Source organism: Paenibacillus sp. YSY-4.3, assembly GCF_054767475.1.
On sequence record NZ_BAABMC010000005.1, the window covers coordinates 56,058 to 112,857 of the forward strand.

A 56,800-nucleotide genomic window follows, 5' to 3' on the forward strand; every position below is an offset into this window, starting at 1 on the left:
TTTCGATAGCGAGGCCAGCAGGGCCAGGCAGGCCGGGGACAGAAACGCCAGGACGAAACCGCTGATGGAGCGGAGAACGAGGAGCTGCCAGGGCTCGGTAACGTGAGCCTGCAGCAGCAGAATAATCCCGGCGGAGATCAGGCTGAAGATCATATAGCCCTTGCTCCCGTGTTTGTCGACCCCCTGTCCGGCAATCAGGTTGCCCGGCAGATGCGTAAGGGCGTAAATCCCCATCATCCAGCCGATGAACACGGGAGCCGCGCCGATCGAGAGTGCGAAGGGGGTTAGAATCGGGTATTGCGCATGCAGATCAAAGAAAGCGAGGAACAAAAAGAAGTACAGCCAAAATGCCATTTTCATCATACCTTGCCTCCTGAGTAATCCCTTATGCTCTACTTGTACGTCGCAGGGGACGAACTTATACCCTTTTAAATAACAGGCCATCCCCTATTCCTAGAATACTTGGAAATAAACGAGGGTTAGCTGACATCGCTAAGGCCGATCATGTATAATAACTTACACTATGGAATCCTACAAATTTGAGATGAAACTAAGTTGAGGTTTGTTACGTTTAATTAAGAGAAAATGAGACGGTAGGGGTGCTGGAAATGATGGATGTGCAGGTATGGACGGAATTTCTAAAGCAGAATTGGCTCGTTATTGTTATTGCGCTGGTCGTTTTGCTTCTCATCGTGAATTTAGTGAAGACCGTTGTGAAATGGGCGCTGGTTCTCGTTATCGCCGCTTTTATCGTCATTTACAGCGGCATTTCGCTGAAGGACATCGGAGATGCCGTAAATACGGTGAAGGATCAGGCGGTAGAATACAGCAAGAATGAAGTGCTGAATGCGATGAAGAACGAGGCCAAGGAAGCGAAATGGGTTCAGAACGCTGATGGAACCTTTACAATCACTACCCCGAACCTGGAAGTGACGGGAACGCCAGGGAAGGATAAGGTAAAGGTCGTGTTTCGCGGCGTCTCCCTAGGCGAATGGAAGATGAGCGATACGCTTGAGGCTTTCGTGCAGGAGGCCCAGAAAAACGCAAAATAAGTATGACAATAGGGGGCAGACATGACGGAAATCTGGATAGACGGCTTGCGGGAATACAACATGATTTCCGCCTTGCTCATGCTCATTATGGCCATCTCGATACTGCAGGGTTTGCTGCGGGGGGCTTCCCGCTCGGCAGGCCGGCTATTTACGCTCTTTAGCGGCGGGCTGCTGTCGCTGCTCAGCTTGGCAGCCTCCGTTCCGTTTACGATATGGATCGCTCCGAAGGTGCAGGAGTGGCTCGGCAGTTTTGCGCCGCCCTTGCGGGAGCTGACGAGGTGGGAGCAGCTTTATTATACGTTAGTTACGGCAGTAAGGGATTTTCCGCTAATGCGCTTTGCTGTGGTGTTTATGCTCAGCTACTGGCTAATTCGATCTATCTTGGGGTTGGTGTGCGCCTTTGCGTTCGGCGGCGATTCCTTATTCGGTCGGCTTGCTTCCGGCCGGGAAGGAGCGGCGTCGTGGATCAGCCGCCTGATGGGTGCTGGAATTGGCGGGGTCATTGGAGCAGCGCGCTGCCTGATGGTCATCGCGGTGCTGTTCATCCTAGTCACCTTGTTCCCGGACAGCAGCTTTAGCCGTTACGTAGAGGCGTCTCCCGCATATCAGCAGGGGGCCCGGACGGTTATCGAGCCGTTGACCGGCGAGTTAATCAAGGACAAGCTTCCGGTATTTACCCGGGGAGTCGGGGAGGAATTAAACGGCATCCTGCAGCGGCGCTACGAGGTCATCGATGCTGATATTCCCGGGGGTATCGAACAAGCCGCGACCGCTATTACGGACAATGCAAGGAGCGACGAAGAGAAGGCGCGCCTGCTCTATGAGTGGATCGGGACAAGGGTGGCCTATGATTACGACAAAGTGCGGGATTATGAGGAGAAGGGCATTTGGAACGAGCAGACGCCACAGATGACCTATGACAGCAAACGGGGAGTCTGCATCGATTACTCCCGGTTATATGCGGTGATGGCCCGTTCGCAGGGACTGCAGGTTAAAGTCGTTACAGGGCTTGGTTATGACGGCCGCGGCGGCTATGGTCCCCATGCCTGGAACGAGGTGTACCTGTCCGAGAAAGACGCATGGGTCCCTCTGGATGCAACCTGGGCGAGGAGTGGGGACTGGTTCAACCCGCCCGCTTTTAACGATACTCACATCGCGGACAAAGTGATCGGTATGTTACAATAAATGTATCAATGTTCGAACAACAGAAAGCGAGATTTCGGCTATGAAAAAAGTGTATTCAGATGATCCGCGCGAGCAGGAAATAGAGCTGCAGCGTCATTTCAATATTCGCCTAAATTTATTCTTCTTCAGCGCGTTTGCCATCTTTACGGTGATCATCGTCCGGCTGGCTATTCTGCAGTTTGTTGAAGGGCCGACGCTGGCCCAGCAGGGTACGGGTCTTAGAGTGAAGGATGTTCCGCTTCCGCCAACGCGGGGAACGATCTATGCGGACGGCGGCGAGAAACTGGCTTATTCCACACCCGTGCAATCCTTGTATATCACGCTGCAGAAGGACTACAGCAAGAGCTCGACGAGGGGGAAAGAGAACCGTCCCGAAGCCATAGCTTTGGCAGAGACGCTGAAGGCGGCCTTTGATAAATACGGTGATCCAAATGCTGATCCGATGACGCTAGATGACATCGTCGATGCGATGGACTTGGAATACCGGAGAGCCAACGGCTTTGCGCCGCGCCGAATCAAGATCGATTTGACGGAGCGGGAGATCGCTTATTTCCTGGAACGGAAGGATCAGTTTCCGGGAATTGATATCGTGGAGGAAAGCATTCGCCATTACGACGAAGACCGGGTTGCTACCCAGACGATCGGCTACCTGCGGAAGTTCAGTTCTACGCTGGATGTGTCCTGGTACGACTCGGTCCGGGAAACGATGGCATCGGAGATTAAAGACCCTGGACTGGAGTATACAGCCGAGGAATTCGTGGGCTTCGACGGATTGGAGATGCAGTACCAGCATGAGCTCCGCGGCAAAAACGGATACAAGAGCGTTCCGATTGACCCGCGAAACATGGCGACGGGCATCCCCGAATTGACCGCTCCGCAGAAGGGTAATGATCTGCATACGACGCTCAATAAGAACGTCCAACTGACCGCTCAGCAAGCCATTACCGATCAATTGAAGTGGCTTCACAGCAATCCGGTATCCGGCAGGCTGCATCCGAATGCCAAGACGGGATATGCTGTGGCAATGGAGGTAGAAACCGGAAACATTATCGCGATGGCCAGCATGCCTGATTATGATTCGAACGTATGGAAGAGCGGCGGCGTAAGCGGCGATATATGGAAGGAAATCGAGAACAGCTATAAGAACGGGACGATTACTCCGTTCGGTTCGGGCCGTTCGGGCCATGACTTTGAATCGACGATACTGCTCGGCTCGACGATTAAGCCGCTGTCTGTGCTCATCGGATTGAATGAAGGTCTGTTCACGACAAATACAACCTACAATGACAGAGGGGTCGCCTATTTCGGGCGTAACGATTCGTCGAGAGTACGGAACTCCGGCAGCCATGCTTATGGATCGATGGATCCGTCTAGGGCGATTTATAAATCCTCGAACACCTTTATGGTCGAGATGGTCGGGAAGAGGTTGTATAACAAGTACGGTGCCGAAGGTATTGAGATATGGGATAAATACATGAAGGAGTTTGGACTCGGCGTCTCGACCGGAATCGATCTGCCTTCCGAGTATTTGGGCAAGCTCGAATACAAGGACGAGAACGAAACGGCGCTGGCGAGATTGGTCTATGCCTCCTTTGGCCAGCAGGGTAAATATACCGCCATGCAGTTGGCTCAATTCACGGCTACCCTGGCCAGCCGCGGCAAGCGGATGGAGCCGCATCTGGTTAGCAAAATTACCGATTCCGACGGCAATATCGTCAAGGAGTTCGAGCCTAAAGTGCTAAATGAAGTGAATTTCAAAAAAGAGCACTGGGACGAGGTGATCAGCGGAATGAAGACCGATGTATCTGCATTCAACGGCTTCCCCTATGACTATGCTCGAAAGACGGGAACCTCTGAGCAGGCTTACCGCGGTAAAATGATTGACAACGGGGTGTTTATCGCCTTTGCTCCACGGGAGAATCCAAAGCTCGCTGTAGCAGTTGTTGTCCCCGAGGGCGGGTTCGGCTCGATGAGCGCCGCACCGATCGCACGAAAAATCTTTGACGCGTACGATCAGGAATACGGGCTGGACGGCGTGCCGAAGAAGTCGAAACAAATGCAAACAGAGCAAACGCAAACGGGGCAGGAGACGCCTGCTAACCCATGATCCCGTTAAGGTATTAAAATTCAGCGAAAATATGGAGCGGCTTCCCTGGTATAAGCCAGGCGGAGCCGCTCTTTTTGTCTTTTTTAAGTCCCGTAGTTCATCGCAAAGATTCTGGCTCTTTTCTCGGTATGCATGTTACAATTATTTCATATTATGAGATATTAATGGAAAGTTGAGAAGTGATGCGATGAAGAGTATATATTCGGAGGATACCCTGGAACAGGAGAGCAGGCTGCAGCGTCATTTTAATATTCGCCTGAATGTTTTCTTTTTTAGCGCATTCGCGATCTTTACGGTAATCATCGTCCGTCTGGCCATTCTGCAGTTTGTTGAGGGGCCTTCGTTAGCGGAGCAAGGAATGGAGTTGAAGGTGAAGGATGTTCCGCTTCCGCCAATTCGGGGGACGATTTACGCTGCAGGAGGAGAAAAATTGGCTTATTCCAGGTCGGTGCAATCTCTGTATATTACGCTGCAGAAGGATTACAGCCAGAGTACGGAGCGTGGAAGAGAGAATCGCCCCGAGGCTATGGAATTAGCAAAGAAGTTGAAGGCGGCCTTCGATGCGCATGGCGATGCAAGCGGCGAGTCGCCGGCGTTTGACGAAATTGTTGAGGCTTTGGATTTGGAGTATCGGAAGGCAAGCGGCTTTGAACCCCGGCTGATCAAGATGGGGCTCAACTCACGGGAAATCGCTTATTTCCTGGAGCGGAAGGAACAATTTCCAGGGATCGAAGTCTTGGAAGAGAGCGTCCGCTATTATGACCAGGATCAAGTCGCCGTTCAGACGGTAGGATACATGAGGAAATACGCGAATGCGTCGACGAATTTGGATTTCTACAAGGAAATTAAAGCATCCGACGATACCGATCCGGCTTTACAATATACTGAAGTCGAGAATGTGGGATACGATGGATTGGAGCTGTACTATCAAAAAGAGCTTCGCGGAAAAAACGGCTTCAAAAAAATCGCGGTGAATTCGCGGAACATGGTCAAGGGGATTCCAGAGTTGACCGCGCCCCAGAAGGGGTATGACCTGCACACGACGATCAACAAAAATGTTCAGCTGGCTGCCCAGCAGGCCATAACCGATCAATTGAACTGGCTGCATGGGAACCGAACCGCCGGGAAGCTGCATCCGGATGCCAAAACTGGTTATGCCGTCGCTATGGAAGTCGAGACGGGGAATATCGTGGCGATGGCCAGCATGCCGGACTATGACGTAAACGTATGGCAGAGCGGCGGGATATCTGCCGAGGATTGGAAGCGGATCGAGAATAATTATCAGAACGGGACGATTACTCCGATCAGCTCGGGACGCTCCGGACATAAGTTTGAGTCCACAGTATATCTCGGTTCAACGGTCAAGCCGTTGTCGGTTCTTATCGGGCTGAATGAGGGCTTGTTCTCGGCGAATGCTAGTTACAATGACAAAGGGATTGCTTATTTTGGGAAAAACGACTCCTCCAGTGTCCGGAATTCCGGCCGCTTTGCCTACGGCCCGATGGATCCGGCCAAGGCGATATACAAATCATCGAACGCTTTTATGGTCGATATGGTAGGCAAAAAGCTCTACGGAAAGTATAAGAACGAAGGAATTGAAGTATGGGACGGGTATATGAAAGAATTTGGCCTGGGTGTATCGACCGGCGTCGATTTGCCGAGGGAGTTTTATGGCATGCTGGACTACCGGGACGAGGGAGAGACTCCTCTGGCAAGACTGGTCTATTCCTCCTTCGGCCAGCAGGCGAAATATACTCCCCTGCAATTAGCGCAGTATGCAGCTACCTTGGCGAGCCGCGGCAAACGGATGGAGCCGCACCTTGTCAGTAAAATCACTGATTCTAAGGGCAATGTGGTTAAAGTGTTCGAACCTAAAGTACTGAATGAAGTGAACTTCAAGAAGGAGCACTGGGATAAAGTCATCGCTGGGATGAAGACGGATGTGTCAGCCTTTAACGGCTTCCCGTATGATTTTGCCCGTAAGACGGGAACCTCGGAGCAGACTTATAAGGGCAGCCTGATCGATAACGGGGTGTTCATCGCATTTGCGCCCCGGAAGAACCCAAAGCTGGCTGTGGCCGTCGTCGTACCGGAAGGCGGCTTCGGCGCGACGAGCGCAGCGCCGATTGCCCGTAAAATCTTTGAGGCATACGATTGGGAATACGGGCTGGACGGCGCGCCTAAGAAGCAGGGCCGGGAGGGACAAAGCAACGAATCAGGTGCTTAAGTCGGAAGATTGAAGCAAGAGAAAATATTTCTCTTGCTTTTTTGTATGGGTATGGCTTAAAATTTGCACTAGGGAAACTTTATTTTATAAGGTAAACAAATGAGGGTATGGGAAACATATGTTTCCCCGTTCAACACATGCGAAAATTGCCAGGATATATGGGAGGGAAGAGCATGAATCAGTTTCAAGTCAAGAAGAGTCCGCTGCAGCGTTTGAAAATGACGCTTGGCGTACTGGCGTTGATCATAGTGGCAGCCTGCTCCAAAGTCGAGGGCGGGATAATGCATGCCGCGCGGGGGGAAGGGCAGGAGGTTATACAGGTCGTGACCACAACGGGCATGATTGCCGATCTCGTTCAGCAAATTGGCGGTACTGAGGTTCATGTCACAGCGCTGATGCGTTCGGGAGTTGATCCGCATTTATTCAAGGCCTCTCAGGGGGACATCCAGAGGTTGGATAAGGCGAACATGGTGTTTTACGGCGGTCTGCATCTGGAAGGGAAAATGACAGAAATTTTGGAGAAGCTTGGGCGTCACAAGTACACGGTCCCGGTCTCAAAGGATATCGATCAGGCCCTGCTTCGATCCGGGGCGGATACCAATGGCACACAATTCGATCCGCATATTTGGTTTGACGTTAAGCTGTGGATTTCTGCTGCGGAAACGGTTCGGGACACGCTTGCCGCTTATGATCCGAATCATGCGGAGCTGTATCGGCAGAATGCTGAGGCGTACATTGAGGAGCTGAATGCTCTGGACGCTGAGATCAAGGACAAAATTAATGAAATACCGGAGTCCGGGCGGGTGCTGGTCACCGCGCATGATGCCTTCGGATATTTCGGGGATGCTTACGGCATGAAAGTCATGGGTTTGCAGGGCATTAGCACGGCGGCTGAATACGGCTCCAAGGATGTAAGCAAGCTGCGGGATTACTTGGTCGACAATAAAATCAAAGCCGTGTTCGTGGAGTCGAGTGTTCCGCCTAAAGCGATGGAAGCGGTCATTGCCGGGGCGAAGGAGAAAGGGCATACCGTAAGCATCGGCGGCGAGCTGTACTCCGATTCGATGGGCGAACCCGGTTCGGGTGCGGACACGTATATAACGATGGTTCGCCATAATGTAAACACCATTGTTGAAGCGTTGAAATAAAATGTAGGATGTCAGCGATTGCCTATGGATATAAAGGAGCGATAATAGATGAATTCATATCCGCTGGAAGTGCAAAATTTAACGGTAGCCTATCAGAAGAAACCGGTTTTGCGCTCCGTTTCTTTTCAAATTCCTTCCGGGAAACTCATTGGGGTGCTAGGCCCGAACGGGGCGGGGAAGTCCACGCTGCTTAAGGCGGTGCTCGGCCTGATTCCGAAGGTGGACGGGGAAGTGAAGATTTACGGCAAGCCTTATGAAGAGCAGCGCAAACTAGTCGGGTATGTTCCGCAGCGGGAATCGGTCGATTGGGATTTTCCGACGAACGCCTTGGATGTCGTGATGATGGGGCGGTACGGCCACTTAGGCTGGTTCCGCCGGCCCGGTGCAGAGGAACGGCGGATTGCGCTCGATTGTCTCAGTAAAGTCGGTATGGCCGACTTTGCCGATCGTCAAATCAGCCAGCTGTCCGGAGGCCAGCAGCAGAGGGTGTTTCTCGCCAGGGCCCTTGCTCAGAATGCCCAACTGTATTTCATGGATGAGCCCTTCGCCGGGGTGGATGCGACGACGGAGAAGGCGATTATCGGACTGCTTCACGATTTGAAGGAGCAGGGTAAGACCGTATTGGTCGTCCACCATGACTTGGCCACAGTTAAGGAATATTTCGACCATGTTCTCTTGCTCAATGGAGAATTAGTTGCGGAAGGGACTACAGGGAACACATTTACCCCGCAAAATTTGCAGAGAACGTACGGAGGGCGAATTGCCATGATTCAGGATTTCGCCGCCGTACCGATAGAGATGGAGTGATGGAAAGATGCTCGTATCTATGCTTGGGTGGTTAAGCGACCCGAATATGAGATGGATTCTGATGGGCTCTCTGCTGCTCGGTTTAGGCAGCGGAGTCATCGGTTCCTTCACGTTCCTACGTAAGCAGAGTTTGCTTGGAGATGCGCTTGCCCATGCCGCTCTGCCGGGCATTTGTATCGCCTTCATGCTCAGCGGTGTGAAATCGGTGGGATTGTTCATGATCGGGGCAATCCTGTCAGGAATGCTGGCAACGTTCGGCATCCATTTCGTGACCCGTTACTCCAGAATCAAGCAGGACGCCGCATTAGGCATCGTTCTTACAGTCTTTTTCGGCATCGGAGTCGTCTTAATGACGAAAATTCAGCATAGCGGAAACGGCAATCAGAGCGGGCTGGATAAGTACATGTTCGGGCAGGCCGCCTCGATGATGTTATCCGACGTTTATTTAATGGGAGCCGTCTCGATTGCGCTCGTCTTGGTGTGTCTGCTGTTCTTCAAAGAATTCAAGCTCGTCAGCTTCGACCCCGGCTTTGCCCGGGGGATGGGATTAAAGGTCGGCTTGTATGAGCAATTGCTGCTCCTGTTGACGGTCGTCGCTGTAGTCGTGGGCATTCAGGCGGTTGGCGTCGTTCTCGTCGCTGCCTTATTGATTACCCCTGCGGTAGCTGCGCGCTACTGGACGGACGCGCTGGGCGTCATGGTGATTCTAGCCGGTCTGTTCGGCGCTCTGTCGGGCGTTACGGGCGCATTGATCAGCTCGACTTTGTCCAATTTGCCGACAGGACCTGTAACGGTGCTTGCCGCAACAGCTTTATTCGCTGTATCGCTTGTATTTGCGCCGCGAAGAGGGCTTTTTGCAAAATGGATACGGCACACACGCACGCAAAAGGATGTGCGCGAAAGCCTGGAAATTCATACGGCTACTGCGACGATTAGCCAGCATACAGCCGAAGGAGGGGCGGAATAATGTCCGATTTCTGGATTATTCTAACTGGGACACTTGTTGCCGCCGCCAGCGGCATTCTCGGCTGTTTTCTCGTATTGCGCAAAATGTCGCTGGTCGGCGATGCGATCAGCCATTCCGTGCTGCCGGGGATTGCCATCGCTTTTATGATCAGCGGCTCCAGGGATTCTCTGCTTATGATGGTCGGCGCGGCTGTGCTTGGCCTGATTACGGTGTTTCTCATTCAGTTGCTGCAGCAGGGAGGACTGCAATCGGATGCCTCGATCGGCATCGTCTTTACGGCGCTGTTTGCCATCGGCGTCATATTGATCAGCCGTAATGCCGCGAATATCGATCTCGACCTGGATTGCGTCCTGTTCGGGGAAATCGCTTATGTGCAATGGGATATTCTTATTATCAATGGTTATAACATGGGTCCTGCCGCCGTTTGGTTTCTTGGCATAACCTTGTTTATTGTCCTGCTTGTGATCGGCCTGTTTTACAAACAATTCAAACTTTGCGCTTTCGATCCGGCGCTGGCCGCTGCCGTCGGCATTCCCGTCGCGCTGTTCCATTACCTGCTGATGGGGCTTGTATCGCTTTCTACGGTAGCCTCCTTTGAGAGCGTCGGTGCGATTCTCGTCGTCGGCATGCTGATCGTTCCGGCCTCGACAGCCTATTTGCTTACAGACCGGTTGAGCCGAATGCTGCTGTACAGCGTATTAGTCGGTGCGCTCAGCTCGACTGGAGGATACTATTTTGCCAAATGGCTCGATGCGTCGATTGCCGGTTCGATGATCACCGTAGCGGGTCTGCTGTTTCTGCTGGCTTTCTTATTTTCCCCGCTGCATGGTCTGGTCGCACGGTACAATAAGCGGCGCCGCATGAAATCGATGACAGTATAGTGGCATAATATGGCGCCATAGCTAGGCTCCAGAAGCTGCAATTCCGGAATTTGCGGAATGCGGCTTCTTTTGCCTTTTAAAAGTGTTGAATGTTGATCAAGGAGTAATGTAATGTATTAATAAATACTGTGGAGCAAAGGAGTTGTTGGCGCTTGCTGATCAAGCTGGACGTTGCGAATTACGATACAGCCAGAAAAATGATTGATATACAAATTCCCGCCTATAAGGTTGAAGCAGAGCTGATCGGTTATGACGGCATTCCTCAATTGCAGGATACCGTGGAAACGATGATGCAATGCCGGGAGAAGTTCGTCGGATATTTGCTGGGCGGGGAGCTTGCGGCCTTCATCTCTTACGAGGAGATGGAGCAAGAGGTCGAGATATGCCGACTGGTCGTGCATCCGTATCATTTTCGCAAGAAAATCGCCACCATTCTCGTTGAGCATATTGTGGAGACGATCTCACAGGGCCGTTCGGTTCGCGTAAATACGGGAGCGTTGAATTTTCCTGCCAAGGGATTGTACCAAATGTTCGGCTTTCGGCAGATCAGGGATACCGAGGTTGCCCCGGGCGTATTCATTACCGAGCTCAGGAGAAATTAGGCAGTCCGTATGTCTTCATTGGGATTATGGTAGAATGGCGTTATATATAGAGAAAAAAATTGCATCTAGGATGGAGGAGCAGTATTGAAGTACAAGTTGCTAGCACTGGATATGGATGGAACCTTGCTGAACAGCAATCATGAGATTTCCCCGAAGACGGAGGAATGGCTGCGCAAAGCGATGGCTGCGGGCGTGCATGTTTGCTTGTCGACGGGAAGAAGCTACGATGAAGCCGTCTCCTACGGAGAGCAGTTGGGACTCGATACCCCGATGATTACCGTCAACGGCAGCGAGGTGTGGCGAACGCCCCATGAGCTGTATCATCGTGAATTGTTTGATTACCGGCTAATTGGCCAAATGCATGAAATTGCCGTAAAGAAAGGTGTTTACTTCTGGGCTTATGCCGTGGAAGGCCTATATAGGGAAGATAATTGGGACCCGAACCTGCTGGAGCGCAACCAGTGGCTCAAATTCGGTTATACGACCAATGACGACCAGCTTCGCCATGAGATTAACATGGAGCTGCAAAATTTAAGCGGGCTGGAGATCACCAACTCGTCCCCTTATAATCTTGAAATTAACCCAGAAGGGGTCAATAAAGCGAGCGGGGCGGAGATGGTTTGCAAGCTGCTCGGCCTGCAAATGTCGGAAGTCGTGGCGGTCGGTGACAGCTTGAACGATCTGGCAGCCATTCAGGCTGCGGGTCTCGGCGTTGCTATGGGGAACGCGCAAATCGCGGTCAAGGAGAACGCCGACGTTGTCACGGCTTCGAACGATGACGACGGAATTGCCTTGATCATTCGCGATTATATTTTGACGGAGGAGTGATCCGCCTTTGGATATACTCGGCTGGATTATTGTTATCGCGCTGTTCGTGACCGGAATGGCCGGGGCGGTGTTTCCCGTGCTTCCGGGAGTGCTGGCCATTTATGGGGCCTTTTTCGTCTACGGGTGGTTTTTCTCGTTCGAGGCGTTGGGGCCGGTCTTCTGGATTGTCCAGACGCTGATCGTCGTGGCTCTGCTCGTGGCCGATTACGCCGTCGGCGCCTGGGGCGTCAAGAAATACGGGGGCAGTAAGCTGTCGGTCTGGCTGAGCACGATTGGAATTATTATCGGTCCGTTTGTTATCCCAGCGTTTGGGCTTATTCTTGGCCCGCTGATCGGAGCGATGATCGGGGAACTGATTAAGGGCGAGAGCCTGTCCAAGGCGTTCAAGGTCGGAATCGGCTCTGTCGTCGGTCTGCTCAGCAGCATGGCCGTGAAGATTGTGCTGCAGCTCGCGATGATTATCCTGTTCGTAATATGGATCGCATCTTTTTAGTGGGAAGGCTTGATTTTTGCCTAATCAAGTGGAAAGAAGGAAAAATCGTTGTCCAAGAAGGAATCATTTGTTAAAGGAACGTTGATTTTAGCTGGAGCCGCGCTGATCGCAAGGCTGCTTGGCCTATTTCAGCGCGTACCGTTAGAGCATATATTGGGAGACGTCGGAAACGCTTCTTATGTCCTTGCTAACGGGATTTATTTTATGCTCCTGCCGCTCGCTACCGCGGGCTTGCCGAGTACGTTAAGCCGGATGGTATCCGAGCGTCATGCCCTTGATCGGCCTGCCGAGTCGGAGCGGATTTATCAGGCCGCCCTCTGGTTTGCAGCCGTTACCGGCATTCTTATGTCTTTGCTGCTGTATTTTGCCGCGCCTTATTACGCGGCAGCTTCCCGCGTGCCGGAGGCAGCTATCGCCATCAGGTCGCTGGCGCCGGCCTTGCTGATTTTTCCGTTGATTGCGATCATACGTGGTTATTTGCAAGGGCGCAACATCATGATTGCGGGCGGCATATCGCAGGTTATTGAACAAATAGTCCGCGTGGGCTCGGGAATTTCGCTGGCCTTTGTGTTGTACCATATGAACGCCAAAGGTGAGGAAATTGCCGCGGCGGCGACGTTTGGAGCTGTGCTTGGCGGTGTGGCCGCGCTGATCGTCATGCTGTATTTCAACGCAAGGACGAAGCGTCGGGACCGGGAGGACGGCCTGCTTCAGGCTAAAGATGATCCCAACCGGCTGCCATTCTCCAAAATTTACTTGGAAATCTTTAAGCTGTCGATTCCGATCGTGCTGTCCTCGCTGACCGTGCCTGCGGTCAACTTCATCGACGGCTCGATTCTGAAGCCGCTGCTCAGCCAGCATATTGGTCCGGAGCAGGCGACGTATATCCTCGGTATTCTGGGGAACCGTGCTCAAATGATCGCGGGCATTCCGCCGATTCTGGCGATCGCGCTCAGCACGTCGCTGCTGCCGATCATTTCGGCCGCATTTGCCCGGAAGGATGAGGAGCATCTTCATCAGCAGGTTACGCTGGCGATGCGCGTGTCGGTATTGACGGGGATGCCTATGGTCATCGCGCTGACTACAGCGGCTTATTCCGTCAACGGGTTGCTGTTCAGTACCCGTGATGGCAGCAGCATTATCGCATTGCTGACCCTCGGAACGATCTTTCAGATTACGATGATGATCAGCAACTCCATCCTGATCGGGGTGGACAAGGTGAACCTCTCTATGGTTCACGTCGGCATCGGGGTGGCGGTGAAGCTGGCGCTCAGCTTGCTGCTCGCTCCATTGCTGGGGATTTACGGAATCATCCTCGCGACGATACTTTGCTTCTTGACGATCACGCTGCTGAACGTCAGAACGATGAAGAAGATCGTGTCTTTCTCGATCATGGGCGGCCGCTGGATGGGCTTCCTATTGACGGTTGTCCTGCTGTCAGGCGTCGGCTACGGCCTCAACCAAGCGGGCATCCGCCTGGTGTCCGTACTGCCGGATCGCCTGGCCTTTTTCATCACCTGCTGCATCGTTGGTTTGGCGGTCGTCGGCCTGTACCCGGTTTTGCTCGTTCTGCTGCGCGTCGTTCGAAAGGACGAGCTTGCCTCTTATCCGAGGCCGCTGCGCAAGCTGTTGTCCCCGCTGATGCGATTGCAGCGCGGAGGGCAGCCGAGCCAAGGACGATAATGCCGCTAATCCGCCTTGATGGATTCGGCGGCATCGTGGGCGAGCGCTGACTTCAGCACGCCGGCCCGGTGCTCGCGGCTGATGTCGCAGAGCAGCGGCGTCTGAGGCGCGCTGATGCCGTCCAGCGCGCCTGTGTCCTTGAGCCAATCCTCACGGGATATTGGCTCATAGGGCGTGTCGCCCCAAGCATCCAGGAGCTTGGGGCTGTAGAGACGCTCGCCGGGCGGCAGCGTCTCGCTCTCTAGAAGCTCTGACCCCTGCCAAGGGGCGGTCAGAGCTTCTTCTTTATTGGCCGTGAAGATGTCCGGCCAATAATCGGCGCGCGAGCCGCTGTGCGGCACCGCTCGCGCGAAGGCCTCGGCGCCGCTGCGCACGGCGCCAAGGCCCATGAGCATCGCGTACAGGCTCTTGCCTAGCGCGATGCGGGCGGGGAGGCTGCCGAAGTCGGTGACGGTTCGGCCGGCCAGGCGGGTGACGCTCGTCCCCTCGAGAAGAGGGATGATCAACTGATTCAGGCCCGCCAGGCTATATAGGTGGAAATTCGATTTCTCGGAAACGTGCCGCTGATAGAAAGGGTGCCGAATGACCCGCTGCTCGATATAGTTCTGTTCATTGATGATCAGGCCAACGGTCAGCAGCCCGCTGCTCCGGTCGATCCAGAAACGCTCCCAGAAGGGCCTCATGAACCGCGATACGCTGAAATAACGCAGCAAATGGAACTGGCTTGCACCGAGCTCGCGGCTCTTCTGGTACAACAGCAGCTGCGGATAGGCATCTTGAAAAATAAGCGCATTGCTGCGCTCCAGAAACCGGTACGTCGCCCGCTTACCATCTTCATTCAGTATATCGGCGATCCGGCTTCCGCGAAGATCGGTCATATTCCAGCCTGCGTTTCGGGATAGCATATGGGCCAGGAAGGCCCAGTGGAGCTCGGGGCAAGTCTCATAGCACTCCAAATAAGCGGCGGTGCGCGTAATGTTGCTGATTCCTGCGCGGCTTGTAGCCGTCAGGATATCCTCGGCCAATTCCCGGTCGGCCCGGGTCAGTTCCTCGTCGTCCTGTGTCCGGTAGGCCGCCCCCCGTTTCAGGAGCTCTTCGATTTCCTTGGAAACCGTACGTGCGGCTGCCTCATTCCAATCGAGCGGGAGAGGCTCCTCGCGCAATTTGGTTGAGTAGGCAATGTCCTCCGCTTTGCCGCGGATCGCATCCCGAACCGCAGAAGGTAAGTTCATCAGCACCCGTGTGAGACGATTCTGCTTCATATGCATTCCTCGCTTTATTTTCACAACAACGTTTTATTACAAAGTATGGCCTAAAGATTTGACTTCCACTCTTCAATTTGATTGACTTAACTAGAGTACGTACGATACACGGAAAGGAATGATCTCAAGTGAAACAAGTGGCATCCGCCGGAGAATTCAACGTCAGCATTCAATCCAGCAATTTGATCGTCGCCGTGTTCAAAGCGGACTGGTGCGGCGATTGCAAGTTCATCGATCCGTTCATGCCGGAGGTTGAGGAGAAGTACGCAGACCGCTTGACCCTCATCGAAGTCGACGTCGATAAAGTAGGTGAAGTCAGCCAGGAGCAGAACATTCTGGGCATTCCGAGCTTTGTCGCCTATGCTGACGGAAGAGAGTTGGTCAGATTCGTGAACAAGCTGCGGAAGTCGCGCGAGGAGATTGAGGATTTCCTGAACAAAGCGCTGGATGTTTATCACACGCTTCATGATACGCCGGAAAGAAAAGAATAAGCTGCAACAACATAAATCACATCGCCCTTCGCAATCACAGAGGGGCGATGTTTTATTTTTGAACATTTTGTCACAGTTTTGATATGCCGTCCTGGTGCTTATCGGTTATAATGAAGAATGATTTATTGGAAATGCATATTTGAAGAGACAAAAATATTCTTATTAATCCTAAATTGCAGGTGAGAAACCTTTGAACACGAAACAACTGAAATGGATCGCTTATCTTTCCTGTTTTGTTATGTTTCTGGCTACTTTGGGAGGAAGCGTTGTTACGAAGACGGAATCGGGCCTTGGCTGCGGCAACGAATGGCCGCTTTGCCATGGAAAATTCGTTCCGGCCCACACGGTGGCCTCATTGATTGAGTACTCGCACCGGGCGGTCAGCGGAGCTGCCGGCCTGCTCGCCGTAGCAGCGTTTGTGGCCTTCTGGAGATACCGTAAAAACCGCAAAGACCTGCAGACCTATGCGCTGCTGGCCCTGATATTTGTGATGGTTCAGGCTTTTATGGGAGCGATGGCCGTCGTTTATCCGACGTCGTCAGCGGTCATGGCACTGCATTTCGGCTTTTCGCTCATTGCCTTTGCCAGTTCGATCATGCTGGCGCTTGGTATTCGCGAGGATGAAGCCAGACAGGGGAGGGCCCCTTCGGCCCCGACGGCCCGGGTGTCCAAAGCCTTCCGCAACCTGGTTTGGGCGGCGACTGGTTATACTTATATCGTCGTATATATTGGCGCGTATGTGAGCCATACCGATTCCGCGGGCGGATGTCTGGGATGGCCGCTTTGCAACGGGCAGCTGGTGCCGGAGCTGACGGGCGGCGTGGCGATTGCCTTTATACACCGGGTGGCTGCTGCACTGCTGCTAATCCTTATTGCAATCATGGGGCATATTGCTTACTGGAAGCACTCAGATAACGGCGAAGTGCGTGCTTTAGGCTTGACCGCGACGATCCTTGCCGTCATTCAGGTATTTACCGGAGCAGGCATCGTCTTTACGATGAACAATTATCATGTATATTTGTTTACGTCGCTAGCGCATATCGTCGTATTGGCGGCCCTGTTCGGTGTGCTGTCCTATTTATGCGTCCGAACGTGGCAAATGAGCCGTTTGCAGGGAAAAACCATCAAACCCGGCCAATCGTAAGCTGTTAAAGAAAGCTTATGAATCGTTTTGAAGCGTGACACAATAAAAAAAGCTGTACCACATCCAGGGAAGCGAGGAATGGATATGCTGCGCACACTGCTTGGCGAACCTCCTAGACAGAATGAAGGAATATTGGCGGATACGATGGAAGCCATGTCCAAGACGATCAAGCTGCTTCATAAAGAAATGGAGCTGCATCAGGATCCCTCGCATGATTTCCGCAAGCTGGAAATATGGATTTACGGCTTGATCTCATCCCTGGATGAGCTGGAGCAGTGCAAATATGCGGCTAATTTTTTTCGGCGGAAGGTTACCCATGATTATTTGGAAGATATGTCCGCCGCTGAGAGAAGCGATTACGCCAGATACGTGTATTTCTACAAAGACGGATTTATTCGTGTATTTTCTATATTGGACAAGCTGGGAACGGTGCTGAACGAACTGTTTGATTTGAAGACATCCAAAGTGAAGGCACATTTCTCCTATTTTACAGTGCTGCGCCAATTCCGTTATTTGAAGGTGCAACTGGAGCTCGCGAACGATCTGTTTGCCATTAAGGATAAGCACAAGGAAGCGATGAGCATGCTGCGCCGCCGCCGCAATACGGAAATCCATTATATGAATGCGGAAATGCAGGATGACTTATGGCAGCGGCATCAGGGGCTGAACAGCAAGATCGAGCTAGAGAACCTTGACAAGAATCTGGACGATTTGGAGCATGGGTATATGATGGTGTGCGAGACTTTGCATACCGTATTTGTTTACACGAACCAAAGATGGAAAAAAGTTAAACAGAGTTAGCGCATAGATATAAAGTAATTCCCTTTGACAAACAGAAGGAAAGAATCTATACTCTATTTCTAGAACAGTTTCAGAAAGATTCAATGATGTTCTTTCATAAAATTTTATATTTTCTTATCAAGAGAGGCGGAGGGAAAGGCCCGATGAAGCCCAGCAACCGATTTGCAATGAACTGCGGCATGGATACTGCAGCTTTCGGCAAATGTCATGGTGCTAATTCCTTCAAGATCGCATGGCGTGAAATAGCGGGCGGTTTTGGTAGATGAGAAGGCATTGTCTTTACGTAAAGAGAGCCCTCGGAATCTGCAGGGCTCTTTATTTATATGATCAGCCAGTACGCGGAAGGGTAATTATGTACAGAGTATATAGCGACATTATGTGTAACGGGGGGACACAAGCTTGATTGAACTCAAACAGCTCACCAAAACATACGGCAGCAAGCAAAAAACGACCACCGCTTTGTCGGGGCTGAACCTTACCGTGAAAAAGGGCGAAATTTTCGGGGTCATCGGTCATTCCGGGGCCGGTAAAAGTACGCTCATCCGCTGCATCAATTTGCTGGAACGGCCAACGGAGGGCGAGGTCTGGGTAGGCGGCGTGGAACTGACCAAGCTGAAGCGGAGCGAGCTTCAGCAGCAGCGCCGGAAAATCGGCATGATTTTTCAGCATTTCAATCTGCTGTCCTCAGCGACTGTATATGACAATATCGCTTTTCCGCTAAAGCTGATGGGTGTTTCGAAAGCGCAAATAGCGGCTAAAGTGAATGAGCTTCTGGCGCTCGTCGGCCTGACGGAGCACCAGAAGAAATATCCTGCTCAGCTGTCTGGAGGGCAAAAGCAGCGGGTTGGCATCGCCCGGGCGCTCGCCAGCGACCCTGACGTGCTGCTCTGCGACGAGGCGACATCCGCCCTTGATCCGCAGACGACGGATTCGATCCTGAATCTGCTGCTGGAAATTAACCGCAAGTTCCATTTGACGATTCTGCTGATCACACACGAAATGCATGTCATTCAGCGCATCTGCGACCGGGTTGCCGTCATTCATCAAGGCGGCATCGTCGAGGAGGGACCGGTCACCGAAGTGTTCCTGAAGCCGCAGCATATGGTTACGCGCGAATTCATCAGCCGGAATGCAGGAGAGCAAGGTTTTTTACAGACTACGTCGGTTCCACTGCCCGATTGGGCGAGACTGGTCAAAATTACGTTCTTGGGCGCGAAAACATATGAATCGGTGTTGTCCCAAGTTGTTAGAGAGACTGGCGTTAATTTTGCCATATTGCAGGGGACTATCTCAACGATTAAGGATCTCCCTTACGGCCAACTGACGGTCTCCTTCGAAGGCGATAACGCCAGGGTAGACGAAACGCTTAAACTGCTGCGGGAGCGCGATCTTGACGTGGAGGTGATCGGATAATGTATGGACTCGATTTCTCTAAGGTCAATTGGGATGAAATGCGCCTAGCTACCGGTGATACGCTTGAGATGATGGGCTACGCGACTTTCTTTACTTTTTTGATTGGCCTGCCGCTTGGGATTATGCTGTATAGCTTCTCGCGGTCGAATCACTGGATGATCGGTTGGCTATACAGGATACTGTCGATCATTGTTAATATTGTCCGTTCTGTTCCGTTTATTATCTTGATCGTCGTGCTTATTCCGTTGACCCGGGCTATTGTCGGAGTGTCGATAGGTGTTCAAGGAACGATCCTGCCGCTCGTGGTTGGAGCTGCTCCGTTCTTTGCGCGTCTCGTCGAAACTTCACTGCGTGAAGTCGATCGAGGCGTGATCGAAGCTTCTCAGGCAATGGGGGCATCTCCGCTGCAGGTTGTCCGCAAGGTGCTGCTGCCTGAATCGCTGCCTGGCCTGATTGCGGGGATGACGATTACGGCGGTTACGCTCGTCTCCTATACGGCGATGTCGGGCATGGTTGGGGGCGGAGGACTTGGAGACTTGGCGATCAGGTACGGCTACCATCGTTACCAAAAGGAAGTTATGATCGTATCTGTTGTCTTTATGGTCATTTTCGTGCAGCTGCTGCAAATGATCGGCGACCGTCTTGTTATTTATTTTACGAGGAAATAAGGAATTACAATATATATCGTGCTGCTTAAGATAAGAGTTCAAAAAGTTTCAGTACTTTTTGAACTACCTCTAGCACATCCTTATTCAAAAAAAACATATTCATTAGGAGGGCATACTGCAATGAAAAAATGGACATTATCTTTCTTGACGCTGGCGCTTGTTCTGGTACTTGCCGCTTGCGGAAACGCCAAGAACAATGGCAACGGGGCTGCAGAGGCTCCGCAAAACAATGCTGGGAACGCGGAGCAATCTGCACCGGCAGAACCGGTTAAACTGGTCGTAGGCGCTACTGTGCCGCATGCTGACATCCTGAAGTTCGTCGCTCCGAAGTTGAAAGAGGAAGGCGTAGAACTGGAAGTCAAAGAATTTACGGATTATGTTCAACCGAACGTACAGGTGTTTGAGAAGCAGCTGGATGCAAACTACTTCCAGCATCAGCCTTATCTTGACAATCAGAATGAAGAAAACAATATGGATCTTGTGTCCGTTGTAGGTGTTCACGTTGAGCCATTTGGGGCATACTCCAAAAAGTATAAATCTGCAGATGAAATCGCTGATGGCGCAAAAGTAGCAATTCCTAATGATCCTACCAATGGCGGGCGTGCGCTTCTGCTTCTTGAGAAGCAAGGGCTAATCAAGCTGAAAGAAGGCGCTGGAATTGCGGCTACGAAAGCCGACATTGTTGAGAACCCTAAGAACTTTACCATTATTGAGCTTGAGGCTGCTATGCTGCCCCGCCAATTGGATGAAGTAGATTTCGCGCTGATCAACACGAACTATGCGATTGAAGCAGGTTTGAATCCGATTAAAGATTCCCTATTCATCGAAGATAAGGATTCTCCTTACACCAATCTGCTGGTAGCACGTCCAGACAATAAGGATTCCGATGCGATCCAGAAGCTGGCGACAGCTCTGACTTCGGATGATGTAAGAAAATTCATCGAAGAGACGTATGAGGGAGCATTGGTTCCTGTATTCTAAATCGTCCTTTTGCATGATATTCCAATCCCGTCACCCATTATGGGGGCGGGATTTTTGTTTGTTTGCTGGCCTCTAGCATTCGGAAGGGCTTGTCGTTTGTGGGAATGCTCCAAATCTTTTATACTTGATATATGTGTATGTAGGATGAGGAGGAGAAGGACATTGAAGGGAAAAGTCGCCCTGATTACCGGAAGCGCCAAAGGACTCGGAAGAAGGACGGCGCTGACGCTTGCGGAACAAGGATGTCATATCGCACTAAACTATGTACATAGCGAAGCTGAGGCATTTGACCTGAGGCGGCAGATCGAAGGGCTGGGTGTATCGTGCATTGCGGTAAAGGCCGATATATCGCAGCGCGAAGAGATAGAAGCATTGGCGAATGAAGTAGTAGCCAAGCTGGGAACCGTCGATATTCTCGTCAACAATGCCGGCCCGTTCATTCGGGAACGGCGCTTGTTTGCGGACTATACCCAGGTTGAAATATTGTCCATGATTGAAGGGAATCTGGTTGGTACCATGCTCCTGGATCATTACGTACTGCAGGGGATGCGGGATAAGGGCTGGGGACGCATCATTCATTTCGGCTTCGGACATGCGGCGGAGTCGCGGGCCTGGCCGCACCGCGCGGTATATGCTGCTGCCAAAACGGGACTTGTATCCTTCACGAAGACGCTTGCAGTAGAGGAGGCACCGTACGGCATTACGGTGAATATGGTCTGTCCAGGCGACATTCGCGGAGGCAATAAAGAGATGTCGATCGAAGAAGCACGCCGATTGCCGGACGGGGAAACTCCCTTGGGGCGCCCGGGCAGCGGTGAGGATATTTCCAGGGTCATCGCCTTCTTATGTCATAAGGATTCCGATTTCATTACGGGCAACATCATGGATATTTCCGGCGGACTCGACCCGATCCGGCCGTGGATCAAACCATCCTGAAATGATTGTCTTAAGGGGCTGTTTCGCCCAATAAAGAAAACTCGGCTGATCCGGGAGACCGGAGAAGCCGAGTTTCTTAAAATTACGGAAGCTGTATGTCAGCAAGAGCCGACGACTCCATAATTGATTTCGAGTTTGTATCTGAAGGAGTTATTTGCGTTAAAATACTTGGACGACCTCTTGTACGCCTTCCACTTCTTCAAACAGCGCGCGCTCGATACCCGCTTTCAGGGTGATGGTGGAGCTTGGGCAGCTGCCGCATGCGCCTACCAGCTTCAATTTAACGATGCCATCCTCAACATCGACGAGTTCAACGTCACCACCGTCGCGTTGCAGGAAGGGGCGAAGCTTATCCAGAACTTCCAATACTTCGTCATACAATTTATCTTGTACATTTTCGCTCATTGTTTTCAACTCCTTTCCTTTATATATTATAGTACAAATAAGCTTAAAATTAAATGGTCCGTAAAATGGGGGATGTCCAGGTTGAAGGTAATCATAGAATTTTGCGCGAATAATGCCCATTTCGGAACGGATGAAATGATGAAAAAGCTGGAGCAGCATCCGGATTGTGAAGTTTATGAATACGGCTGCCTCACCGGATGCGGCATGTGTTATATGTCGCCCTATGCGCTGGTCAACGGCGAGACCGTAGAAGCCGAGTCGGCCAGCGCTTTATATGATGTAATCATTCGCAGAATAGCTGAAGTGAAATCGGAAAGCGGCTAGCCGATATGGTGCCGAGATAACCAGAGAACACCGCTCTTCAGAATACGCGGAACTCTTCCGGTTACTTGTCTTTTGCCCATCAATCCGAATCCTGCCTTCTTGCCTAGCGAACCAAGGGTGCCTTTGAGCTTCAGCTTCTGGAGCTTCGGCTGCTCGCCGCGCCATAACGCCGAGGCGACCTGGGCGATTTGCTGGCCTTGTCCTTCGGCCGCCTGAGCGCTTGGCGCAAAGGGAAGGCTGGCACAGTCGCCGCATACGAAGACCTCAGGATGCTCGGGAATTTGATAGTATTCGTTCAGCAGCACCCGGCCCTGGCGGTCTTTGCCGACTTCTAAGTTTCGCACGAGAGCGGGAGGCTGAATTCCTGCCGTCCAAATGGTTACGTCAGAGATGATCTCGCCGTCCGCATGATGGATGACTCCCTTTTCCAGTCCGGTCGTGGAGATGTTCGATAATGTCATTACATCATGCTCATCAAACCAATTGGTAACGTAGCCGGATACTTTGGGCGGGAACGCTGATAGTACTCGTGCGCCGCGGTCGACGATACTGATGTTGAGATCGGGGCGGCTCTCCCTCAGCTCGGCGGCAATTTCCACCCCGCTGAGTCCACCGCCAACGACGTTCACATTGCCGTAAGGCTTGATGTTGTTAAGCTGCAAGTAGGCTTCACGTACAGCGGAGAAGGATTGAATGCCAAAAGAATACTCCTCGGCACCCGGAATGCCATGGTAATTATCGGTACAGCCCAAAGCGATAACGAGCTGGTCATATTGCAGCGGATCGCCTTCCTCAAAATGGATTAAACGGGAGTCCAAATCGACCGAGCTGATTTCTCCGTACTTAATCTGCAACCCGGAGTAGCTCGGAAACGGCACACGCAGCTCATAATCGGAAGCCGTGCCGGCAGCTAAAGCATAATATTCGGTTTTCAAGCTTTGAAATGGCATCCGGTCCACTAAAATGACTTGAACGTCGGAAGGAATAAATCCCTTGAACAGTTCATGAATAACGGCGGTTCCACCATAGCCTCCACCAAGAATGACGAATTGTTTCATCTCATCGATGTCCTTTCTATCCGGTTCTTCAGAGTGTTCGCTGTATTGTATCGTGAAGCCATGAAGGCTGGTATTGTAGCTTTATTCGTAGATCTGAATCTCGTTATAGAAGGTATCTCGTTCTACCGGAATGCGTCCGGCTCCCTGAATGAGCCAGATCAGCTCTTTGCGGGTCAGTCCTTCTGGAGTGAGTGCTCCCGCCGCATGGCTGATCCGCTCTTTTATAATCGTTCCATGCACGTCCGATGCGCCGAAGGTCAGTGCCACTTGGGTCAGCTGTACGCCGATATTGATAAAGTAAGCTTTGATGTGCTGGATGTTATCGAGCATCAGTCTGCTGATGGCGATCGTCTTCAAATCCTCATAGGCTGAGTTGCGGCGAGTGATGCCGGCATTCTTATTCCGCGGCTGCATCGATAGCGGGATGAAGACCATGAAGCCATTCGTCTCGTCCTGAAGATCGCGAATTTGCAGCATGTGGCGGACGCGATCCTCATGGGTCTCGATAGCCCCGTAGAGCATGGTCGTATGAGTTTTCATACCAAGCTGGTGTGCCGTGCGATGAACATCGAGATATTGATCGACGTTCGCTTTATCGACTTTCATTTTTTCACGGTATTGATCGGACAGGATTTCCGCTCCGCCGCCCGTTAGGGATTGGAGCCCAGCCTTTTGCAGTTCTATTAATACTTCCTGCGTGCTAAGGCCGCTGATTCGTGTGAAAAATTCAATTTCCGCAGCGGTATATGCTTTGAGTGTCACTTCTGGGAACCGGTCCTTCAGTGCTTTTAGTGAATCTACATAATATTGAAACGGCACATGATTGTTGTGGCCGCCGACGATATGGAATTCACGAATGCCCGGGTGGATATGCTGCTCCACGTAAGCGACCATCTCTTCGCCGGACAGTGTGTACGAGCCTTCCTCCCCCTGATCCTTGCGGAAATTGCAGAAGGCGCAGTAGGATTCGCAAACGTTCGTAAAATATAAGCTCATATTTTCGATGAAATAGACTTTGCGGCCGTTCTTCCGAAGGTTGACCTCGTTTGCTAACTGACCAATGGTCAACAAATCATCACTTTCATATAAATATACCCCATCCTCCAGCGTTAGACGCTGTCCTTGCCGGACCTTCGCTACGATGTCCGCCATTTTGCTGTCGATATTCGGGCTGATTGCAATAGACATGAAATAAAAACCTCCGTTTCCATGAGATGACTCTGGCGGCGCTGGCATAATAGGATGAAAGAAAAGTCCCGACTGCCGTTTTCGCCGCAGCTGGAGAGTATCCAATTAGACAGTATGTACCACCTCCCCTATTATAAACTTCCCTTTGTAAGTGGGCAACAAAATGTAATAAAAATCACATATCTTGAGAGGGACGGTGATGTGGAGTATACTTTAATAAAGTAAGGATAAGGAGTGTGAAGACAGATGATTAACATTTCAGATAGCGCAATGGTCCGCATTAAGCAAATGCTGGAGCAGGAGGAGACGCCGGATATGTTCCTTCGTCTTGGCGTGAACGAGGGCGGTTGCAGCGGTTTTTCATATGGGATGGGCCTGGATGATCAGGAGAGCGAGGAAGACGTGCATATGGATGTTAGCGGCCTTAAGGTCGTTGTAGATAAACACAGCGTCCGCTACTTGAACGGGTTGGAGATTGATTTCAAGGAATCCGGCATGAGCGGCGGCTTCACGATCCATAATCCGAATGCGATAGCTTCCTGCGGCTGCGGCCAGTCGTTCCGCATGAAGGACGAGGAAGGCAAACCGGAAGTTTGTGATTGATAATTAAAGTAACACTCTTATATTTTGCAAAATGAAAGAAGCCGCGATAGGCGATTTGAAATAATAAACAAGCCGCATTCCCTTGAGGAAAGCGGCTTGTTTATGTTATTCCTGCTCTTGCTTGTCCGCACCTTGGGCGACAGGAGCGTCTACGTTGACGGTTACCTCTACATCTGGCAGGTTCTGGCCGGCATCGTCTTCCTCCTCGTACAGTTTGGAGCGCTGCTCAAACCATTGGAAGAGGTGGGTGCAAATGACCTTCAGTACGGCGTAGCCTGGAACGGCAAGGATAACCCCTGCAACGCCAAACAAATTTCCGGCCGTCAGGATAACGAAGATAATTGTGATCGGATGAATCCGCAAGGTTTTGCCCATAATTTGCGGGGAAATGAATTTCCCTTCAATAAGCTGGACGACGGTCCATACAACAATGAGCTTTAGAAGCATGAACGGCGAAGTCACGATAGCGATGATCAAGGCAGGCGTTATCGCGATGGCCGGCCCCAAGTAAGGAACGACGCTGGTAAAAGAAGCGATAATTGCCAGCACTAGCGAATAATCTAGTCCGATGATCAAAAAGCCGATGTACAGCAACACCCCGATACAGAAGCTGACGATGATTTGTCCGCGGATGTAGGTGCTGATTTGGCCGTTCGCCTCGGTCATGACGCGATGTGTCTGATTCCGCAGCTTGACCGGAACGAATCGCAGAATATAATGGGGCAGCTTCTTCCCATCCTTTAGCAGGTAGAACAGAATGAACGGCACTGTCACTAAGGTAAGCACGATGTCAACGACTGCGCCCACGAATCCGCCGATGCTGCTAAAGGCATTCCGCAAAATGGAGGATGCCCGCTCGGATATCGTTTGGGCGAGGTCGGTCAGATTGAAGCCGCTGGACTCTTGGAATTGATGATAGAAATCGCTTCCGATCAGGCTCTCAAACTGAAGCTGCACTTCATAGCTGTATTTCGGGAAGTTTTGAATCAGGCCGTCTACCTGTTCTTGAACGAGCGGGATAACGGATATGACAATAATCGTAATGATCCCGATAATGAACAAATATAGCGCAACGATTGTATAGGCACGGGGAATGCCTTTGCGCTCCAGCCAATTTACCAGCGGGTTCAGTAAATAATAGATCGCTCCCGTCAGCAGAACGGGAACCAGCACAGTCTTAAGCAGCACGATCAGAGGCTTGAATACGAACGATATTTTTGTCAGCACAAAAATATTCAAACCAATCAGCAGCAGCACAAGCAAAAACAATACGAAGCGATTATTAATGAAAAATTTCTTGAACCGGTGATTCCAGCCTTCCGGACTACTCATGAAAAAATGGCCCCCCTGTCAGCAACCTAGTTGTTTCTATTATTAGTAATACGTATAAATAAAATTTGGTTTCAGTAAATTGCAAAAAAAAGACCCATGCCCCCGCTTTACGTAGAGCTAGAGCGGCATGAATCCACTGGCATTGGCCGTTTTATTATAAAAATTGCCTCTTTATCATGACTATGATCATGGTCGCAGCAATGATCGAGAACAAAATGGAGCCGCCGCCCAGCAATTTTCGCGAGCTTTTGATAAATTTAATGCCTATGGCGAACACCGCAATGGTAATTGCAATGAGAACGAGAGACATGGCAATCATAGCAACCCAATACAATACCCCGAATAGCGACGCGGTAAAATCCGTTTCCAAAACATGATCCTCCTTTTCTCTTTCCGAAATAAACACTGCACCAAAATTACTATACGCCAAAACATGGATTTTGCAAAGAAAAACGACTCTTCTAAAACAGGCGTCCGCTGTCGGACAATCATACAAGAACAAGAGCCTTGTCCTGAGTATGTATATTTTATAACGCCAGAAAGGGGAGAATGTCATGGCGGGAAGACAATTAGCCGACAAATGGTTGAAGACGGAAGCCCTTCTTAGAAATGCCGAGGTAGCAGTCCATATCCCACAGACTCGGAGATATAGTGCGGAAGCTCTGCGGGGTGTGCTGCAACAGTTCGGGATGGCGGTTATTAAACCGGTTCGCGGCGGAGGGGGATACGGAGTCATTAAGGTAACCTATACAGGCGGAATCTATGGGTTTACTTATATGTCCCGGACCCGGAATTTTAAAAGCTTTGACGCGATGATCCAATCGTTGAATAGAACCAAGGTTGGCCGAAAATATATCATTCAGCAGGGTATCCATCTGGCGAAAATCCAGGGAAGACCCATCGACTACCGGGTTAAGGTTGTTAAGCAGAACGGAAAGTGGGTATATCGTGCCATGGTGGGCCGGCTTGCTCGTCCGGGACTGTTCGTGACGAATCTGAGCAAGGGCGGCACTCAGCTTAGTGCTGGAGAGGGGCTAAGGCGTTCCCTTGGAAATGTCTCCACCCGTAAAAAACGCGGAGAAATGCGCTCTTTGACTAATAAGTGCATTGCCATTATGGAGTCGGCTTTCCCTGGCGTTGGACAGCTGGGCTTTGATTATGGCATTGATACAAGCGGCAGGATTTGGATTTTTGAAGTTAACACTCGTCCGCAATAACATTACAAAACTGTGTTTATTTGGGTCGATTTATAGGTAAGTATTAATGGAGTGTTTATTTAAGATTAAAATTTTTTTGGCGAAAAAACAGACTGTGTAACCTGTGAATAACTTTTGTCCACATTACCCCAATATATATTTCAACTGTTTTAGACAATTACTCACAAGTTATTCACAGGATTTCCACAATCGACTGTGGATAACAGAACGCTTGTTCCACTCTTCATTTCTTGATATGATCTCTATATGAATTTAGGAAAAAAATAGAAAGGATGTGTTACCAATGGCGATGTTAACAGACGAAATGCTTCTCGAATCCTATCATATGGCTACTGAATTGCAGCTAGACATGGAGTTCATTGCTCTTCTGTTGGCAGAAATCCATAAGCGTAACCTGGAAATCAATCTAACGATAGTACATTAAATGATTATTCTTGTGGCAGCGCGGCTATCCTATGGCGCTGGCCATGCGTTGACATGATAAATATAAGCTTCATGACAGCGCGGACACTGCACGACATGCTCGCAGCCCTCCGGTTGGCGAGAGGAGATCACCGAGTTATATTGATCGGCCGAGCCGTAGGGACTGTAGGGGCCGGCGTAGTCCTGCTTCCTTCCGGCATGGTCCAGCGTGCTGCCGCAGTCAGGACAAGCTGCTGTCAGTGGAGCTAATCCGTTGCATAACGGGCATATATAGGACAAAGGGTATCCCTCCTTTACGGCATGATGTCATCCGTATTGGTAAGATACCCTTTGTGAACAGTTGTTATGACTCTACAATTTTAAGTTGCTGCTGTGACCTGGGGATAACTTTGCTTCGGGGTCGACGTATACTTTGGCGTTATTCACAGCCGTCGGCGCTTCGCCGAATCCGACAGCAATCAAATCCAGCTTGCCGGGATATGTCGTAATGTCCCCCGCGGCAAATATTCCAGGAATAGATGTTTCCATTCTGGAATCGACAACGATGGAATTGGTCTCGATATCAAGCCCCCACTCGGCGATTGGACCAAGCGCGGATACGAATCCGAAGTTGATGACGACATCATCTACTTCGATTTCCTGTGTCTCTTTCGTCTTCGTATGAGCGAGAGTAACGCGTTCGATGCGTTCGTCTCCGTGCAGCGCAACGATTTCGGAAGGGGTAATAACGCGGACGTTGGAATTTATCAGATTCTCCACACTGTGCTCATGCGCCCGGAATTTATCGCGGCGATGGATGAGCGTAACCTGCTCGGCGATCGGCTCGAGCATCAGCGCCCAATCCACGGCAGAGTCGCCGCCGCCGCTGATCAACACTTTGCGTCCGCGGAATTGGCTCAGGTCACTGACGAAGTAATGCAGGTTCGTCTGCTCGAAACGCGGGGCTTCCTCAAGCTCCAGGCGACGTGGCTTGAATGCGCCCACGCCTGCGGTAATAATGATGGCCCGCGCGTAATGGACATCTTTGTCTGTCGTAACGACGAAGTTGCGCTCATCTTTTTTCTCGATGCGCAGCACCGTCTCATTCAGACGTACGTCCGGATTGAACAGCTTGAGCTGCTCATTCAGATTGTTAACGAGCTCCTGGCCGGTAATTTTAGGAAAACCAGCGATATCGTAAATATATTTCTCAGGGTAGAGGGCGGCGACTTGTCCCCCGAGCTGAGGCATACTTTCGATTAACTTAACCGATGCTTTTCTCATGCCGCCGTAAAATGCGGCAAACATGCCTGCCGGACCTCCCCCGATAATAAGCAGGTCTGTAAAATCGCTCCCGGAATTCAAGGATGACACTGGCAAACACCTCCAGATATTATTGAAACATTCATAATGTCATTTCTACTTTATTATAAGCGTCCACCTTTGAGTTGCAAAGTGAACGCAATATGGCAGTTTTTTCACCCCATTTCATGACTAAAAACCCGCTAAAACCGCGTAAAATAAGACTTGATCTTTTATAAAAAAGTCGATATCATTCAAATTGTGTGCGCACATAAATGTGACGAAAAAGGTAACTATTATGAATGGAACATTTTTTTTTTGATAAAACGGTGATAAAGGTTTAGAATTGATGTGACAAATGTCGCATTCATCGTCGCGCATAAGTTATGGATAATTACCAGAGACTATAATTTTATGTGTTAATTTTCACATTTTGAGTTTTTGGTTTTATTTAAAATATAGAGTGTCCATACTGGAAGGAGAACAAACTCATGAGTACCATACCTAAAATTGTTATTCTTGGAGCAGGCTATGGCGGCATCCTGACGGCGCAGCGTTTGCAGAAAGAATTAAACTACAATGAAGCCGACGTTACGCTGGTTAACCGTCACGATTATCATTATTTCACGACGCATCTGCACATGCCTGCGGCAGGAACGGATTCGATCGAGAATACTCGTGTACCGATCTCCAAGCTGATCGACGAGTTCAAAATCGATCTGGTGAAATCAAATGTTCAGGAAATTCGCATCGCAGACAAGAAGGTCGTGCTTCAGGACGGAACCCTGTCCTACGATTACCTGATTATCGCGCTTGGCGGGGAGCCTGAATCCTTTGGCATTCCTGGACTTGGCGAATACGCGATGCCGATCCGCAGCATTAACTCGGTTCGTTTGATCCGTCAACATATCGAATATCAATTTGCGCTGTACAAAACAGACGAGAGCCGTACAGATCGCTTGAACTTCGTAGTAGGCGGCGCGGGCTTTAGCGGTATCGAATTCGTTGCTGAGCTAGCTGACCGGGTGCCTGAATTGTGCAAGGCTTATGATGTAGATCCAAACTTGGTTAATGTATATAACGTAGAGGCAGCTCCTACCGCTCTGCCAGGCTTCGACCCTGAGCTTGTAGAATATGCCATGGATGTGCTTCGCAAGAAGGGCGTTCAGTTCAAAATCGGCGTAGCAATCAAAGAATGTACGCCAGACGGCGTTATTCTTGCTACGGGCGAAGAGATCAAATCAGCGACCGTCGTATGGACCGGGGGTATCCGCGGTAACCGTCTGATCGAGGCTGCAGGCTTCGAAACCGCTCGCGGCCGTGTGAAAATCGATGAGTACCTGCGTGCGCCGGAGCATGATAATGTATTTATTATCGGAGACAACTCGCTGATGTTTAATCCAGAGGGCCGTCCTTACCCGCCAACGGCTCAAATTGCCATGCAGCAGGGAGTCACTTGCGCGCAGAACGTTGTCGCTTCCATTCGCGGCAAAGATCTGAAGAAATTTGTGTTCAGCAACAAAGGTACCGTTGCTTCCCTGGGCAAAGGCGAAGCTATCGCTTCCGCATTCGGCAAGAAGTACAAAGGCTGGGTAGCTGCTCAATTGAAAAAGGTGGTGGACATGCGCTACCTCTTCACCATTGGCGGCATTCCGCTCGTGTTGAAGAAAGGCAGATTCCTGTAAAATGCGCCATTGCAGTGTTCAGGTGCGAGGCCTGCTGACGCGGGATGAGCTTGACAGGTACAATGCCTTGATGGAGGTCGGCTCTTATTTGGAGTCGCAGCAAAAATACGATCTGGCTTATCATGTGCAGAAGGAAGTCGACATTCTCATTCTTCCGGCGATCGAAAGATTGAAGGAGAAGGGAAGAGCACGCGACCGTGCGACGGCGGAGTTTCTGGAATCGCTGCGAGACGCAGAGGAATAATCATTTAAAATAAAAAGGGGTGTTCCAGTATTGCTGGAACACCCCTTTTTTGGCATAAAGCGTGATTCTTGAATTACAGCTTCAGCATTTCCTCAAAAAGCTGTTCATTCAGCAAATTGCCGACGTAGAAAGAGCCGAACTCCCCGAAACGGGCGCTTACTTCATCAAAGCGCATTTCGTAGACAAGCTTTTTGAATTGCAGAGCATCGTCGGAGAAGAGGGTAACGCCCCATTCCCAATCATCCAGTCCGACGGAACCGGTGATGATTTGCTTCACTTTGCCGGCATAGCTGCGGCCGATCAGACCGTGGCTGCGCATCATCGCCCGGCGCTCATCCATGGACAGCATGTACCAGTTGTCGCTCAGATCGCGCTTCTTATTCATCGGGTAGAAGCAGATGTATTTCGATTTAGGCAGAGTCGGCTGCAATCTCGCCATAACCTCCGGATTGGCTTTAGGGTCGCCGCCTCCGGATGCCAGATAGTTGCTGAGCTCGACAACGCTGACATACGAGTAGGATTTAACCGTATATTCCGCAAAAGTCGTCTTGTTGAAGGCGTTCTCCAGCGCATTAAGCTCTTCGAGCGTCTCGCGCAGATGCATGAATACAAAATCGGCTTTCTGGCCTACGACGGAGTATACCGCCGTGCTTCCGTCCTTCGATTCCTCTACGCTGTTCCATTCCTGCAAGAAGGCGTGAAGCTCCTCCAAAGCGACGGCGCGTGTTTCATCATCGGCCGCTCTCCAGGCCGTCCAGTTCATGGAGCGGAAATCGTGCAGGGCATACCAGCCCTCCAGGGTTAATGCTGCTTCATTCATTTATGATCACTCCTAAGGTTTCCTATAATTCCAAGAGAGAATACATTGATCTTATTGTATCCTATGGCTGGCAAGGGGGCAAATCCATTCACAATCTATTCACGCAAAGTTCGTTGCTTCGCAACATCTTTTCTAGTAAACTTACTACTAGTGCAAAAAGATGTGATCTAGCTTATTGAGCTTGTTGAAGAAGGGTTGGGGAAACAATGGGTTGGCTAGTCGTATTTATATTGATGGTGTTATTCTTCGTGATGATGTTCGGTATCGGTTTCATTCTTAATATGCTGATGAAAACAACTTGGTTTCCGGCCTATGTATTCATTATTGTCATTCTGCCAATCGTGGTATACTCGCTATGGGATCATGAGCAGAACTTCTGGACTTACGTAGCCTCCTATCGCCTTGTCGATTATTTAACGGCGATCGCCGGATTGCTCGGCGCGATCCTAAGCGGCTGGACGATCCGCAAGCTGCGTCAGGGCGGGTACAAAATGTTCTAACCTCTGCTGCACGGTAAGAAACAACGTCTTTATAGAAAGGCCCCGGGTTTATAGCCCGGGGCTTCTTAATTTTACATTATGCTATTTGGATTCCGTGTCATTGCCTTGCCTTTGTTTCCACTTCTGAAACTCCAGAAAGCTCTTGAACTCCTGCTTGCTGATCCCGGAATCCATCGCCTCCTGCACAAGCAGGGACCATTCCGGATCGAGCTGATGTTCAGCCGGCTGATCTTCATACAGCAGCATGGGAATCGTAACATTCAATGCGCAAGCGACCTTCTCGATGAACTGGATGGACGGATTGCACTGTATGTTCCGCTCGACGTTGCTCAAGTAGGATTTAGCGACATCCGCTTTCCCGGCAAGCTCCGATAAAGACAATTCCTGCTTTAGGCGGAACTTCTGAATGCGTTCACCAATGTGATCTGCCATAAGGACGACGCCTCACTATCTAAATAGAAGATATTTTCGAAAATAATTATAGCAGAATGTGCACCAACCGACAAAAGCAGACGGCAAAAGGGACACCTCGATCCGCGAATGGCGGATGAAGGTGTCCGGGGAGCGGGAGAAGACGATTATTTAGCTGTACCGGCCCCTTGCCGTGCTTCAAAGGTCCATTTCAGCTGGAGGGCATCTCCTTGGAACTGATTTTGATCTTCGTTGTTATCAACGAACTCGAATTTAACGATGAGGTTATCCGAGGTTCCAGCTTTAAGTCCACCCCGCTCCTCGAACCATTCTTGCCATTTGTTATCTACCGCGTCTGGTGCCAGGGACTGCAGTTCGTAGAGCGTTGTTTCATAAATAACGTCTTCTTGTTTGTCGAGATTTGTTAGGAACCTTACCTTGATGTGTTTTCCGAAGTCATCCGTATTTGCCGGGGCCCCCGCCTTGTTGATCACGGTATAGGAGGTAAGGAGAAGGACTTTCTCAATATCCAGCGTACCGTTGTTAAACAGCTTGAAGGTGCGGATGCCGTAGTCGCCAGGCTTGATATTGTCGAGGTTAATGACTACGGTAGGTTCCGCATTCAAGTCAAGCGTCCCAGCAGCGAAGGTCCCCGACGTTTCCACCGAATCGCTGAAATAAGCAAACGTGCCTCCACCGATCAAAGCAAGACCCAAAGCGGCCGTCGCCATCCCGAGACCTAACGTTTTCTTGACTCCCATAATCAAGTTCCTCCTTAAGATAAATTAAATGGATATATTGCAGCCTTATGACGGGCATAAGGACAACAATCTGATTTATTCCAGCGTGTCGGTCCTCGAATCTGCTTGAACGCTGGGGCGTTGCTCCAGTTGGGATATGACCTTCCATATGGAAAGAGCGCCATAGAGGAAGAGCAGCAGCCCTGGAACGATGAGGAGGAGGAGGCTGCCGTTTTTGCTGCCGGCAAAGCTGAGCAGATATCCAGCGTACGGGACGGTGAATCCGGTATAGACACCAACGATATTGGCCGGGATAACGAGGGTGCTGTCGGGAGCATCATTGTTGTCCCCTTGGGTGCGGTACAGCATCTGACCGCTGGCTTCGCTGCTTCTGGCCTCGACGATCCGGTGGGTAATTAGCCGCTGTTCATCGGCTCGGAAAGTGATGATGTCCCCGACCTGGAAGTGATCCGCCGTCCTAGGAGAAATGGCGATAACCGATCCCGTCCGAATCACCGGTTCCATCGAACCGGATAGTACCGTCTTTAGCTGATATCCATAGAAGCTCGGCTCACCGCCAGTTAATCTGGTCAACAATACCGAGCCGAGAACGGCCAGGCAAGCCACAACGGTCAAATAATAAACCATTTGAGCAGCCAGTTTTCCTATTAGTTTCATGACTCATCCTCCATTCCAATCAATCATTCGTTTCGTATGCGTCATTGTCCGGGGCTACTTCCGGACTCGCCTCAGTAAATTGACCTTCACTGTCAGATTGTTCTTCCGTCTGAAGCATCGGTTCCTCAGCTGCAGCTTGGATTGCGGATAAGCGTGATTCCAGGACATGTAGCTCTGCCATACTATCCCGTAACTCAGCTTCCAGCGTATACTGCGAGGCTTCGTAATCTTGAAGCAGTTCCCGGCTCACCGTATCGCCGGTCCCTTCCCAGGGTTTAGCGTAGTATTTCTTCGGCGTATCCAACTGATTTGTGAGCGAATTCGGGACGTTCTGAACGGTTACCCCGGCCTCATATACTTGTCGCAAGTATCCGATGAGATCCGCTAAGGTACTAGAGAGCAAAGGAGATAACGGAGTATCCCCGCTGGTGAAAAATTCTAACTTGTCGAGCAAGGCGCCCCCGGAGAGCCGGGCACAATTGGCTGGGATATCCACGGTTAGCCGAATGGCATGATTCAAGGAAACCGATCCCAACGCAAGTTCATTGTTAAGTTCTTGGAAGGAAGCGGCTGAGGACGCAAGCGTGTCGCTGGTTATGTTAATTCTATCCTGAAGCAATCTGATACGTAGGGATAGACGGATGAAGTCCTGTTCCGTTTCGAGATAGACAGCGTTTGTTGCGGTTGGAATGAAGGCAGAAGCAGCCAAAGCGGGTATAGCTGAAGAGGATGGGGCCAAAGGCTGAAGTTTATCTTTGAGAACACTCGCATTTTGGAAGTGAGCATGAATATCGGAGAGCCGACTCTCGATTACGCCGGGGAATACAGGGCAGGCTTGAAACGTGAGTTTGGTGTCGCTGAAGCTTGCAAACTCGCCGTAAGTAGCATCGATTTGACTTGGCAGGTATAGGAGAAGCGCAGACAGGAGGAGGACAGTTTTCAGCAACTGCATGCTTCGCGGTTTCCTTTGCTTACGTGTCGCTTGATCTTTAGGGCTGAACAAATAGGATTGCTCCTTTCCACCAGATCATTTTGCGTTATGTTGTTCGTTATTAAGAACAACTATATGAAGTCAATATAAGTGATTTTCACCAAAATTGAAAGCAGTGAATCCAGCCGATTGTTCCCTATAACGAACGAATTTAACCTAAATACTCCATCAAGCTTTTACTTCCTTCAAATTTCTGGGATTTGTATGAAGTTGTTTATTAATGACAAGTCCAACATGGTTGGAGGCGATAGGTGATGAATAAGTCCGTTCAAGCTGTAGCGAATGAGCAAATGGCCGAGCTCGAGGCCGCGGAATGGTTCCGATTGCTCGTAACGGCCAGGGAGGCGGGAATTCCGATTGAGGTAGTACGCTCCTTTCTCCGGAGAAGGTCTGCTTCTGAGGCCGAGCAAGCTGCGTTCCGTAAATTTCTCGTCAGCGGAAGCATTCAGGAAGAAGAGGAAGAAACATCGTCTACCATGCTGAGAGACTATACTTTTCGGCGAAATTTGTAGGGTATTCACGATTCAGGGAGAAAGCTTTTGTGATAGAATAGAGAAAGTCTACACGTACGTGAGCTTGGAAGGAGCGAAGAAATCATGCGCATAAACAATATGCTGCACTTTACCGAGAACCATCGTTATTGCGTATACCGCGACTTCGGCCTCAGCGCTGTCGACGGCAGAATGCTTAGTCTGGTTTATCAGCCGATGGCCGGCGCGTTCGCCATCGGCTTTTATCGCCTGCTTGCCGAGCGTGTCTCTGTGGAGCAGGTCGGATATTCCCCGATCGAGCAGCAGCGGGAGCTGTTTCTTACGCTAGGTCTCGAGCCTAGCGAGAAGGGGCGCAAATATTTGATCAAACAGGCATCAAAGCTGGAGGCGATCGGGCTCCTGCAGACAAGCCGTTTGTACATTCCGGAAAAGGATGACTATATTTACGAGTATGAGCTGCAGGCCCCGCTTTCTCCTGCCGATTTTTTCCGTACCCAGCATTTGACTTTGCTGCTTCGCGACAAGCTCGGCAAGTTCGCCGTTCTTGCGCTGCGGGAGCGATTGTTCTGCGAGGAGCCGCTTGAGTGGAATGGAACGGCCTACAATAAAGAGAACATTTCGGTACCTTTCTATGACATATTCGAACTGAATACACATTCGATAGATTACGAGCTGGAGCAGGCGATTGCCGAATCCTCGACATCCAGGCAGGCCGGGTCTCTGCAGGGGGCAGAGGAAGATGCGATCAATTATGCGGACATCATCATCCGTTTTCCGCGCGAATCGGCGAATCGTTCCTTCGTGGAGGGATTGCGTTTCAATTCTGAAGGAATGGGAATCGCCAATTACGTCGCCCGTAAATACGAGCTTAGCGTGCAGGATTTATGCCGCCTGTTGGACGAGGATGGCGTATTTGGCCCTGACGGCAGCCTGCTGCTGGAAAGCCTGCAGCATAAGGCGAACCTTCATTTCAGGCAAGGCAAACGGCGCAAGGACGAAAGAGAGGTCGCTTATGCGAAAGTCGTCGCTCTGCGCTCCTCTGAACCAGCCTCTGGCGAAGGGATGCCGGAAGAGGTCGCCGTCCAAATGGAATATTACGTTGAAGTTCCTCCGCAATTCCGCAGCAAGTGCGATATTCATCAGTACAATATGATGCTGCGCAATGAGCCGTATACCCGGCTGCTGAAGACGTTTTTCCCGGGCTCGGTGCCCGATAATTTGCTGGACATTTTTGAGAAAATCGACCTGAACTACAAGCTGCCCGGCGAAGTTATTAACGTGCTGATCCATTACTTGATGGAATTGCTCACTTCGGGCGGAGAGCAGCGGATCAACCGCAACTTCGTGGATGCGATCGCTGCGAATATGCTGCTTAAGCGCATTGACTCTTACGAGAAGGCCGTTCAATATATTCGCAATCAAGCGAAAATCCGCAAAGAGAAGAGCAGTGGTGCAGCGCCCCAGTCTGGAGCGGGCAGAAGCCGGACTTACAGCAGAACAGGCGCAGCCAAGCCGGACATTCCGATTGTGGAGAGCTCGGCGAACGAGGATGCCGTAACCGAAGAGGAATTTGCTGAGATGCTCAAAATGGCGGAGCAAATGCAGGCCAGCAAAAATAAATAAGGTAAGCCAAAATAAGGAAGCATGGAATAAGGAAGGTGAATGTTAGCTTATGGAATCACTCGGGGAACTGCTGACGCAGATGAAAAGCCCGGTGCTGCGCCGGCGCTCGGAGGAATTGACGGCGAAGCTGATGAGCGATCCGCTGGTATTGGATCTGAGGACGCGCTATCCTGAGCTGAAGGATGAGCAGCTTACGCTGAATATGGCCAAGCTCTATCAATATGTGCAGACTTCGCGTCACTGTGACAACTGCCCAGGGCTTGATCGCTGCCCGAATGATTTTCCCGGCCATTATACGAAGCTAACGGTCGATACGTCTTACGGGGATGCTGCGATCAATGACCGGCAAATGCCCTGCAACCTGCAGATCCAGCGGGAACGGGAGCTCGCGATCAAGAAGCGGATTCACAGCTTCTACGTGGATGAGCGGGCGCTGGAGGAAGGCTACAGCGAAGTGGAGATCATGAGCAAGGATCGGGACCGGGCTCCGGCGGTGGGCCGGGTATTCCAATACATCAACGAGGTGAAGGAGAACGGACTGTCGCCTCGCGGCTTGTATTTGGAAGGCCATTTTGGGACAGGCAAGACGTTCCTGATGTGTTATCTGCTGCATGAGCTGGCCAAGGCAGGATATTCCGGGGTCATTGTCTATGTGCCTGAATTTGTTGAGGATTTGAAGTCGATGTTCCAGGATAGCCAGAAGCTGAGGGAAACCGTGGAAGTGATGAAGCAGGCCGACCTGCTTATCTTCGACGATATCGGCGCTGAGAATTTGAATCCTTGGGTCCGCGATCACGTGATGGGCCCGATCCTGAATTACCGTATGAACCGCAAGCCGACCTTCTATACGTCAAATTACTCGCTCGGAGGTCTTGAGAAGCATCTTAGCTTTACGAGCAAGGATGGGGAGGAGCTTCACAAAGGGCAGCGCCTTATGGATCGTATCGCGCCGTTCGTGGAGGTTGTTCAGGTTCGCGGCGTGAACAAGCGTGGACAGAAATAATAAATATTGTGGCAAAAAAAATAGCAGGCCGGAGCTGTAAGCCCGGTCTGCTATTCTTCATACTGCAAAGGGTTCCTTATGTATAAGCCTGCCAGGAGACCCGTGCTGCCGATGATGATGCAATCACCATTAGCTGGCTAGAAATTTAAAAATGACCATACCGAAGAAAATGACGGCCATAACCGTCAGCATGCCAAAAAAGCCATTCATCAGGTCAAACAAATCGTTGCGCGGCTCTTCGTTGATATGCTCCCGCGGGTCATTTACGTGCGTATTTGCGTCCATGGCGATGGGGCCTCCTCGAAAATTATATTTATCAATGAAATACGTCATAGACAAAACGGTTTTGGGTTATTATTAGTATAACCAAACGTTCAACGGTTTGTAAAGAACAAGCAGGTAGTACGATTTTTCATTTGCTATATATTTGTGGTATACTTTGAATGACGCTAATTTTTAGCGGCATTATACAATATGTATGACACAAACCATGTTTAAATAACATGTTATACGTGCCCTTAACATGAAGGAGGAGATTAATATGGCAATCGTTAACGTATCCGATCAAACTTTCAATAATGAAGTGGAAAGCACAGGAACTGTCCTGGTTGACTTCTGGGCTCCTTGGTGCGGTCCTTGTAAAATGATCGCTCCTATTCTGGAGGATCTGGCAACTGAAGTAGGCGATTCCGTCAAGATCGCAAAAGTTAATGTTGACGATAACCCAGAATCGGCTTCCCGCTTCGGCGTGATGAGCATTCCGACGCTCATTCTTTTCAAGGACGGACAACCGGTCGATAAAGTGGTCGGTTTGAACTCGAAAGACGCTCTGAAGAGCCTTATCGCTAAGCATCAATAAGCATTGGTGCGGGAATCATGTCTTTTCACGCCTCCGGAATCTCCGGGGGCGTTTTCTATGTCATACCCTAGTGTAGTATTATGGGGAGGGGGGAACATGGGTATGGATGAATCGGTTAGTCATCTGCAGGAACAAGAACAGGACAAGGAGAAGGCGCTGGAGAATATCCGCCACAAGCTGGCGCTGCTGCCGGATTTGCCTGGCTGCTATTTAATGAAGAACAGCAAAGGAACGATCATTTACGTCGGGAAAGCCAAGGTGCTTAAGAACCGCGTACGATCTTATTTTACGGGCAGCCATGACGGTAAAACCCAGCGGCTCGTCTCTGAAATCCGTGATTTTGAATATATCGTAACCGCCAGCAACATGGAAGCACTCATTTTGGAATGCAATTTAATCAAACAGCATCACCCGCGTTATAACGTCCTGCTTAAGGACGACAAGACGTTTCCATATTTGAAGATCACGAATGAACCTCATCCGAGGCTTGAGGTTACCCGGCGGGTGCTGAAGGATAAAGCGAAGTATTTCGGTCCTTATCCGAACGGATATGCGGCCCAGCAGACGAAGAAGCTGCTCGACCGCATGTACCCGCTGCGCAAGTGCAACGTCATGCCTAAAGAGGTCTGCCTCTATTACCACATTGGCCAATGCATGGCGCCGTGTGTGGAGGAGGTGCCTCAGGAGAAATACGATGAGATTACGCAGGAGATCCACTCCTTTCTAAGCGGCGGCCACGAAGAGATCAAGAAAGAGCTGCAGCGCAAAATGCAGGAAGCGGCCGAAGATCTGTATTTCGAACGGGCCAAGGAGCTGCGCGACCAAATCATGAGCATCGATGCGATGATGGAGAAGCAGAAAATTACGATGGCTGACGCCAAAGACCGTGATGTGTTCGGTTATGCCGTTGATAAAGGCTGGATGTGCGTGCAAATATTATATATGCGCCAGGGAAAAATGATCGAACGGCATGCCTCCGCGTTTCCGTTCTACGGTGAAGCCTATCAGGATTTCCTGTCATTCGTGACGCAGTATTACAGCGATAACCCGGCACTGCCCCAGGAGATCTTGCTTCCGGCGAAACCAGCCGGCACGGAAGCGGGCGCAGACGGCACGGAGGCGGATGTCAAAGAAGCCGCAGACGCGATCAGCGGATCAGCAGAGCTGCAGCAGTGGCTTGGCGTCAAGACGCTGGTGCCGCAGCGGGGACTGAAGCGGCAAATGATTTCTATGGCCGAGGAGAACGCCCGGGTGTCCCTAGAGGAGAAATTCCGGCTCATTGAGCGGAACGAGGAGCGTACCTCGAAGGCAGCTGAAAATTTAGGCGCTGCTATCGGGTTAGAGTCGCTATCGCGCATTGAGGCGTTCGACAACTCCAACATTCAGGGAACGAACCCGGTATCCGCCATGGTCGTGTTCATCGATGGAAAGCCGGCGAAGAAAGAGTACCGGAAATACAAAGTCCGCACTGTAGAAGGGCCGGATGATTACGAGACGATGCGGGAAGTGATTCGCCGCCGCTATGAGCGGGTGCTTAAAGAGAATTTACCGCAGCCTGACCTGATCGTCGTGGACGGCGGGAAGGGTCAAATCTCAGCAGCAGTGGACGTGCTGGAGAACGAACTGGGTTTGTTTATCCCTGTATGCGGGCTCGTTAAGGATGATAAGCATAGAACCGCCCAGCTCATGGTGGGAGATCCGCCGGAGCCGGTTCATCTGCCGCGCGACAGTCAGGAGTTCTATCTCCTGCAGCGCATTCAGGAGGAGGTTCACCGCTTCGCGATCACTTTTCACCGCGAGCAGCGGGCCAAGTCAATGGTGGCGTCGCGGCTGGACGCGATCCCAGGCATCGGGGAGAAGCGGCGCAAGCTGCTGCTGAAGCACTTCGGTTCGCTCAAAAAAATAAAAGAGGCCTCCGTCGAAGACTTTCGGCCTCTGTCGATCGGCGACAAGCTCGCCAATCAGATTATTAATGCCCTTCGGGATGAGGAGTCGTAAACTGCGGCTCCTCTTCTTTGCGTTGTACCGGCGGAATGCTTCCCCTCCGGCCCGGTGGGTTGAATAAGTAAATGACGTAAGCTACGATCGCCGGTAGAGCGATGTAAACGATCCCTGCAGTCCAGTTCAGCGTCCCGCCCATCATCATAAGGCTGAGCGACATGAGAATGCTGTTGAAGATGACATGCGTGAACATGGCGGTAATATAGCCGTAGTGCAGGAAAACAAAGCTGAACAACAGTCCGATAATCGTCAGCTCGATCGGGCGCGAATAGACGGGATATATCGGATACAAGGAATGTCCAAACGCCCAAATCATCGACGATATCAAGCTGGCTATAAATGTACTGCGGAAAATTTTCTTCAGCATAGGGATGCCGAACAAGCGATAGACCGCTTCCTCGCCGATTCCCGCGACCCAGGCGAGCAGGGGGAATAGGACGGGGTAAATCATGTTGTAGGCCGACTGGGAGGCGTCAGTCGTTGACCAGGTGCCGAATGTCCGCTCCAGGATGAAAAAAATGACCGATTGCGCCCCGAGCAGGACTAAGGCCCACAAATAAGCGCTTTGCATTGAGAACAGCACATGCCGTCCGTATTCCGGTTCTTTGGCTCTGGCCCATAGATTCAGCCCCTGCTTGCGCCAGAGTCCGTCTCCTCCGATCAGGGAGAAGTAAATGGAGGCCGATATAACCAGGGTGAGTGCGCCCTGCACGATGAAGCCAATGATCAGAATGCCGGTTCCGAGCCCGTCCTTCTGCAGCAGCGGAAGCATGTTAACCGCTCCGACCATCGAGAAAACAAAGTAAGCAGAGGACAGAACCAGGCCTCGTAGGAAAGAAGAGAACGGTCTAGTCTTCACACTGTAGATGATCGCCAGAATACCGAGCACGAAGGTGAACAGGGCATAGCCGACCCAGGTGAACCAGTTGGCCAGCTTCTTTTGGCCTTTTACATAGTCCAGGTGACCGGCAGGAGGATCGAAGTAAGCCTGCATGGAGGAGACGCTTCCGTCTTCGAAGCGGAATTCGATCAGCCCGCGGGACAGGCCGGCTTCAAAACCGGGTACCCCGTAGATAAGCCCTGATTCGCTTTCTGCGCTCTCGATCTTCAGCTTAGCGGGATCAAAGTTAAACGCTTTAAGGTAAGGAGCGGCAAGGCTAGCTTTGTCTTCGGGCGTCAGGCCACCTTCCGTTACCAGCAAGCCCTTGCCGCCCTCTATGCCTTGCTTCTGAAGCAGCTCTCTGGTGGCGCTGCTATAGGTCTCAATGCGTTCGAATCCGGCTACATTGCCGCCATACATGTTAACGTCCACAGTTAAGGCGCTAAGGATACCGCCGGGTTGTTCGAAACGAACGCGAAACACCTCAAGCGGAAACTGCTCATCGTAATTTTTCATATAAGCATTCATTAGATTTTCGTGGGACAAATAACCATATATATCCGATCGAGATTCGTATGTAACTATAGCATGGTCCAATGATACAGGCAGCTCCAGCGTGGAGGCGGCAAATTCGGCAGCGAGTTCCTTCGCCTGCTGCTTCGTGATCGTCTTCTGAATTTGCTGCAACGAATCCGGCGTGGCCATCGGCAGAATCTGTACGGCTAGAAAAATGAGGAAGCCTACGGCGGCCAGCACCCGAAGAGTGTTGCGCTTCGGCGCTCGCCCTGGAGACGAAAAGACTGATAACATTCAAAAACCCCTTTGCAATAGTGTAAATGGATATCATTGTAAAGATACCATAAGCCTTGAGCAATCGCCAGAAAGCGAACGAGCAAGGGTAGTAAACAGGCAATAATTCCGCAAAAATACAGCATGACTCAGAGAATGAAGGGTGGCAAGCTCCGTTTCAGGCGGCAAAGGTTATTTTCATGGTATTTCGGGTAAATCAAGCTTTGTAGTGAACGTTAATTAAGCTTATAATCCAATTCATAGAGATGGGATGAAAATGAAATGAAAGATATGAAAAGAATATCAGCCGAATTTCCAGTGGAAAACGGGGGAACCAATTTTTTGGGGTGAATTTCTCAGGCCCTGCACGGACGCGAAAGTCCGGCGCAGGAGGTGAATAGGGCTGCTGTGCAGGCCCGAACCCGTCAGCTAACCTCGTAGGCGTACTGCAGCAGGAACCATAACCGAAAGGGCTCTGGATTTCCAGTGCTTTTTTCTTTTGCCAAAGTGTCCATAATAATGGGTATTAATATTCAGATATGCAGATCAAGACAAGAAGAGGTGAGCAGGGTGCCGTCACGATGGTTTAAATTATCTCCACCGCGTATATTGGTACTCGGTTTTGCAGCGATTATTTTGATCGGGGCGCTGCTACTAATGACGCCGCTCGCCAATACGACCGGGGAATCCCTTTCTTTCGTAGACGCGTTGTTTACGGCGACCTCTGCCACTTGCGTTACCGGACTTATCGTACGTGATACGGGAACTTATTTTTCGACATTCGGCCAAATCGTGATTATTACGCTTATTCAAATCGGGGGACTCGGTTTCATGACGATGGCGACTCTCTTCTCCCTTGTGTTCAAGCGGCGGATTTCGCTGCGGGACCGCCTTCTGCTGCAGGAGGCGATGAATCAGAATACGATGGAGGGCATCGTCCGCCTCATTCGCAAGGTGCTAATGTACTCCTTGATCATTGAGGCTAGTGCTGCCGTATTGTTTGCGATTCGCTGGGCGTTTGACATGCCGTTTGGACGGGCCGCTTACTATGGAATTTTTCATGCGGTTTCTCTGTTCAACAACGCTGGCTTCGATTTGTTCGGAAATTTCCAAAGCCTGACGGGGTATGTGGACGATCCGCTCGTTAACTTCGTAGCGATGTTCCTGGTCGTATCGGGCGGCCTCGGCTTTATCGTGCTGTCCGAGCTCGCGGACTTCCGCCGCAGCCGTAAGCTGTCGCTGCATTCCAAAGTAGTTCTGTCCATGACGGGGGCGCTTATTGTCATCGGGGCTATCGTGATCTTCATATTTGAATTTACCAATGCGAGAACGATGGGATCGTTGGATTGGAGCGGGAAAATATGGGGCTCGTTCTTCCAATCCGTCAATTCTAGAACGGCCGGTGCGAACTCGGTAGATATCGGGGCACTTCGCCAGGCCACCCAGTTCTTCATGATCATCCTGATGTTCATCGGCGCATCTCCTGGCTCGACGGGCGGCGGGATCAAAACGACGACGTTCATGATTTTGGTAGGCGCGGTCATCTCCATGATTCGCGGCCGCAATGATTTGGTGTTATTCCGTTATCGCCTGTCCCAAGAGCGGATTTTCAAGGCGGTGACGATTACGATGCTCGCCCTGTTCCTGATCATTGCAGTAGCGATGGTGCTGTCGACCACCGAAGATGCGAGCTTCCTGAGCATTTTGTTCGAGACGACGTCCGCTTTTGCCACGGCAGGTTTAACGATGGGGCTGACGCTGGATTTGACCGATATCGGCAAAGTCATTTTATGCTTCATGATGTTTACTGGCCGCTTGGGTCTTTTGACGTTGGCTTATGCGCTTGGTCCGAAGAAGGGGAAGGAATTGTACCGCTATCCCGAAGGGAAAATGATTATAGGATAGGAGTTTGACCAATCAATGAAAATGCAGCAGTTTGTGGTAATCGGCCTGGGGCGCTTCGGCTCCAGCCTAGCGCTCGAGTTAATGGATTTGGGGTACGAGGTGCTCGGCATCGACTTGAACGAAGAGCTGGTGAACGACATGAGCGCTTATTTGACCCATGCCGTCATGGCTGACGCTACGGATGAAGAGGTGCTGAAATCGCTAGGCGTCCGCAACTTCGATTGCGGCATCGTGGCGATCGGCAGCGATATTCAGATGAGCATACTGACGGCGATTCTGCTCAAGGATTTGGGCATCAAGCAGGTTGTCGCCAAGGCGATTTCTGTCCTGCATGGCCGGGCACTGGAGAAGCTTGGCGTGGACCGGGTTATTTTTCCGGAGAGGGATATGGGGGTTCGCGTTGCGCATCAGCTTGTGACTCCGAATTTGCTCGATTACATCGAGCTGTCGAAGGAGTATAGCATCGTCGAGCTGAGGGTACCTGAATGCCTTGCCGGAAAGACGCTGGGCGAGATCAATCCACGCGTGAATTACAGCTGCAGCATAGTTGCTATCCATAAGCAAACGGGAGTCATTGTTGCCCCTACCGCGATGGATGTGCTGAATGACGGAGATATTATGGTCATGATCGGTTCTAATGAGAATATCGATAGATTTGAAGCTGTCATTAACGAGGACGAGTGATCGATAAAATAGTAAAGGAAGCTGCAGTCCAGCCGGGAGGGTCGGATGCAGCTTCCTTTATATTTGGTGTTTTATTTGGTGCGTTATTTTAAGCGGACTTTACTTCAGCGCTTCGGTATAGCCACCAGCAGATGAAGGCCGCGCCGATGGAGATGGCGATAGCGAAATGGGGAGGGAGGATATCCACCAGCGTTTTGGCCGTCGCATCGATGAGAGTAGGATTGTTCGTACGAAGAGCATCTAAACTCAAAATATAAACAATGATCAATCCAACGCCCCAGAACAAGCCGAACCGATACATCAAGGTACTCGTCAGAAAGAACAGTATGGCCAGAAGGAAGTAGACGGCAGTTTGCGGATACCATAGCATGCCATATGAAATGACGGTAGTGCTCGGACCGAAACTGATCAGCGGGAGCAGTTGCTTGAGCGCTACCATGAGGAGCGTCTGTACAAGGGATACCGCTATGCTGAATGCAGCGAAATAAATCAGGCTGCTCCAATAGTACTGCTTGCGCGTATAGCCCAAGCCCATTAGCCGCGGGAAGGAATTGACGGCTGTAATATAAGCGATTAGCAAGATGAAAATTGAAATTGCAGCAAAATTATTATTTATGACTAATGCCATTGCATTTTCGGGCTCATATATGCCGTATCCGGCAATCAGCCAAAAATCAAGGAACAGTAAAATAGCTCCAAACCACAGCAGCCGCTTGCGGTTATCATGCCAATGGAAGGCAAGCTGGCTACGAAACGTTCTCATGGATAGACACCTCCGAACTTGTTGGTTGGTTCCTCGCGGATGAAATGCATCATCGAGGAAGGGCTCCAACTCGTTGTTATACCCCATTTCTAGTCTCGTGAATCATCGTAAAGCGCAACGTTAGTACAAATAATGGGGCTTTATTTATTCCAGCTCCAAAGCATCGACCAGACTGTCCTTGATGTCTTTGATCCAATCTTTGGTCTCTTGGGTCAGCTCTGAGCTGCTGCCATAGATGAGACAGGTCTCTCGGCGCGTCTGTTCCAGCTCTTTCATAGGCAGGGCCACCAGCTCATTGTCTTTCAGCAGCTGGGGCCTTAAATAAGATTGCGGCAGCAGCGCGGCGGCCCGGCACGTTGGGAGAAGACGGACGATCGCTTCGAAGGAGTCGATTTCCATCCGTACGTCTGGAATGATGCCATAGCGCCCAAAGAGGTCATCAATCAACTTCCGGTACCAGGTCCCTTTGGAGAAAATGATCATGGGCAGTCCGTTCAAATCCTCCATGGCTGCCGGCTTGCCTCCTGCCAGGGCATGGTTCCGCGGGACGACCAGCTCCAGATGATCTTGAAACAGGGTGATGCATTTCAAGCCCTGCTCAGAAATCGATGAAGCGACAACGCCAAGATCGACCTTTTTGTCGCGGACATAGGAGACGATTTCATGTGTTTTGCCGGTAACGAGTTTCAATTCGATATCCGGTGACTTATTCATCAACACAGTCACAAGTGGCGGGAGAGTCGTCTGGATCGTCGTCAGACTCGCTCCCAGCGTGACGACTCTCCGCTCGGCCGTCTTGAAGCGGGATACCGATTGCAGGAAATGCTGATGGCGCTGCCGCTGCTCAAGGGCATAGATATATGCCTCCTGGCCGACGCGGGTCAGCTCAAGCCGCTTGCCCTTGCGGTCGAATAGCGCCACGCCCCATTCCTCCTCGAGCTTGGCTATTTTGCGCGATAGGGCAGGCTGCGACAAATTCAGCAGCTTTGATGCTTTATTCAAGCTGGACTGCTCGACGACAGTGGTGAATACGAGTAAATCTTCCATCATAGGTAACATCCCTCCGAGTGTTAGCCGTGCATTTATATTATATTGAAAAAAGACTGATTTCTTAGATTGATTATTACGCATATTAAATAGGAAGTTTATGCTTGTACATAGTTATGCATAAATGTTATAACGATTAATAAGTATATTGCAATTCCATTATAAGATAAAAAGGAGTAACATTGAAAGTGACACAAGATGTTCACATGTTATCTTAATCACATGCGAATAGGGCCGTTTAAATGTGGGTTTTATCATATACTTGCTTGGCGGCCGGTGTTGAATGATGTCATTGAATAGGGAACGATGGAAACGAGAAAGGGGAACACGCACTTATGAAAGGGTTTTATTCCAGAAAGCTGCACTCGCTCCTGGGTGTCATTCCGCTAGGATTCTTTATTCTGGAACACATGATTACGAACTTTTCGGCCGTTGAAGGCGGAAGGCAGGGATTCATGGATGCCGTTGCATTACTGAACAGTCTGCCTCTTGTTATTGTAATTGAAGCATTGTTTATTTGGCTGCCGCTGCTGTATCACGGCGTTTACGGCATGTATATCGCATTTCAGGCCAAGCCGAACAATGGCAGATTCCGCAATGAACGGAACCTGCGTTATTTGCTTCAGCGGATTAGCGGGGTTATCGTGTTTGCATTTGTGATTTGGCACGTTTGGGAGACTCGGGTACAAGTCGCATTGGGTAATGTGACGCATGAGGAGCTTGGTGCGGTCATGCACGGCATCGTTACGCAGCCGATCTTCTTCATCATTTATTTCATCAGCGTGATCGCGGCTTCGTTCCACTTTGCCAACGGCATGTGGTCTTTCCTGGTAAGCTGGGGAATTACGGTTGGCCCGCGTGCGCAGCGCGTTTCCTCGAACATTTTCATGGGGCTGTTCGTGATCGTATCCGTGATGTTCATTTGGTCGCTATTCGCATTCCGCAACGTGGAATTTGCTGCGGAAGGAACGGCTATGCTGCAAACGCTGAAGTCGTTCATCGGCTAAGATTGGTAAAACAAAACTAAGCGGATGCTTTCGAAGCAAGTTTTGTTACGAAGTAATCCTGAGAAGTATCGCTCAACAAAACTTTTAGGAGTTGAAACATATATGGCTAAACAAAGCATTATCGTCGTAGGCGGCGGGCTGGCGGGGCTCATGGCTACGATCAAAGCGGCGGAGGCCGGGACTCAGGTGCATTTGTTCTCCCTTGTTCCGGTCAAGCGTTCGCACTCCGTCTGCGCGCAGGGCGGCATCAACGGCGCCGTCAACACGAAGGGCGAAGGCGACTCCCCATGGGAGCATTTTGACGACACGGTATACGGCGGAGATTTCCTTGCGAATCAGCCGCCGGTTAAAGCGATGTGCGAAGCGGCTCCAGGCATCATCCATCTGATGGACCGGATGGGGGTTATGTTTAACCGCACGCCGGAGGGCTTACTGGATTTCCGCCGTTTCGGCGGAACGAAGCATCACCGCACGGCGTTTGCCGGAGCGACGACGGGCCAGCAACTGCTGTACGCGCTCGATGAGCAGGTACGCCGCTATGAAGCTGCGGGGCTCGTGACGAAGTATGAGAGCTGGGAGTTCATGTCCGCTGTGCTGGACGACGAAGGCGTATGCCGCGGGATTGTGGCGCAGGATCTTCGGTCGATGGAGGTTGTTACCTTCGCCTCCGATGCCGTGATTTTGGCGACGGGCGGGCCTGGTATTATTTTTGGCAAAACAACAAACTCGGTCATTAATACAGGTACTGCGGCGAGTGCCGTGTATCAGCAGGGTGTTCATTACGCGAACGGGGAGTTCATCCAAATTCACCCGACGGCGATTCCGGGCGACGACAAGCTGCGCTTAATGTCGGAATCGGCTCGCGGTGAGGGCGGACGGATTTGGACTTACAAGGAAGGAAAACCTTGGTATTTCCTTGAGGAGAAATATCCGGCGTACGGTAACCTGGTGCCTCGCGATATCGCTACCCGGGAAATTTTCAATGTCTGCGTAGAGCAGAAGCTGGGGATTAACGGCGAGAACATGGTATATCTCGATTTGTCCCACAAGGATCCGAAAGAGCTAGACATTAAGCTAGGTGGAATCATTGAGATTTATGAGAAGTTCATGGGGGACGACCCTCGTAAAATTCCGATGAAAATATTCCCGGCAGTCCATTATTCCATGGGCGGCATGTGGGTTGATTACAACCAAATGACCAATATTCCGGGTCTGTTCGCCGCTGGCGAATGCGAGTACCAATATCACGGCGCGAACCGCCTTGGAGCCAACTCGCTTGTCTCGGCGATTTACGGCGGTATGGTCGCCGGACCGAAGGCGGTTGAATACATCCGCGGACTGAAGAAGTCGGCAGAAGATCTTAGCCCGGCGATATTCGAGAAGAATCGCAAGGCGCAAGAGAACAAGTTCGAGGCTTTGCTGGCGATGGACGGCACAGAGAATGCCTATGTCATCCATAAGGAGCTCGGCGAGTGGATGACCGACAATATGACGGTTGTGCGCCACAACAGTAAGCTCGAAGCGACAATCGGAAAAATCAAAGAGCTTAAGCATCGTTACCAAAAAATTAACATTAACGATACGTCACGCTGGAACAACGCCGGTGCGGCATTTACCCGTCAGCTGTGGAATATGCTGGAGCTGGCAGAAGCGATGACGCTAGGCGCCTTGCTTCGTAATGAAAGCCGCGGTGCCCACTACAAACCGGAATTCCCGGATCGTAACGATGAGGAGTTCCTGAAGACGACGAAGGCGACATGGACGCCGGACGGACCGCAAATCTCATATGAAGAAGTGGATGTTTCGTTGATTCCACCGCGGATTCGCGACTATTCGAAGGAAAAATAGGAGGGGAATGTCATGGCAATTGCGGAAACAGCGGCCAAGAAGGTAAAGTTTATTATTACGCGCCAAGACAAGCCGGATGCGGCTCCCTATACGGAAGAGTTCGAGCTGAACTACCGTCCTGGCATGAACGTCATCAGCGCCCTGATGGAAATTCAGCGTAACCCGGTAAATCTGGATGGCAAGGACACGGCACCGGTATGTTGGGATTCCAACTGCTTGGAGGAAGTATGCGGTGCTTGTTCAATGGTGATCAACGGCAAGCCGCGTCAGGCTTGCGCTGCTTTGATCGATAATTTGGAGCAGCCGATTCGGTTGGAGCCGATGAAGACGTTCCCGGTTGTCCGGGACCTGGTGATTGACCGCAGCCGCATGTTCAATGCGCTGAAACGCGTCAAAGCTTGGATTCCGATCGACGGAACGTATGATTTGGGACCAGGACCGCGCATGGCGGAGAAGAAGCGCCAATGGGCATATGAGCTGTCCAAGTGCATGACCTGCGGTGTCTGCCTGGAGGCATGCCCGAACGTAAACGAGAAGACCGATTTCATCGGCCCGGCTGCGCTCTCGCAGGTAAGACTGTTCAATGCGCATCCGACGGGCGAAATGAACGCGGAAGAGCGTCTGGAAGCGTTGATGGGCGACGGCGGAATCGAGGGCTGCGGCAACTCGCAGAACTGCGTGCGCGCCTGCCCGAAAGGCATCCCGCTTACGACGTCCATCGCTGAAATGAATAAAGCAACGACCAAGCATATGTTCAAGTCTTGGCTAGGCGTGTAAACCGCGAACCGGTCTTGCATCCGAAATTAACAGAATCTAGAGAAGCCAGCTTTCCCCTTTTGTTTTTGGGGGAGTTGGCTTCTTTTTTTAACGGGGAGGGGGCAGGCTGTTGTTTAAATGCTAAGGCAAACTGCAAAAGTGCAGGTATATTAGTTAGAAATAGCGGATCCAAAGGGAATGATGCTAAAGTGGCTCGCCCCCTAAATTGAACTGGTGTCTTTCCCTCCAATAAATTAAACTACTAGATAGTCAGGATAAGGTAACTAGATGTAATTCCTGCAGTTAGTTCATCGGTTTTGGGCGTGTTAGAGGAAACTAACTGCAAGACCTACATTTAGTTTTAAGCTATTTCGACGAATGAGCTCTATTCAGGCAAACTAACTGCAGGTTTTACATTTAACGCATGTATTTTTTATAAAAGAGCTTAACTAGCTGTATAAAATACATTTAGTTTTTTATAATTCTTTTATTCCGGAGCAAAACTATGACCCCTTCAACTTCTGCTTAAGAAGCTCCTGCCTGAGGAACTCCTGCCTGAGGAACTCCTGCCTGAGGAACTCCTGCCTGAGGAACTCCTACCTAGGGAACTCCTGCCTAAGGAACTCCTGCTTAAGAAGCTCCTACCATAAAACTCCGCTTTATTCTCCATGTACAAGACAAACCTCTACTTTTACTACTCACAAAAAGCTGCCCAATTTTGACAATGTCAAATCTGATTCGACCATATAAAAACAAGTGTTGCTTTTTCGAAAAAATGCCCTATAATTAAATCCATACTTAACTTATAGGATTAATTTTAGTATTTGAGGGGGAGCAATATGAAGAGGTCTTTTCTGGTAGTTATATTGGCAGGATTGCTGGTCGGTCTGTTGGGCGGATGCGCTGCAAACGATGGATCATCGGCTAAGAGTGATACAATTCGGATTGGCCTTGCGGCACCGATTTCGGGTACGCAGGCACAATATGGACAGGCCTTCAAGAATGGCGCTGAACTGGCCGCAGCCCAAATCAATGAAGCGGGCGGAATCGACGGCAAGAAGGTGGAGATCGTCGTTCAAGACGATAAGGGCGACTCCAACGAGGCTGTCAACGTAGCGAACAAATTCGTATCGGATAAGAGCATTCTGGCCGTCGTCGGCCACTTCAACAGCTCGGCTACACTGGCAACAGCACCCGTGTACAACAAAAATAAAATCGTGGAAATTTCTCCGTCCTCCAGTGCGCCTGGCGTAACAAATGCAGGAGAATATACCTTCCGGGTAATTACGACAGATGCGTTCCAGGCCGACTATTTGGCAAACTGGTCCAAGGAGCTTGGATACAACAAGGTTGCTTTGATTTATGAACAATCTGACTTTGGTCTCGGACTACTGGACGTTTATCAAAAATCGGCTCCGGCTAACAATATCGAGGTCGTGGCGGCCGAAGCTTATAACCCTGGCGACAAGGATTTCAGCACAATCCTGACGAAGATTAAGGACAAGCAGCCGGAGGCCATCTTTATTGGCGGCTTCTATAACGAAGCGGCTCTGATCTCGCAGCAGGCGAAGAAGTTGAACCTGAGCGTTGACTTTATCGGCGTTGACAGCCTTTATTCTGAAGCTTTGCTTGAACTTGGCGGGGAGTCCGTGGAAGGCTTTAAATTGATCGGTTTCTTCTTCCCAGGCGGCGACAATGAAGAGGCAACGAAGTTTGCTGCAGATTATGAGGCGGCATACAGCAGCCAGCCGGATACCTACGCAGCTTACTCCTATGTCGCTACTTCGGTAGTCATCGAGGCGATCAAGGAGAAGGGCGCGGATAGAGAGAGCATCAAGACGTATCTGGAAACCCTGAAGGATTACAAAGGAGCGACCGGCGTGCTGAGCTTTGATGAGAACGGCGACGTCGAGACGATTCCTTCGAAACTGACGGTGCAAGGCGGAAAGTTCGAACTTTATAAATAATCGCTTCTGGAGCAGGATTGAATTTCATTCCTGCTCCCTGGCTTTGAAAGGATGTTATTATGCTCCTTCAACAACTTACCAACGGATTAACGATCGGAATGATTTACGCCCTGATTGCGCTCGGCTATACGATGGTCTACGGCATCTTGAAAATAGTGAACTTCGCGCATGGCGATATTTTCATGATGGGCAGTTTTCTGGGGCTTTTTTTCATGAAAGAACTGGATTTGCCGTTATATCTCGCATTCCTGCTGTCGGCAGTCGTGACTTCGGGGATCGGAATTCTGATCGAACGATTCGCTTACCGGCCGCTGCGCATGGCTGACCGAATCGTTCCTCTGATCAGCGCACTGGGCGTATCCACGTTCCTGATCAGCTTGGCCCAAAAATTATGGGGAACGGAAATGCGCCCTTTTCCGACAACGTTCGGCAGCCGTACCTATACTCTAGGCAGCATTACGTTCTCTGAAATTCAAATCTTGATTCTGATTCTGTCTTTTATTCTGATGCTTGGCCTGCATTTGTTCGTCACGAAGACGAAGACCGGTACGGCGATGCGGGCGACTTCTATGAGCTTGACCAACGCGGCTTTGATGGGCATCAACACGAACCGGATGATCAGCCTGGCTTTCGGGATCGGCTCTGCGCTTGCGGCCTGTGCGGGCATCATGGTCGGTATTTACTATAACGCGGTATACCCGACGATGGGGTATATGGCAGGGATCAACGCCTTTACGGCGGCGGTTCTCGGAGGAATCGGCAGCATTCCCGGAGCGATGCTGGGCGGCGTGCTGCTCGGGCTGGTGGAGACGCTGGGCGGCGCTTATATTTCCACGCAGTATAAGAGCGTCATTTCGTTCGCGATCCTCATTATTGTGCTGCTGATCCGCCCGTCTGGCATTCTCGGCAAAAAAGATATCAACAAAGTGTAGGTGATGAGCTTGAGCTTAAGAAAAACAACGGCCGTAGGGGCAGCGGCTGCAGTGTTGATTGTTCTGCCTTTGGTGCTGCAGCAGGTCAACGATTACTGGATGCACATCGTGATCATGATCGGGATTTTCTCCATTCTGTCGATGAGCCTCAACGTCATTATCGGATATGCCGGGCAGTTTGCACTCGGACACGCTGCTTTCTATGGCATCGGCGCTTATTCCGCAGCCCTGCTCATGATACATTTTCAAGTTTCGTTCTGGATCGCGCTGCCTGCTGCCGCTGTGATTGCAGGATTTTTCGGCTTTTTGCTGGGAACTCCAGTCATTCGCCTCAGGGGGGACTATCTCGGGATCGTAACGCTTGGCTTCGGAGAAATTGTCCGGCTTATCTTCGTCAACTGGGTGGATGTAACGCGCGGACCTATGGGCCTGCCCGGGATCCCGGCACCGACTTTGTTCGGCTATACCTTTAGCGGCAAAACGGAATTTTATTATCTAATCCTGGCGCTTGTGCTGCTGACGTTCTTCGTCATTCACCGCATCGTTCATTCCGGCGTCGGCCTCAGCCTGCTGACCATTCGCGAGGACGAGACCTTGGCGCAATCGATCGGAATTCGTCCGAACAAGTACAAGCTGCTCGCTTTTACCGTGGGAGGGTTCTTCGCCGGCATCGCCGGGGCGTTCTGGGCTTCCTACATATCCTTTGTCAGTCCGGACGCCTTCCGCTATTTGGATTCGGTTAATATTTTGGCGATGGTCATTCTAGGGGGCTCGGCCAGCCTGCCTGGCTCGGTGCTCGGCGCGGTCATTCTCGTGCTTGCCCCTGAGCTGCTGCGGTATATGAGCGATTATAGAATGATGCTGCTCGGGCTTGCGATCGTCCTGATGATGATCTTCAAGCCGACCGGGTTCTGGGGAGAGAAGCACCGCAAGTACAATTTCTACGGCATGGTGCGGAAAGGTGAGGGCAAGTGATGGAGAACGTACTGGAGCTTGAGAAGGTGTCGGTGAAATTCGGCGGGCTGGTCGCATTGAACAACGTCGATATGACGGTGCGCCGGGGCGAGATCCTATCGATCATTGGACCAAACGGGGCGGGGAAAACGACGCTGTTCAATCTGCTGACGGGCATCTATCAGCCGACCTCTGGCAAGATCATTTACAAGAACCGGGTTATCAACAGGCTAAAGCCATTTAAGAGGGTTGGTCTAGGGATTGCCCGTACCTTTCAGAATACACGTTTGCTAAAAAATATGACGGTGCTGGAAAATGTGCTTGTCGCGCATGCGGAGTGCAACGGCGAGGGTTTGCTGCAATCGGTTTTTGCCCTGGGCTCCACAGCTAAACGGCGTGCCGCTATTGTCCAGGAATGCCTGGAAAAGCTCGAGGTCGTGGGGCTGGCGCATAAGCTGGATGTCCTGGCCGGAAGCTTGCCGTACGGGGAGCAGCGGCTGCTCGAAATAGCGAGGGCGCTGGCTACAGGCTGCGAGATACTGCTGCTGGATGAACCGGCGGCGGGCATGAATGCGGCGGAAAAAGCTGAGCTCGTAAAGAAAATTCGGCAGCTCTCTAAGGAATTCAACATCGAGATCATTTTGATCGAACATGATATCGGGATGATCATGGATATTTCCGACCGTATCGTTGTTTTGAATTACGGTGAGAAGATTGCCGAGGGCAGCGCGGAGGAAATTCAGAGCAACCCTGATGTCATTCAGGCCTATTTGGGCGGGGAGGTCGAGGAGTTTTGACAAGCGACAGCCAAGCTATTTTGGAAATTAAAGATTTAAGCGTAAATTATGGCGTGATATCAGCTGTGAAACAAATGAATCTTCATATTCAGCCTGGGGAAATTGTGGGGCTGATCGGGACGAACGGATCGGGGAAAACTTCGGCTCTGCGCAGCATTTCCGGTCTGAACAAGAGCATACAGGGACAAATTTTCTTTCAGGGACAGGAGATCACGAAGTTGGAGCCCCATCAGATTGTGGCGCGGGGCATCTCGCAGGTTCCTGAGGGCCGGGGCGTATTTCCCGATTTGACCGTGCTGGAAAATCTAAAGCTCGGCGCTTATGTCCGGAACGACAAGGCGGGGATTGCTGATGACATTCAGGGCATGTTCCAGTTGTTTCCGCGGCTGGAGGAGCGCAAGAAGCAGCTCGCCGGGACGATGAGCGGGGGGGAACAGCAGATGCTGGCGATCGCCCGCGCTCTAATGGCGAGGCCGAAGCTGCTGCTGCTGGATGAGCCCTCGATGGGCCTTGCACCGCTCATCGTGAAGGAAATTTTCGCGGCGATCCGCAAGGTGAACGAGGAAGGCGTATCCGTATTGCTGGTAGAACAGAATGCCACCATGGCGCTCGCGACCGCCCATCGCGGCTATGTGATGGAGACGGGCAGTATCGTCGTGGAAGGCGAGGCTGCGGAGTTAAGGAATAACGACGTGGTCAGATCCGTATATTTGGGCATCGGTTAGATAATATGGCAACGACAGCAACTTGTGCGGCAATGATTTTAGTATTGAAAGTCAGTACAGATAGATTAACCGAGGAGGCATCTGAAGATGAGCCAAGAAAAACAAGACAAACTACAAGAGGAATCCGAGCAAAAGCTGAACCATGACGAAAGCCTGGAGCCGGTATCTCCTTATACGATCATGGCGAAACTGT

The 56,800-nt window shown here is 50.8% G+C and carries 60 protein-coding genes and 2 riboswitches (2 of these 62 only partly in view); of the genes, 42 read left to right on the plus strand and 18 right to left on the minus strand.

Going from position 1 to position 56,800, the window contains the following annotated elements; translation table 11 throughout:
* Positions 1-360, minus strand: the 5' end (the start) of a protein-coding gene (locus ACYUJT_RS16960; protein WP_460324315.1) for an MFS transporter. The gene continues 807 nt to the left of window position 1, outside the view; only the first 360 of its 1,167 coding nucleotides appear in the window; it begins with the start codon at positions 358-360; its stop codon lies beyond the left edge, outside the window.
* A gap of 251 nt (positions 361-611) precedes the next feature.
* On the opposite strand from ACYUJT_RS16960, the gene ACYUJT_RS16965 reads away from it, so the two are divergent.
* The 12 genes from ACYUJT_RS16965 to ACYUJT_RS17020 all read left to right on the plus strand — a co-directional run bounded on the left by ACYUJT_RS16965 (position 612) and on the right by ACYUJT_RS17020 (position 13,980).
* Entirely contained in the window at positions 612-1,052 is a 441-nt protein-coding gene (locus ACYUJT_RS16965; protein ID WP_460324799.1) for a hypothetical protein, read from the plus strand.
* Positions 1,053-1,073: 21 nt separating this feature from the next.
* Positions 1,074-2,237 (plus strand): transglutaminase domain-containing protein, encoded by a 1,164-nt coding sequence (locus tag ACYUJT_RS16970; protein WP_460324317.1) that lies wholly within the window; start codon positions 1,074-1,076, stop codon positions 2,235-2,237.
* 40 nt (positions 2,238-2,277) lie between these two features.
* A complete protein-coding gene (locus ACYUJT_RS16975; protein ID WP_460324319.1) occupies positions 2,278-4,344 on the plus strand; it encodes a peptidoglycan D,D-transpeptidase FtsI family protein in 2,067 nt (688 codons plus the stop codon).
* 187 nt (positions 4,345-4,531) lie between these two features.
* On the plus strand, positions 4,532-6,571 hold the full coding sequence (locus ACYUJT_RS16980) for a peptidoglycan D,D-transpeptidase FtsI family protein (protein ID WP_460324321.1): 2,040 nt from the start codon (positions 4,532-4,534) through the stop codon (positions 6,569-6,571).
* Positions 6,572-6,744: 173 nt separating this feature from the next.
* Positions 6,745-7,719, plus strand: coding sequence for a metal ABC transporter solute-binding protein, Zn/Mn family (locus tag ACYUJT_RS16985; protein WP_460324323.1), 975 nt, complete (start codon positions 6,745-6,747; stop codon positions 7,717-7,719).
* Between the two features lie 48 nt (positions 7,720-7,767).
* Complete coding sequence (locus ACYUJT_RS16990; RefSeq protein ID WP_460324325.1) at positions 7,768-8,526, plus strand: metal ABC transporter ATP-binding protein; 759 nt, start codon at positions 7,768-7,770, stop codon at positions 8,524-8,526.
* A 7-nt stretch (positions 8,527-8,533) separates the two neighbouring features.
* The gene (locus ACYUJT_RS16995; protein WP_460324327.1) at positions 8,534-9,493 is read left to right on the plus strand and encodes a metal ABC transporter permease; all 960 of its coding nucleotides are present in this window, start codon (positions 8,534-8,536) and stop codon (positions 9,491-9,493) included.
* Positions 9,493-10,374 (plus strand): metal ABC transporter permease, encoded by an 882-nt coding sequence (locus ACYUJT_RS17000; protein WP_460324329.1) that lies wholly within the window; start codon positions 9,493-9,495, stop codon positions 10,372-10,374. Before ACYUJT_RS16995 ends, ACYUJT_RS17000 begins: the two co-directional genes overlap by 1 nt.
* Before the next feature lie 152 nt (positions 10,375-10,526).
* The gene (locus ACYUJT_RS17005; RefSeq protein ID WP_460324331.1) at positions 10,527-10,976 is read left to right on the plus strand and encodes a GNAT family N-acetyltransferase; all 450 of its coding nucleotides are present in this window, start codon (positions 10,527-10,529) and stop codon (positions 10,974-10,976) included.
* A gap of 84 nt (positions 10,977-11,060) precedes the next feature.
* Positions 11,061-11,804, plus strand: a complete 744-nt coding sequence (locus ACYUJT_RS17010) for a Cof-type HAD-IIB family hydrolase (protein ID WP_460324333.1) — start codon at positions 11,061-11,063, stop codon at positions 11,802-11,804.
* Between the two features lie 7 nt (positions 11,805-11,811).
* On the plus strand, positions 11,812-12,297 hold the full coding sequence (locus ACYUJT_RS17015) for a DUF456 domain-containing protein (RefSeq protein WP_460324335.1): 486 nt from the start codon (positions 11,812-11,814) through the stop codon (positions 12,295-12,297).
* Positions 12,298-12,345: 48 nt separating this feature from the next.
* The gene (locus tag ACYUJT_RS17020) at positions 12,346-13,980 is read left to right on the plus strand and encodes a putative polysaccharide biosynthesis protein (protein ID WP_460324337.1); all 1,635 of its coding nucleotides are present in this window, start codon (positions 12,346-12,348) and stop codon (positions 13,978-13,980) included.
* Positions 13,981-13,985: 5 nt separating this feature from the next.
* Here the strand turns inward: ACYUJT_RS17020 and ACYUJT_RS17025 are convergent, their stop codons facing one another.
* Positions 13,986-15,242, minus strand: coding sequence for a DUF2515 family protein (locus ACYUJT_RS17025; protein WP_460324339.1), 1,257 nt, complete (start codon positions 15,240-15,242; stop codon positions 13,986-13,988).
* Positions 15,243-15,370: 128 nt separating this feature from the next.
* Here ACYUJT_RS17025 and ACYUJT_RS17030 point away from each other — a divergent pair, with 128 nt between their 5' ends.
* From ACYUJT_RS17030 to ACYUJT_RS17060, 7 genes are all read left to right on the plus strand, one after another.
* A complete protein-coding gene (locus tag ACYUJT_RS17030) occupies positions 15,371-15,733 on the plus strand; it encodes a thioredoxin family protein (protein WP_460324341.1) in 363 nt (120 codons plus the stop codon).
* 190 nt (positions 15,734-15,923) lie between these two features.
* On the plus strand, positions 15,924-16,877 hold the full coding sequence (locus ACYUJT_RS17035; protein WP_460324343.1) for a COX15/CtaA family protein: 954 nt from the start codon (positions 15,924-15,926) through the stop codon (positions 16,875-16,877).
* A gap of 84 nt (positions 16,878-16,961) precedes the next feature.
* The gene (locus ACYUJT_RS17040) at positions 16,962-17,678 is read left to right on the plus strand and encodes a Cthe_2314 family HEPN domain-containing protein (protein WP_460324801.1); all 717 of its coding nucleotides are present in this window, start codon (positions 16,962-16,964) and stop codon (positions 17,676-17,678) included.
* Positions 17,679-17,789: 111 nt separating this feature from the next.
* Positions 17,790-17,947, plus strand: a riboswitch (SAM riboswitch).
* A gap of 130 nt (positions 17,948-18,077) precedes the next feature.
* Positions 18,078-19,091, plus strand: coding sequence for a methionine ABC transporter ATP-binding protein (locus ACYUJT_RS17045; RefSeq protein ID WP_460324345.1), 1,014 nt, complete (start codon positions 18,078-18,080; stop codon positions 19,089-19,091).
* Complete coding sequence (locus ACYUJT_RS17050) at positions 19,091-19,759, plus strand: methionine ABC transporter permease (RefSeq protein ID WP_460324347.1); 669 nt, start codon at positions 19,091-19,093, stop codon at positions 19,757-19,759. The genes ACYUJT_RS17045 and ACYUJT_RS17050 overlap by 1 nt, the downstream gene beginning before the upstream one ends.
* Positions 19,760-19,879: 120 nt before the next feature.
* Positions 19,880-20,740: a MetQ/NlpA family ABC transporter substrate-binding protein gene (locus tag ACYUJT_RS17055; RefSeq protein ID WP_460324349.1), complete on the plus strand. Its 861-nt coding sequence runs from the start codon at positions 19,880-19,882 to the stop codon at positions 20,738-20,740.
* A gap of 162 nt (positions 20,741-20,902) precedes the next feature.
* A complete protein-coding gene (locus ACYUJT_RS17060; RefSeq protein WP_460324351.1) occupies positions 20,903-21,676 on the plus strand; it encodes an SDR family oxidoreductase in 774 nt (257 codons plus the stop codon).
* 159 nt (positions 21,677-21,835) lie between these two features.
* Here ACYUJT_RS17060 and ACYUJT_RS17065 read toward each other — a convergent pair whose 3' ends face one another.
* Positions 21,836-22,081, minus strand: coding sequence for a NifU family protein (locus ACYUJT_RS17065; protein WP_055105863.1), 246 nt, complete (start codon positions 22,079-22,081; stop codon positions 21,836-21,838).
* Positions 22,082-22,162: 81 nt separating this feature from the next.
* On the opposite strand from ACYUJT_RS17065, the gene ACYUJT_RS17070 reads away from it, so the two are divergent.
* Positions 22,163-22,405, plus strand: a complete 243-nt coding sequence (locus tag ACYUJT_RS17070) for a YuzB family protein (protein WP_460324353.1) — start codon at positions 22,163-22,165, stop codon at positions 22,403-22,405.
* Here the strand turns inward: ACYUJT_RS17070 and ACYUJT_RS17075 are convergent.
* Together ACYUJT_RS17075 and mqnE are read right to left on the minus strand one after the other, a co-directional pair.
* Entirely contained in the window at positions 22,402-23,463 is a 1,062-nt protein-coding gene (locus tag ACYUJT_RS17075) for an NAD(P)/FAD-dependent oxidoreductase (protein ID WP_460324355.1), read from the minus strand. The genes ACYUJT_RS17070 and ACYUJT_RS17075 overlap by 4 nt on opposite strands.
* 81 nt (positions 23,464-23,544) lie before the next feature.
* Entirely contained in the window at positions 23,545-24,651 is a 1,107-nt protein-coding gene (mqnE, locus tag ACYUJT_RS17080) for an aminofutalosine synthase MqnE (RefSeq protein WP_460324357.1), read from the minus strand.
* A 246-nt stretch (positions 24,652-24,897) separates the two neighbouring features.
* Between mqnE and ACYUJT_RS17085 the strand changes: the two genes are divergently transcribed.
* Positions 24,898-25,254 carry a HesB/IscA family protein gene (locus ACYUJT_RS17085; protein ID WP_460324359.1) on the plus strand — a complete coding sequence of 119 codons (357 nt, stop codon included), beginning with the start codon at positions 24,898-24,900 and terminating at the stop codon, positions 25,252-25,254.
* A 105-nt stretch (positions 25,255-25,359) separates the two neighbouring features.
* On the opposite strand, the gene ACYUJT_RS17090 is transcribed toward ACYUJT_RS17085, so the two are convergent.
* The gene (locus ACYUJT_RS17090; protein ID WP_460324361.1) at positions 25,360-26,586 is read right to left on the minus strand and encodes an AI-2E family transporter; all 1,227 of its coding nucleotides are present in this window, start codon (positions 26,584-26,586) and stop codon (positions 25,360-25,362) included.
* Between the two features lie 154 nt (positions 26,587-26,740).
* Entirely contained in the window at positions 26,741-26,956 is a 216-nt protein-coding gene (locus tag ACYUJT_RS17095) for a hypothetical protein (RefSeq protein ID WP_460324363.1), read from the minus strand.
* A 184-nt stretch (positions 26,957-27,140) separates the two neighbouring features.
* Between ACYUJT_RS17095 and ACYUJT_RS17100 the strand changes: the two genes are divergently transcribed.
* Positions 27,141-27,803 (plus strand): YheC/YheD family protein, encoded by a 663-nt coding sequence (locus tag ACYUJT_RS17100; RefSeq protein ID WP_460324365.1) that lies wholly within the window; start codon positions 27,141-27,143, stop codon positions 27,801-27,803.
* Positions 27,804-28,086: 283 nt separating this feature from the next.
* A complete protein-coding gene (sda, locus tag ACYUJT_RS17105; RefSeq protein ID WP_148499871.1) occupies positions 28,087-28,227 on the plus strand; it encodes a sporulation histidine kinase inhibitor Sda in 141 nt (46 codons plus the stop codon).
* Between the two features lie 29 nt (positions 28,228-28,256).
* On the opposite strand, the gene ACYUJT_RS17110 is transcribed toward sda, so the two are convergent.
* On the minus strand, positions 28,257-28,505 hold the full coding sequence (locus ACYUJT_RS17110; protein WP_460324368.1) for a hypothetical protein: 249 nt from the start codon (positions 28,503-28,505) through the stop codon (positions 28,257-28,259).
* 72 nt (positions 28,506-28,577) lie between these two features.
* The gene (locus tag ACYUJT_RS17115) at positions 28,578-29,513 is read right to left on the minus strand and encodes an NAD(P)/FAD-dependent oxidoreductase (protein ID WP_460324803.1); all 936 of its coding nucleotides are present in this window, start codon (positions 29,511-29,513) and stop codon (positions 28,578-28,580) included.
* A 485-nt stretch (positions 29,514-29,998) separates the two neighbouring features.
* Here ACYUJT_RS17115 and ACYUJT_RS17120 point away from each other — a divergent pair, with 485 nt between their 5' ends.
* A complete protein-coding gene (locus ACYUJT_RS17120) occupies positions 29,999-31,192 on the plus strand; it encodes an NAD(P)/FAD-dependent oxidoreductase (RefSeq protein WP_460324370.1) in 1,194 nt (397 codons plus the stop codon).
* A 1-nt stretch (position 31,193) separates the two neighbouring features.
* The gene (locus tag ACYUJT_RS17125) at positions 31,194-31,436 is read left to right on the plus strand and encodes a hypothetical protein (protein ID WP_155612684.1); all 243 of its coding nucleotides are present in this window, start codon (positions 31,194-31,196) and stop codon (positions 31,434-31,436) included.
* 73 nt (positions 31,437-31,509) lie between these two features.
* Here ACYUJT_RS17125 and hemQ read toward each other — a convergent pair whose 3' ends face one another.
* The gene (gene hemQ / locus ACYUJT_RS17130; protein ID WP_460324373.1) at positions 31,510-32,256 is read right to left on the minus strand and encodes a hydrogen peroxide-dependent heme synthase; all 747 of its coding nucleotides are present in this window, start codon (positions 32,254-32,256) and stop codon (positions 31,510-31,512) included.
* A gap of 206 nt (positions 32,257-32,462) precedes the next feature.
* Here hemQ and ACYUJT_RS17135 point away from each other — a divergent pair, with 206 nt between their 5' ends.
* Positions 32,463-32,756, plus strand: a complete 294-nt coding sequence (locus ACYUJT_RS17135) for a YuiB family protein (RefSeq protein ID WP_460324375.1) — start codon at positions 32,463-32,465, stop codon at positions 32,754-32,756.
* Between the two features lie 81 nt (positions 32,757-32,837).
* Here ACYUJT_RS17135 and ACYUJT_RS17140 read toward each other — a convergent pair whose 3' ends face one another.
* From ACYUJT_RS17140 to ACYUJT_RS17155, 4 genes are all read right to left on the minus strand, one after another.
* On the minus strand, positions 32,838-33,188 hold the full coding sequence (locus ACYUJT_RS17140) for a helix-turn-helix domain-containing protein (RefSeq protein WP_460324377.1): 351 nt from the start codon (positions 33,186-33,188) through the stop codon (positions 32,838-32,840).
* Between the two features lie 146 nt (positions 33,189-33,334).
* Positions 33,335-33,928 (minus strand): TasA family protein, encoded by a 594-nt coding sequence (locus tag ACYUJT_RS17145; RefSeq protein WP_460324379.1) that lies wholly within the window; start codon positions 33,926-33,928, stop codon positions 33,335-33,337.
* Between the two features lie 75 nt (positions 33,929-34,003).
* Positions 34,004-34,585, minus strand: coding sequence for a signal peptidase I SipW (gene sipW, locus ACYUJT_RS17150; RefSeq protein ID WP_460324381.1), 582 nt, complete (start codon positions 34,583-34,585; stop codon positions 34,004-34,006).
* A 19-nt stretch (positions 34,586-34,604) separates the two neighbouring features.
* Positions 34,605-35,537, minus strand: coding sequence for a hypothetical protein (locus ACYUJT_RS17155; RefSeq protein WP_460324383.1), 933 nt, complete (start codon positions 35,535-35,537; stop codon positions 34,605-34,607).
* Positions 35,538-35,830: 293 nt separating this feature from the next.
* Between ACYUJT_RS17155 and ACYUJT_RS17160 the strand changes: the two genes are divergently transcribed.
* From ACYUJT_RS17160 to dnaI, 3 genes are all read left to right on the plus strand, one after another.
* Positions 35,831-36,088, plus strand: a complete 258-nt coding sequence (locus ACYUJT_RS17160) for a hypothetical protein (protein WP_460324385.1) — start codon at positions 35,831-35,833, stop codon at positions 36,086-36,088.
* 84 nt (positions 36,089-36,172) lie between these two features.
* On the plus strand, positions 36,173-37,690 hold the full coding sequence (locus tag ACYUJT_RS17165) for a replication initiation and membrane attachment family protein (RefSeq protein ID WP_460324387.1): 1,518 nt from the start codon (positions 36,173-36,175) through the stop codon (positions 37,688-37,690).
* Positions 37,691-37,739: 49 nt separating this feature from the next.
* Positions 37,740-38,693 carry a primosomal protein DnaI gene (gene dnaI, locus ACYUJT_RS17170; protein WP_460324389.1) on the plus strand — a complete coding sequence of 318 codons (954 nt, stop codon included), beginning with the start codon at positions 37,740-37,742 and terminating at the stop codon, positions 38,691-38,693.
* Positions 38,694-38,822: 129 nt separating this feature from the next.
* On the opposite strand, the gene ACYUJT_RS17175 is transcribed toward dnaI, so the two are convergent.
* Positions 38,823-38,978, minus strand: a complete 156-nt coding sequence (locus tag ACYUJT_RS17175) for a YqzM family protein (protein WP_460324391.1) — start codon at positions 38,976-38,978, stop codon at positions 38,823-38,825.
* A 256-nt stretch (positions 38,979-39,234) separates the two neighbouring features.
* Here ACYUJT_RS17175 and trxA point away from each other — a divergent pair, with 256 nt between their 5' ends.
* Both trxA and uvrC read left to right on the plus strand, forming a co-directional pair.
* Positions 39,235-39,552: a thioredoxin gene (gene trxA / locus ACYUJT_RS17180; RefSeq protein ID WP_460324393.1), complete on the plus strand. Its 318-nt coding sequence runs from the start codon at positions 39,235-39,237 to the stop codon at positions 39,550-39,552.
* Between the two features lie 96 nt (positions 39,553-39,648).
* Positions 39,649-41,550, plus strand: a complete 1,902-nt coding sequence (uvrC, locus tag ACYUJT_RS17185) for an excinuclease ABC subunit UvrC (protein ID WP_460324395.1) — start codon at positions 39,649-39,651, stop codon at positions 41,548-41,550.
* On the opposite strand, the gene ACYUJT_RS17190 is transcribed toward uvrC, so the two are convergent.
* Positions 41,522-43,243 (minus strand): CPBP family intramembrane glutamic endopeptidase, encoded by a 1,722-nt coding sequence (locus ACYUJT_RS17190; RefSeq protein WP_460324397.1) that lies wholly within the window; start codon positions 43,241-43,243, stop codon positions 41,522-41,524. The genes uvrC and ACYUJT_RS17190 overlap by 29 nt on opposite strands.
* 274 nt (positions 43,244-43,517) lie before the next feature.
* Positions 43,518-43,681: riboswitch (cyclic di-AMP (ydaO/yuaA leader) on the plus strand.
* A 60-nt stretch (positions 43,682-43,741) separates the two neighbouring features.
* Between ACYUJT_RS17190 and ACYUJT_RS17195 the strand changes: the two genes are divergently transcribed.
* Positions 43,742-45,127 carry a TrkH family potassium uptake protein gene (locus ACYUJT_RS17195; protein WP_460324399.1) on the plus strand — a complete coding sequence of 462 codons (1,386 nt, stop codon included), beginning with the start codon at positions 43,742-43,744 and terminating at the stop codon, positions 45,125-45,127.
* Between the two features lie 15 nt (positions 45,128-45,142).
* Positions 45,143-45,811, plus strand: a complete 669-nt coding sequence (locus ACYUJT_RS17200; protein ID WP_460324401.1) for a potassium channel family protein — start codon at positions 45,143-45,145, stop codon at positions 45,809-45,811.
* 88 nt (positions 45,812-45,899) lie between these two features.
* Here ACYUJT_RS17200 and ACYUJT_RS17205 read toward each other — a convergent pair whose 3' ends face one another.
* Together ACYUJT_RS17205 and ACYUJT_RS17210 are read right to left on the minus strand one after the other, a co-directional pair.
* Positions 45,900-46,574: a DUF4052 family protein gene (locus ACYUJT_RS17205; RefSeq protein ID WP_460324403.1), complete on the minus strand. Its 675-nt coding sequence runs from the start codon at positions 46,572-46,574 to the stop codon at positions 45,900-45,902.
* A gap of 144 nt (positions 46,575-46,718) precedes the next feature.
* Positions 46,719-47,624, minus strand: a complete 906-nt coding sequence (locus ACYUJT_RS17210; protein ID WP_460324405.1) for a LysR family transcriptional regulator — start codon at positions 47,622-47,624, stop codon at positions 46,719-46,721.
* A 332-nt stretch (positions 47,625-47,956) separates the two neighbouring features.
* Here ACYUJT_RS17210 and ACYUJT_RS17215 point away from each other — a divergent pair, with 332 nt between their 5' ends.
* From ACYUJT_RS17215 to ACYUJT_RS17255, 9 genes are all read left to right on the plus strand, one after another.
* Positions 47,957-48,628, plus strand: a complete 672-nt coding sequence (locus ACYUJT_RS17215; protein WP_460324407.1) for a succinate dehydrogenase cytochrome b558 subunit — start codon at positions 47,957-47,959, stop codon at positions 48,626-48,628.
* A gap of 102 nt (positions 48,629-48,730) precedes the next feature.
* Positions 48,731-50,476, plus strand: a complete 1,746-nt coding sequence (gene sdhA, locus ACYUJT_RS17220; RefSeq protein WP_460324409.1) for a succinate dehydrogenase flavoprotein subunit — start codon at positions 48,731-48,733, stop codon at positions 50,474-50,476.
* 12 nt (positions 50,477-50,488) lie between these two features.
* Positions 50,489-51,253 carry a succinate dehydrogenase iron-sulfur subunit gene (sdhB, locus tag ACYUJT_RS17225; RefSeq protein ID WP_460324411.1) on the plus strand — a complete coding sequence of 255 codons (765 nt, stop codon included), beginning with the start codon at positions 50,489-50,491 and terminating at the stop codon, positions 51,251-51,253.
* Between the two features lie 818 nt (positions 51,254-52,071).
* Positions 52,072-53,199 (plus strand): ABC transporter substrate-binding protein, encoded by a 1,128-nt coding sequence (locus ACYUJT_RS17230; protein WP_460324413.1) that lies wholly within the window; start codon positions 52,072-52,074, stop codon positions 53,197-53,199.
* 59 nt (positions 53,200-53,258) lie between these two features.
* Complete coding sequence (locus ACYUJT_RS17235) at positions 53,259-54,131, plus strand: branched-chain amino acid ABC transporter permease (protein WP_460324415.1); 873 nt, start codon at positions 53,259-53,261, stop codon at positions 54,129-54,131.
* 3 nt (positions 54,132-54,134) lie between these two features.
* Positions 54,135-55,106, plus strand: a complete 972-nt coding sequence (locus tag ACYUJT_RS17240) for a branched-chain amino acid ABC transporter permease (RefSeq protein WP_460324417.1) — start codon at positions 54,135-54,137, stop codon at positions 55,104-55,106.
* On the plus strand, positions 55,106-55,882 hold the full coding sequence (locus ACYUJT_RS17245) for an ABC transporter ATP-binding protein (protein ID WP_460324419.1): 777 nt from the start codon (positions 55,106-55,108) through the stop codon (positions 55,880-55,882). Before ACYUJT_RS17240 ends, ACYUJT_RS17245 begins: the two co-directional genes overlap by 1 nt.
* A gap of 17 nt (positions 55,883-55,899) precedes the next feature.
* A complete protein-coding gene (locus tag ACYUJT_RS17250) occupies positions 55,900-56,607 on the plus strand; it encodes an ABC transporter ATP-binding protein (RefSeq protein WP_460324805.1) in 708 nt (235 codons plus the stop codon).
* A gap of 87 nt (positions 56,608-56,694) precedes the next feature.
* Positions 56,695-56,800, plus strand: the start of a protein-coding gene (locus ACYUJT_RS17255) for an L-2-amino-thiazoline-4-carboxylic acid hydrolase (RefSeq protein ID WP_460324421.1). The gene runs 452 nt beyond the window's last position; the window shows 106 of its 558 coding nt (coding positions 1-106); the start codon lies at positions 56,695-56,697; the stop codon falls past the right edge of the window.

Coding starts and splice junctions, on each gene's coding strand:
- ACYUJT_RS16965 (WP_460324799.1), top strand. CDS start 612: ATGGATGTGCAGGTATGGACGGAATTTCTAAAGCAGAATTGGCTCGTT.
- ACYUJT_RS16970 (WP_460324317.1), top strand. CDS start 1,074: ATGACGGAAATCTGGATAGACGGCTTGCGGGAATACAACATGATTTCC.
- ACYUJT_RS16975 (WP_460324319.1), top strand. CDS start 2,278: ATGAAAAAAGTGTATTCAGATGATCCGCGCGAGCAGGAAATAGAGCTG.
- ACYUJT_RS16980 (WP_460324321.1), top strand. CDS start 4,532: ATGAAGAGTATATATTCGGAGGATACCCTGGAACAGGAGAGCAGGCTG.
- ACYUJT_RS16985 (WP_460324323.1), top strand. CDS start 6,745: ATGAATCAGTTTCAAGTCAAGAAGAGTCCGCTGCAGCGTTTGAAAATG.
- ACYUJT_RS16990 (WP_460324325.1), top strand. CDS start 7,768: ATGAATTCATATCCGCTGGAAGTGCAAAATTTAACGGTAGCCTATCAG.
- ACYUJT_RS16995 (WP_460324327.1), top strand. CDS start 8,534: ATGCTCGTATCTATGCTTGGGTGGTTAAGCGACCCGAATATGAGATGG.
- ACYUJT_RS17000 (WP_460324329.1), top strand. CDS start 9,493: ATGTCCGATTTCTGGATTATTCTAACTGGGACACTTGTTGCCGCCGCC.
- ACYUJT_RS17025 (WP_460324339.1), bottom strand. CDS start 15,242: ATGAAGCAGAATCGTCTCACACGGGTGCTGATGAACTTACCTTCTGCG.
- ACYUJT_RS17040 (WP_460324801.1), top strand. CDS start 16,962: ATGCTGCGCACACTGCTTGGCGAACCTCCTAGACAGAATGAAGGAATA.
- ACYUJT_RS17050 (WP_460324347.1), top strand. CDS start 19,091: ATGTATGGACTCGATTTCTCTAAGGTCAATTGGGATGAAATGCGCCTA.
- ACYUJT_RS17055 (WP_460324349.1), top strand. CDS start 19,880: ATGAAAAAATGGACATTATCTTTCTTGACGCTGGCGCTTGTTCTGGTA.
- ACYUJT_RS17065 (WP_055105863.1), bottom strand. CDS start 22,081: ATGAGCGAAAATGTACAAGATAAATTGTATGACGAAGTATTGGAAGTT.
- ACYUJT_RS17075 (WP_460324355.1), bottom strand. CDS start 23,463: ATGAAACAATTCGTCATTCTTGGTGGAGGCTATGGTGGAACCGCCGTT.
- mqnE (WP_460324357.1), bottom strand. CDS start 24,651: ATGTCTATTGCAATCAGCCCGAATATCGACAGCAAAATGGCGGACATC.
- ACYUJT_RS17085 (WP_460324359.1), top strand. CDS start 24,898: ATGATTAACATTTCAGATAGCGCAATGGTCCGCATTAAGCAAATGCTG.
- ACYUJT_RS17090 (WP_460324361.1), bottom strand. CDS start 26,586: ATGAGTAGTCCGGAAGGCTGGAATCACCGGTTCAAGAAATTTTTCATT.
- ACYUJT_RS17100 (WP_460324365.1), top strand. CDS start 27,141: ATGGCGGGAAGACAATTAGCCGACAAATGGTTGAAGACGGAAGCCCTT.
- sda (WP_148499871.1), top strand. CDS start 28,087: ATGGCGATGTTAACAGACGAAATGCTTCTCGAATCCTATCATATGGCT.
- ACYUJT_RS17115 (WP_460324803.1), bottom strand. CDS start 29,513: ATGTTTGCCGCATTTTACGGCGGCATGAGAAAAGCATCGGTTAAGTTA.
- ACYUJT_RS17120 (WP_460324370.1), top strand. CDS start 29,999: ATGAGTACCATACCTAAAATTGTTATTCTTGGAGCAGGCTATGGCGGC.
- ACYUJT_RS17125 (WP_155612684.1), top strand. CDS start 31,194: ATGCGCCATTGCAGTGTTCAGGTGCGAGGCCTGCTGACGCGGGATGAG.
- hemQ (WP_460324373.1), bottom strand. CDS start 32,256: ATGAATGAAGCAGCATTAACCCTGGAGGGCTGGTATGCCCTGCACGAT.
- ACYUJT_RS17135 (WP_460324375.1), top strand. CDS start 32,463: ATGGGTTGGCTAGTCGTATTTATATTGATGGTGTTATTCTTCGTGATG.
- ACYUJT_RS17140 (WP_460324377.1), bottom strand. CDS start 33,188: ATGGCAGATCACATTGGTGAACGCATTCAGAAGTTCCGCCTAAAGCAG.
- ACYUJT_RS17145 (WP_460324379.1), bottom strand. CDS start 33,928: ATGGGAGTCAAGAAAACGTTAGGTCTCGGGATGGCGACGGCCGCTTTG.
- sipW (WP_460324381.1), bottom strand. CDS start 34,585: ATGAAACTAATAGGAAAACTGGCTGCTCAAATGGTTTATTATTTGACC.
- ACYUJT_RS17155 (WP_460324383.1), bottom strand. CDS start 35,537: ATGCAGTTGCTGAAAACTGTCCTCCTCCTGTCTGCGCTTCTCCTATAC.
- ACYUJT_RS17160 (WP_460324385.1), top strand. CDS start 35,831: ATGAATAAGTCCGTTCAAGCTGTAGCGAATGAGCAAATGGCCGAGCTC.
- ACYUJT_RS17165 (WP_460324387.1), top strand. CDS start 36,173: ATGCGCATAAACAATATGCTGCACTTTACCGAGAACCATCGTTATTGC.
- dnaI (WP_460324389.1), top strand. CDS start 37,740: ATGGAATCACTCGGGGAACTGCTGACGCAGATGAAAAGCCCGGTGCTG.
- ACYUJT_RS17175 (WP_460324391.1), bottom strand. CDS start 38,978: ATGGACGCAAATACGCACGTAAATGACCCGCGGGAGCATATCAACGAA.
- trxA (WP_460324393.1), top strand. CDS start 39,235: ATGGCAATCGTTAACGTATCCGATCAAACTTTCAATAATGAAGTGGAA.
- uvrC (WP_460324395.1), top strand. CDS start 39,649: ATGGGTATGGATGAATCGGTTAGTCATCTGCAGGAACAAGAACAGGAC.
- ACYUJT_RS17190 (WP_460324397.1), bottom strand. CDS start 43,243: ATGTTATCAGTCTTTTCGTCTCCAGGGCGAGCGCCGAAGCGCAACACT.
- ACYUJT_RS17195 (WP_460324399.1), top strand. CDS start 43,742: ATGGGTATTAATATTCAGATATGCAGATCAAGACAAGAAGAGGTGAGC.
- ACYUJT_RS17200 (WP_460324401.1), top strand. CDS start 45,143: ATGAAAATGCAGCAGTTTGTGGTAATCGGCCTGGGGCGCTTCGGCTCC.
- ACYUJT_RS17205 (WP_460324403.1), bottom strand. CDS start 46,574: ATGAGAACGTTTCGTAGCCAGCTTGCCTTCCATTGGCATGATAACCGC.
- ACYUJT_RS17210 (WP_460324405.1), bottom strand. CDS start 47,624: ATGATGGAAGATTTACTCGTATTCACCACTGTCGTCGAGCAGTCCAGC.
- ACYUJT_RS17215 (WP_460324407.1), top strand. CDS start 47,957: ATGAAAGGGTTTTATTCCAGAAAGCTGCACTCGCTCCTGGGTGTCATT.
- sdhA (WP_460324409.1), top strand. CDS start 48,731: ATGGCTAAACAAAGCATTATCGTCGTAGGCGGCGGGCTGGCGGGGCTC.
- sdhB (WP_460324411.1), top strand. CDS start 50,489: ATGGCAATTGCGGAAACAGCGGCCAAGAAGGTAAAGTTTATTATTACG.
- ACYUJT_RS17230 (WP_460324413.1), top strand. CDS start 52,072: ATGAAGAGGTCTTTTCTGGTAGTTATATTGGCAGGATTGCTGGTCGGT.
- ACYUJT_RS17235 (WP_460324415.1), top strand. CDS start 53,259: ATGCTCCTTCAACAACTTACCAACGGATTAACGATCGGAATGATTTAC.
- ACYUJT_RS17240 (WP_460324417.1), top strand. CDS start 54,135: ATGAGCTTGAGCTTAAGAAAAACAACGGCCGTAGGGGCAGCGGCTGCA.
- ACYUJT_RS17245 (WP_460324419.1), top strand. CDS start 55,106: ATGGAGAACGTACTGGAGCTTGAGAAGGTGTCGGTGAAATTCGGCGGG.